Origin of the sequence: Gordonia alkaliphila, assembly GCF_039542465.1 — a bacterium.
Classification (GTDB): Bacteria; Actinomycetota; Actinomycetes; order Mycobacteriales; family Mycobacteriaceae; genus Gordonia; species Gordonia alkaliphila.
Genome location: NZ_BAABIE010000006.1, coordinates 1 through 56,343, shown reverse-complemented (window position 1 = coordinate 56,343; position 56,343 = coordinate 1). Strand labels below are relative to the sequence as shown.

59 protein-coding genes, 1 pseudogene and 1 riboswitch (1 of these 61 only partly in view) are annotated in these 56,343 nt (G+C 68.9%); of the genes and pseudogenes, 28 read left to right on the top strand and 32 right to left on the bottom strand.

Going from position 1 to position 56,343, the window contains the following annotated elements; genetic code table 11:
- Positions 1–405: the end of a phytoene/squalene synthase family protein gene (locus tag ABD989_RS08035; protein ID WP_345313091.1), read on the top strand. The gene continues 477 nt to the left of window position 1, outside the view; only the last 405 of its 882 coding nucleotides appear in the window; its start codon lies off the left edge, out of view; it ends in the stop codon at positions 403–405.
- Here the strand turns inward: ABD989_RS08035 and ABD989_RS08030 are convergent.
- Positions 402–770: an Rv2175c family DNA-binding protein gene (locus ABD989_RS08030; protein WP_345313090.1), complete on the bottom strand. Its 369-nt coding sequence runs from the start codon at positions 768–770 to the stop codon at positions 402–404. The genes ABD989_RS08035 and ABD989_RS08030 overlap by 4 nt on opposite strands.
- Positions 771–855: 85 nt before the next feature.
- Between ABD989_RS08030 and ABD989_RS08025 the strand changes: the two genes are divergently transcribed.
- The gene (locus ABD989_RS08025) at positions 856–2,130 is read left to right on the top strand and encodes a protein kinase domain-containing protein (protein WP_345313089.1); all 1,275 of its coding nucleotides are present in this window, start codon (positions 856–858) and stop codon (positions 2,128–2,130) included.
- An 18-nt stretch (positions 2,131–2,148) separates the two neighbouring features.
- Here ABD989_RS08025 and ABD989_RS08020 read toward each other — a convergent pair whose 3' ends face one another.
- Together ABD989_RS08020 and ABD989_RS08015 are read right to left on the bottom strand one after the other, a co-directional pair.
- The gene (locus ABD989_RS08020) at positions 2,149–3,543 is read right to left on the bottom strand and encodes a class II 3-deoxy-7-phosphoheptulonate synthase (protein ID WP_345313088.1); all 1,395 of its coding nucleotides are present in this window, start codon (positions 3,541–3,543) and stop codon (positions 2,149–2,151) included.
- A 61-nt stretch (positions 3,544–3,604) separates the two neighbouring features.
- Entirely contained in the window at positions 3,605–4,087 is a 483-nt protein-coding gene (locus ABD989_RS08015; protein ID WP_345313087.1) for a polyadenylate-specific 3'-exoribonuclease AS, read from the bottom strand.
- A gap of 80 nt (positions 4,088–4,167) precedes the next feature.
- Between ABD989_RS08015 and ABD989_RS08010 the strand changes: the two genes are divergently transcribed.
- On the top strand, positions 4,168–5,502 hold the full coding sequence (locus tag ABD989_RS08010; protein ID WP_345313086.1) for a glycosyltransferase 87 family protein: 1,335 nt from the start codon (positions 4,168–4,170) through the stop codon (positions 5,500–5,502).
- Between the two features lie 12 nt (positions 5,503–5,514).
- On the opposite strand, the gene ABD989_RS08005 is transcribed toward ABD989_RS08010, so the two are convergent.
- The 6 genes from ABD989_RS08005 to ABD989_RS07980 all read right to left on the bottom strand — a co-directional run bounded on the left by ABD989_RS08005 (position 5,515) and on the right by ABD989_RS07980 (position 9,870).
- Entirely contained in the window at positions 5,515–6,219 is a 705-nt protein-coding gene (locus ABD989_RS08005; RefSeq protein WP_345313085.1) for a lysophospholipid acyltransferase family protein, read from the bottom strand.
- 73 nt (positions 6,220–6,292) lie between these two features.
- The gene (locus tag ABD989_RS08000) at positions 6,293–7,297 is read right to left on the bottom strand and encodes an ROK family protein (RefSeq protein WP_345313084.1); all 1,005 of its coding nucleotides are present in this window, start codon (positions 7,295–7,297) and stop codon (positions 6,293–6,295) included.
- A 13-nt stretch (positions 7,298–7,310) separates the two neighbouring features.
- Positions 7,311–7,667, bottom strand: a complete 357-nt coding sequence (locus ABD989_RS07995; RefSeq protein ID WP_345313083.1) for a hypothetical protein — start codon at positions 7,665–7,667, stop codon at positions 7,311–7,313.
- A gap of 85 nt (positions 7,668–7,752) precedes the next feature.
- Positions 7,753–8,955, bottom strand: coding sequence for an ArsA family ATPase (locus ABD989_RS07990; protein ID WP_425556503.1), 1,203 nt, complete (start codon positions 8,953–8,955; stop codon positions 7,753–7,755).
- A 20-nt stretch (positions 8,956–8,975) separates the two neighbouring features.
- Positions 8,976–9,413, bottom strand: a complete 438-nt coding sequence (locus ABD989_RS07985) for an SRPBCC family protein (protein ID WP_345313081.1) — start codon at positions 9,411–9,413, stop codon at positions 8,976–8,978.
- Positions 9,406–9,870, bottom strand: coding sequence for a hypothetical protein (locus ABD989_RS07980; RefSeq protein ID WP_425556499.1), 465 nt, complete (start codon positions 9,868–9,870; stop codon positions 9,406–9,408). The genes ABD989_RS07985 and ABD989_RS07980 overlap by 8 nt, the downstream gene beginning before the upstream one ends.
- A gap of 115 nt (positions 9,871–9,985) precedes the next feature.
- On the opposite strand from ABD989_RS07980, the gene ABD989_RS07975 reads away from it, so the two are divergent.
- On the top strand, positions 9,986–11,794 hold the full coding sequence (locus tag ABD989_RS07975; RefSeq protein ID WP_345313079.1) for an AMP-dependent synthetase/ligase: 1,809 nt from the start codon (positions 9,986–9,988) through the stop codon (positions 11,792–11,794).
- Between the two features lie 102 nt (positions 11,795–11,896).
- Here the strand turns inward: ABD989_RS07975 and ABD989_RS07970 are convergent, their stop codons facing one another.
- The 5 genes from ABD989_RS07970 to ABD989_RS07950 form a co-directional block, all read right to left on the bottom strand.
- Positions 11,897–13,015 (bottom strand): glycosyltransferase family 4 protein, encoded by a 1,119-nt coding sequence (locus ABD989_RS07970; RefSeq protein ID WP_345313078.1) that lies wholly within the window; start codon positions 13,013–13,015, stop codon positions 11,897–11,899.
- A complete protein-coding gene (locus tag ABD989_RS07965; RefSeq protein WP_345313077.1) occupies positions 13,015–14,532 on the bottom strand; it encodes a hypothetical protein in 1,518 nt (505 codons plus the stop codon). Before ABD989_RS07965 ends, ABD989_RS07970 begins: the two co-directional genes overlap by 1 nt.
- A 1-nt stretch (position 14,533) precedes the next feature.
- Positions 14,534–15,523, bottom strand: a complete 990-nt coding sequence (locus tag ABD989_RS07960; protein ID WP_345313190.1) for a C40 family peptidase — start codon at positions 15,521–15,523, stop codon at positions 14,534–14,536.
- A 130-nt stretch (positions 15,524–15,653) separates the two neighbouring features.
- Entirely contained in the window at positions 15,654–16,232 is a 579-nt protein-coding gene (locus ABD989_RS07955; RefSeq protein WP_345313076.1) for a C40 family peptidase, read from the bottom strand.
- Between the two features lie 19 nt (positions 16,233–16,251).
- Positions 16,252–16,435: riboswitch (cyclic di-AMP (ydaO/yuaA leader) on the bottom strand.
- A gap of 111 nt (positions 16,436–16,546) precedes the next feature.
- Positions 16,547–16,810: a hypothetical protein gene (locus ABD989_RS07950; protein ID WP_345313075.1), complete on the bottom strand. Its 264-nt coding sequence runs from the start codon at positions 16,808–16,810 to the stop codon at positions 16,547–16,549.
- 177 nt (positions 16,811–16,987) lie between these two features.
- Between ABD989_RS07950 and ABD989_RS07945 the strand changes: the two genes are divergently transcribed.
- Together ABD989_RS07945 and ABD989_RS07940 are read left to right on the top strand one after the other, a co-directional pair.
- Positions 16,988–18,691 (top strand): DEDD exonuclease domain-containing protein, encoded by a 1,704-nt coding sequence (locus ABD989_RS07945; protein ID WP_345313074.1) that lies wholly within the window; start codon positions 16,988–16,990, stop codon positions 18,689–18,691.
- A complete protein-coding gene (locus ABD989_RS07940; RefSeq protein ID WP_345313073.1) occupies positions 18,603–18,881 on the top strand; it encodes an Lrp/AsnC family transcriptional regulator in 279 nt (92 codons plus the stop codon). The genes ABD989_RS07945 and ABD989_RS07940 overlap by 89 nt, the downstream gene beginning before the upstream one ends.
- Positions 18,882–18,909: 28 nt before the next feature.
- Here ABD989_RS07940 and trpD read toward each other — a convergent pair whose 3' ends face one another.
- On the bottom strand, positions 18,910–20,004 hold the full coding sequence (gene trpD / locus ABD989_RS07935) for an anthranilate phosphoribosyltransferase (RefSeq protein ID WP_345313072.1): 1,095 nt from the start codon (positions 20,002–20,004) through the stop codon (positions 18,910–18,912).
- Positions 20,001–20,426, bottom strand: a complete 426-nt coding sequence (locus ABD989_RS07930) for a hypothetical protein (protein ID WP_345313071.1) — start codon at positions 20,424–20,426, stop codon at positions 20,001–20,003. The genes trpD and ABD989_RS07930 overlap by 4 nt, the downstream gene beginning before the upstream one ends.
- Before the next feature lie 229 nt (positions 20,427–20,655).
- On the opposite strand from ABD989_RS07930, the gene ctaE reads away from it, so the two are divergent.
- The 6 genes from ctaE (at position 20,656) to ABD989_RS07900 (ending at position 26,425) form a co-directional block, all read left to right on the top strand.
- A complete protein-coding gene (gene ctaE / locus ABD989_RS07925; RefSeq protein WP_345313070.1) occupies positions 20,656–21,264 on the top strand; it encodes an aa3-type cytochrome oxidase subunit III in 609 nt (202 codons plus the stop codon).
- A gap of 48 nt (positions 21,265–21,312) precedes the next feature.
- Positions 21,313–22,251 carry a cytochrome bc1 complex diheme cytochrome c subunit gene (gene qcrC / locus ABD989_RS07920; protein WP_345313069.1) on the top strand — a complete coding sequence of 313 codons (939 nt, stop codon included), beginning with the start codon at positions 21,313–21,315 and terminating at the stop codon, positions 22,249–22,251.
- Positions 22,248–23,402 (top strand): cytochrome bc1 complex Rieske iron-sulfur subunit, encoded by a 1,155-nt coding sequence (qcrA, locus tag ABD989_RS07915; RefSeq protein WP_246996626.1) that lies wholly within the window; start codon positions 22,248–22,250, stop codon positions 23,400–23,402. Before qcrC ends, qcrA begins: the two co-directional genes overlap by 4 nt.
- Entirely contained in the window at positions 23,399–25,027 is a 1,629-nt protein-coding gene (gene qcrB / locus ABD989_RS07910; RefSeq protein ID WP_345313068.1) for a cytochrome bc1 complex cytochrome b subunit, read from the top strand. The genes qcrA and qcrB overlap by 4 nt, the downstream gene beginning before the upstream one ends.
- A gap of 117 nt (positions 25,028–25,144) precedes the next feature.
- On the top strand, positions 25,145–25,600 hold the full coding sequence (locus tag ABD989_RS07905) for a nuclear transport factor 2 family protein (RefSeq protein ID WP_246996630.1): 456 nt from the start codon (positions 25,145–25,147) through the stop codon (positions 25,598–25,600).
- A 198-nt stretch (positions 25,601–25,798) separates the two neighbouring features.
- Positions 25,799–26,425, top strand: a complete 627-nt coding sequence (locus tag ABD989_RS07900) for a hypothetical protein (protein ID WP_345313067.1) — start codon at positions 25,799–25,801, stop codon at positions 26,423–26,425.
- Positions 26,426–26,780: 355 nt separating this feature from the next.
- Here ABD989_RS07900 and ABD989_RS07895 read toward each other — a convergent pair whose 3' ends face one another.
- Both ABD989_RS07895 and ctaC read right to left on the bottom strand, forming a co-directional pair.
- Positions 26,781–27,197 carry a cytochrome c oxidase subunit 4 gene (locus tag ABD989_RS07895; RefSeq protein ID WP_345313066.1) on the bottom strand — a complete coding sequence of 139 codons (417 nt, stop codon included), beginning with the start codon at positions 27,195–27,197 and terminating at the stop codon, positions 26,781–26,783.
- Entirely contained in the window at positions 27,194–28,372 is a 1,179-nt protein-coding gene (ctaC, locus tag ABD989_RS07890; protein ID WP_345313065.1) for an aa3-type cytochrome oxidase subunit II, read from the bottom strand. Before ctaC ends, ABD989_RS07895 begins: the two co-directional genes overlap by 4 nt.
- A 265-nt stretch (positions 28,373–28,637) precedes the next feature.
- Here ctaC and asnB point away from each other — a divergent pair, with 265 nt between their 5' ends.
- Positions 28,638–30,563: an asparagine synthase (glutamine-hydrolyzing) gene (gene asnB, locus ABD989_RS07885; RefSeq protein ID WP_345313064.1), complete on the top strand. Its 1,926-nt coding sequence runs from the start codon at positions 28,638–28,640 to the stop codon at positions 30,561–30,563.
- Between the two features lie 52 nt (positions 30,564–30,615).
- Here the strand turns inward: asnB and ABD989_RS07880 are convergent, their stop codons facing one another.
- The 3 genes from ABD989_RS07880 to ABD989_RS07870 all read right to left on the bottom strand — a co-directional run bounded on the left by ABD989_RS07880 (position 30,616) and on the right by ABD989_RS07870 (position 33,238).
- Positions 30,616–31,587: a carbohydrate kinase family protein gene (locus ABD989_RS07880; protein ID WP_345313063.1), complete on the bottom strand. Its 972-nt coding sequence runs from the start codon at positions 31,585–31,587 to the stop codon at positions 30,616–30,618.
- Between the two features lie 78 nt (positions 31,588–31,665).
- Positions 31,666–32,016: a HesB/IscA family protein gene (locus ABD989_RS07875; RefSeq protein ID WP_246996642.1), complete on the bottom strand. Its 351-nt coding sequence runs from the start codon at positions 32,014–32,016 to the stop codon at positions 31,666–31,668.
- An 88-nt stretch (positions 32,017–32,104) separates the two neighbouring features.
- Complete coding sequence (locus ABD989_RS07870) at positions 32,105–33,238, bottom strand: glycerate kinase family protein (RefSeq protein WP_345313062.1); 1,134 nt, start codon at positions 33,236–33,238, stop codon at positions 32,105–32,107.
- 85 nt (positions 33,239–33,323) lie between these two features.
- Here ABD989_RS07870 and ABD989_RS07865 point away from each other — a divergent pair, with 85 nt between their 5' ends.
- Genes ABD989_RS07865 through ABD989_RS07855 form a run of 3 tightly spaced genes read left to right on the top strand, consistent with a single transcriptional unit; the run spans position 33,324 to position 36,324 of the window.
- Positions 33,324–33,998, top strand: a complete 675-nt coding sequence (locus tag ABD989_RS07865; RefSeq protein WP_345313061.1) for a DUF3043 domain-containing protein — start codon at positions 33,324–33,326, stop codon at positions 33,996–33,998.
- 6 nt (positions 33,999–34,004) lie between these two features.
- Complete coding sequence (gene cobT / locus ABD989_RS07860; RefSeq protein WP_345313060.1) at positions 34,005–35,570, top strand: nicotinate-nucleotide--dimethylbenzimidazole phosphoribosyltransferase; 1,566 nt, start codon at positions 34,005–34,007, stop codon at positions 35,568–35,570.
- A gap of 7 nt (positions 35,571–35,577) precedes the next feature.
- Positions 35,578–36,324, top strand: a complete 747-nt coding sequence (locus tag ABD989_RS07855) for an adenosylcobinamide-GDP ribazoletransferase (RefSeq protein WP_345313059.1) — start codon at positions 35,578–35,580, stop codon at positions 36,322–36,324.
- 46 nt (positions 36,325–36,370) lie between these two features.
- Here ABD989_RS07855 and ABD989_RS07850 read toward each other — a convergent pair whose 3' ends face one another.
- Both ABD989_RS07850 and gcvT read right to left on the bottom strand, forming a co-directional pair.
- A complete protein-coding gene (locus tag ABD989_RS07850) occupies positions 36,371–37,471 on the bottom strand; it encodes a branched-chain amino acid aminotransferase (RefSeq protein WP_345313058.1) in 1,101 nt (366 codons plus the stop codon).
- 58 nt (positions 37,472–37,529) lie between these two features.
- On the bottom strand, positions 37,530–38,639 hold the full coding sequence (gene gcvT / locus ABD989_RS07845) for a glycine cleavage system aminomethyltransferase GcvT (RefSeq protein WP_345313057.1): 1,110 nt from the start codon (positions 38,637–38,639) through the stop codon (positions 37,530–37,532).
- Between the two features lie 25 nt (positions 38,640–38,664).
- On the opposite strand from gcvT, the gene ABD989_RS07840 reads away from it, so the two are divergent.
- The 6 genes from ABD989_RS07840 to ABD989_RS07815 all read left to right on the top strand — a co-directional run bounded on the left by ABD989_RS07840 (position 38,665) and on the right by ABD989_RS07815 (position 45,350).
- Positions 38,665–40,194, top strand: a complete 1,530-nt coding sequence (locus ABD989_RS07840) for a leucyl aminopeptidase (RefSeq protein WP_345313056.1) — start codon at positions 38,665–38,667, stop codon at positions 40,192–40,194.
- Positions 40,195–40,312: 118 nt separating this feature from the next.
- Positions 40,313–42,022, top strand: coding sequence for a 2-oxoglutarate dehydrogenase, E2 component, dihydrolipoamide succinyltransferase (gene sucB / locus ABD989_RS07835; protein ID WP_345313055.1), 1,710 nt, complete (start codon positions 40,313–40,315; stop codon positions 42,020–42,022).
- Positions 42,023–42,904, top strand: a complete 882-nt coding sequence (locus tag ABD989_RS07830; RefSeq protein ID WP_345313054.1) for a TIGR01777 family oxidoreductase — start codon at positions 42,023–42,025, stop codon at positions 42,902–42,904.
- Positions 42,897–43,565 carry a lipoyl(octanoyl) transferase LipB gene (lipB, locus tag ABD989_RS07825; RefSeq protein ID WP_345313053.1) on the top strand — a complete coding sequence of 223 codons (669 nt, stop codon included), beginning with the start codon at positions 42,897–42,899 and terminating at the stop codon, positions 43,563–43,565. Before ABD989_RS07830 ends, lipB begins: the two co-directional genes overlap by 8 nt.
- A complete protein-coding gene (gene lipA, locus ABD989_RS07820; protein WP_345313052.1) occupies positions 43,562–44,581 on the top strand; it encodes a lipoyl synthase in 1,020 nt (339 codons plus the stop codon). The genes lipB and lipA overlap by 4 nt, the downstream gene beginning before the upstream one ends.
- A 10-nt stretch (positions 44,582–44,591) precedes the next feature.
- Positions 44,592–45,350 (top strand): DUF4191 domain-containing protein, encoded by a 759-nt coding sequence (locus ABD989_RS07815; RefSeq protein WP_345313051.1) that lies wholly within the window; start codon positions 44,592–44,594, stop codon positions 45,348–45,350.
- A 35-nt stretch (positions 45,351–45,385) separates the two neighbouring features.
- Here the strand turns inward: ABD989_RS07815 and ABD989_RS07810 are convergent, their stop codons facing one another.
- The 7 genes and pseudogenes from ABD989_RS07810 to ABD989_RS07780 all read right to left on the bottom strand — a co-directional run bounded on the left by ABD989_RS07810 (position 45,386) and on the right by ABD989_RS07780 (position 49,361).
- Positions 45,386–45,652: a DUF2277 domain-containing protein gene (locus ABD989_RS07810; protein ID WP_246997153.1), complete on the bottom strand. Its 267-nt coding sequence runs from the start codon at positions 45,650–45,652 to the stop codon at positions 45,386–45,388.
- Between the two features lie 75 nt (positions 45,653–45,727).
- Positions 45,728–46,913 (bottom strand): annotated as a pseudogene (locus ABD989_RS07805) (flavin-containing monooxygenase); the annotation flags it as partial.
- Positions 46,910–47,185 carry a hypothetical protein gene (locus tag ABD989_RS07800; protein ID WP_308221386.1) on the bottom strand — a complete coding sequence of 92 codons (276 nt, stop codon included), beginning with the start codon at positions 47,183–47,185 and terminating at the stop codon, positions 46,910–46,912. The pseudogene ABD989_RS07805 and the gene ABD989_RS07800, both read right to left, overlap by 4 nt.
- Before the next feature lie 40 nt (positions 47,186–47,225).
- Entirely contained in the window at positions 47,226–47,591 is a 366-nt protein-coding gene (locus tag ABD989_RS07795) for a hypothetical protein (protein ID WP_345313050.1), read from the bottom strand.
- Positions 47,592–47,662: 71 nt separating this feature from the next.
- Positions 47,663–47,869, bottom strand: a complete 207-nt coding sequence (locus tag ABD989_RS07790; RefSeq protein WP_308221388.1) for a patatin-like phospholipase family protein — start codon at positions 47,867–47,869, stop codon at positions 47,663–47,665.
- Positions 47,866–48,786, bottom strand: a complete 921-nt coding sequence (locus ABD989_RS07785; RefSeq protein WP_345313049.1) for an SDR family oxidoreductase — start codon at positions 48,784–48,786, stop codon at positions 47,866–47,868. The genes ABD989_RS07790 and ABD989_RS07785 overlap by 4 nt, the downstream gene beginning before the upstream one ends.
- A gap of 32 nt (positions 48,787–48,818) precedes the next feature.
- Entirely contained in the window at positions 48,819–49,361 is a 543-nt protein-coding gene (locus ABD989_RS07780) for an RDD family protein (protein ID WP_345313189.1), read from the bottom strand.
- A 230-nt stretch (positions 49,362–49,591) separates the two neighbouring features.
- Between ABD989_RS07780 and glnA the strand changes: the two genes are divergently transcribed.
- A complete protein-coding gene (gene glnA, locus ABD989_RS07775) occupies positions 49,592–51,025 on the top strand; it encodes a type I glutamate--ammonia ligase (RefSeq protein ID WP_345313048.1) in 1,434 nt (477 codons plus the stop codon).
- 31 nt (positions 51,026–51,056) lie between these two features.
- Here glnA and ABD989_RS07770 read toward each other — a convergent pair whose 3' ends face one another.
- Both ABD989_RS07770 and ABD989_RS07765 read right to left on the bottom strand, forming a co-directional pair.
- Entirely contained in the window at positions 51,057–52,199 is a 1,143-nt protein-coding gene (locus ABD989_RS07770) for a tyrosine-type recombinase/integrase (protein WP_345313047.1), read from the bottom strand.
- Positions 52,183–52,713: a helix-turn-helix transcriptional regulator gene (locus tag ABD989_RS07765; protein WP_345313046.1), complete on the bottom strand. Its 531-nt coding sequence runs from the start codon at positions 52,711–52,713 to the stop codon at positions 52,183–52,185. Before ABD989_RS07765 ends, ABD989_RS07770 begins: the two co-directional genes overlap by 17 nt.
- Positions 52,714–52,808: 95 nt before the next feature.
- Between ABD989_RS07765 and ABD989_RS07760 the strand changes: the two genes are divergently transcribed.
- From ABD989_RS07760 to ABD989_RS07740, 5 genes are all read left to right on the top strand, one after another.
- Positions 52,809–53,009 (top strand): helix-turn-helix transcriptional regulator, encoded by a 201-nt coding sequence (locus ABD989_RS07760; RefSeq protein ID WP_345313045.1) that lies wholly within the window; start codon positions 52,809–52,811, stop codon positions 53,007–53,009.
- A 95-nt stretch (positions 53,010–53,104) separates the two neighbouring features.
- Positions 53,105–53,326 carry a hypothetical protein gene (locus tag ABD989_RS07755; protein ID WP_345313044.1) on the top strand — a complete coding sequence of 74 codons (222 nt, stop codon included), beginning with the start codon at positions 53,105–53,107 and terminating at the stop codon, positions 53,324–53,326.
- Complete coding sequence (locus ABD989_RS07750; protein WP_345313043.1) at positions 53,323–53,640, top strand: hypothetical protein; 318 nt, start codon at positions 53,323–53,325, stop codon at positions 53,638–53,640. The genes ABD989_RS07755 and ABD989_RS07750 overlap by 4 nt, the downstream gene beginning before the upstream one ends.
- Positions 53,637–53,960 carry a DUF2742 domain-containing protein gene (locus tag ABD989_RS07745; protein ID WP_345313042.1) on the top strand — a complete coding sequence of 108 codons (324 nt, stop codon included), beginning with the start codon at positions 53,637–53,639 and terminating at the stop codon, positions 53,958–53,960. Before ABD989_RS07750 ends, ABD989_RS07745 begins: the two co-directional genes overlap by 4 nt.
- Complete coding sequence (locus ABD989_RS07740) at positions 53,957–55,453, top strand: hypothetical protein (RefSeq protein ID WP_345313041.1); 1,497 nt, start codon at positions 53,957–53,959, stop codon at positions 55,451–55,453. Before ABD989_RS07745 ends, ABD989_RS07740 begins: the two co-directional genes overlap by 4 nt.
- Positions 55,454–56,343: the final 890 nt, after the last annotated feature.

Here is a 56,343-nt window from a genome sequence, read left to right as displayed (position 1 = left end):
GGTGCCGCCCTGCTCGGCGAGGCGTTTCAGCTCACCAATTTCCTGCGCGACGTGGCCGAGGATCTCGACCGCGACCGGATCTATCTGCCCGCCGCCGAACTGGCCGCGTTCGGCGTCGACGAGGACTCCCTGCGCGCCGCGCGGCGCCGGGGCGTCCCCGACGGCCCGCTGTGCCGGGCGCTGGCACACTTGATCGCCATCAATCGCGATCAGTACCGGCGCACCGCCCCCGCGATCGCCGCATTGCCGCCGCGGACCCGCCCGGCCATCGCCGCCGCGGCCCGCTCGTACGGCGACATCCTCACCGAGATCGAATGCTCCGGGTACGACGTCCTGTCCCGGCGCGCCGTGGTGCCGACCGGTCGACGACTACGCCACGCCGGCCGCGCCCTCCTGGGGAGCTAGAAGGCCTGCGCCTGCGCGCGGCGGATCACTTCGCGCGCCGAATGCGTGTGCAGAGCCTGCGCGGGGTGCATGCCGAGGTCCTCGTACACGGTGAACATCCAGGCCATCGCCTCGTCGCGCGTGTAGCCGCCGTCGAGCAGCATCGTCACCAGGCCCTCGAAGTGCTTCGCCAGGCCGCCGTCGTCGCCGAAGAACAGCGCCGGAATCACCGGGACACCGTCGCGGGAGGCGGCCAGCAGGTTGTGGTCGCGGATCAGCGTCCGCACCCGGTTCGGCGAGATGCGCAGGCGGTCGGCCGCTTCGTCGAGGTCGAGCACCTCGACGTCGTCGGGAAGGATGCCGATGGACAGCGGAAGGGAACTCACGGAAGGTGACTTTACCTGCTCGCGACACCCGAGCGCGGCCTCGGCTCACCGATTCGGCACCGCGCGCACGGTAGATTCACCTTCCGTGAGCTCCCCGTCAGACCCGCTGCTGGGCCGCGTCCTGGAACGCCGGTACCGGATCGACGCCACCCTCGCGCGAGGCGGGATGTCCGCGGTCTACGTCGGCACCGATCTGCGGCTGGGACGACGCATCGCGATCAAGGTGATGGACGCCCGCTATGTGGGCGACCCGCAGTTCCTGCGCCGCTTCGAGTTCGAGGCGCGCGCCGTGGCCGGCCTGAGCCATCCGGGGCTGGTGGCCGTCTACGACCAGAGCATCGACGACGACGTCGCCTATCTCGTGATGGAACTGGTCCGCGGCGGCAGCCTGCGCGAACTGCTGCGCGAACGCGGGCCGATGCCGCCGCACGCGGTGGCGGCCATCGGGATCCCGACGCTCGGCGGGCTCGGCACCGCCCACCGCGCCGGACTGGTGCACCGCGACGTGAAGCCGGAGAACATCCTGATCTCCGACACCGGCGACGTGAAGGTCGCCGACTTCGGTCTGGTGCGCGCGGTGTCGGAGGCGGGCGTCACCTCGGCCAGCGTGATCCTCGGCACCGCCGCCTATCTGTCGCCGGAGCAGGTGAGCTCCACCGACATCGACGCCCGCAGCGACGTCTACTCGGCGGGCGTGCTGTTCTTCGAACTGCTCACCGGCCAGCAGCCGTTCCAGGGGGCGACGCCGCTGGCCCTCGCCTATCAGCGCCTGAGCTACGACGTGCCGGCCCCCGGCGACGTGGTCGGCGGCGTGCCACCGGAGATCGACGAGATCATCCTGCGCGCCACCGAGCGCGACCCGGCGCTGCGCTACCCCGACGGGTTCGCGATGCAGCACGCCCTGCTCGATGCCGTCGACGACCTCGGGCTGCCGCCGTTCACCGTGCCCGCGCCGTACCAGGCCTCCGCGCGCGTCACGTCGGCCATCGCCCGGCCGGTCGCACCGGCACGGCCGGCCCCGGCTCCCCCGCACCCGCCCCTCCCGCTCCCGCATCCGGGGACGCGGGTCGGGCCGCCCGACGCAGACGAGTACGACCCAGACGGATACGGCGCAGACGGATACGGCGCGAACGACCACGGTCCGGACGACGACGACCCGCGGGGCTACCACCCCGACGACTATGAGAACCAGCCGCACGCCGTCCATCCGGCGGACCGCAGGGCAGTCGACGTCGACCTCACCCGCGACCCGCAGACCGGAAGTGCGCTGGGTGCGCTGATCTGGCTGGCGCTGGTGTTGCTGGTCGGCGCCGGGCTGGCCCTGGCCGGATGGGCCGCCGGCCAGGCCCTGACGCCCTGACGCCGGATCGCTCCGGGATCAGCCGCGCAGCATCTCCGCGACGAGGAACGCCAGCTCCAGCGACTGCTGGGTGTTCAGACGCGGATCGCAGGCCGTCTCGTAGCGTCGGTCCAGATCCAGATCGGAGATGTCCTGCGCGCCGCCGAGGCACTCGGTGACGTCTTCGCCGGTCAGCTCGATGTGAATGCCGCCCGGGTGGGTGCCGAGCGCGCGGTGCACCTCGAAGAAGCCCTGGACCTCGTCGATCACGCGGTCGAAGTGGCGGGTCTTGAAACCGTTCGACGTGCTGTGCGTGTTGCCGTGCATCGGGTCGCACTGCCAGATCACCTTGTGTCCGGTGGCCTCGACGGCGGAGACGATGGCGGGCAGGACGTCGCGCACCTTGTCGTTGCCCATCCGCGAGACCAGGGTCAGGCGGCCGGGTCGCTTGTCCGGGTCGAGCAGCGTGACGTACTCGACGGCCTGCTCGGGCGTGGTGGTGGGGCCGATCTTCATGCCGATCGGGTTGGCGATCATCTTCGCGAGCGCCACGTGCGCGCCGTCGAGCTGCCGGGTGCGCTCACCGATCCACAGGAAGTGCGCCGACAGGTCGTACAGGACCGGGTCGTCGCCGCCGTTCGGGTCGTCGGCCAGGCGCAGCATGGCGCGCTCGTAATCCATCACGAGCGCTTCGTGCGAGGCGAAGATGGACGCCGATTCCAGGCTGGAATCGGTGACGCCGCAGGCATCCATGAAGCGCAGGCCGCGGTCGATCTCGGCGGCGAGGGCCTCGTAGCGGGCCCCGGCCGGGGAGGCGGCGACGAATTCGCGGTTCCAGTCGTGCACGCGGGCCAGTCGCGCCTCGGAGCCGGTGAGCGCGCGCACGAGGTTCATCGCGGCGGCGGCGTTGGCGTAGGCGCGGACCAGGCGCGACGGGTCGTGGACCCGGGACTCCGCGTGCGGGTCGAGCGCGTTCACCATGTCGCCGCGGTAGCTCAGCAGGCCCAGCGAGTCGGTGTCCGACGACCGGGGCTTGGCGTACTGCCCCGCGATGCGCGCCACCTTGACCACCGGCACGCTGGCACCGTAGGTGAGGACGACGGCCATCTGCAGCAGGGTGCGGATGTTGGCCTTGATGTGCGGCTCGGTGTTCGCGGCGAAGGTCTCCGCGCAGTCGCCGCCCTGCAGCAGGAAGGCGCGGCCGAGTGCGACCTCGGCGAGCTGGTCGTGCAGGCTCTCCACTTCCGACGGCATGCAGATCGGCGGCACGCTCTCGAGCACCGTGCGCATCTTGCGGGCCTCGTCGGCCGGCCAGCTCGGCTGCTGCAGCGCGGGGCGCGCGAGCATGTCTTCGAACTCGGCCTGCAGCTTCCCCGGCAACGGGGGCAGTTCGGGCAGTTCGTCGATGGGCACGTCTACGGTCCAGTTCACCACGTGTCCCAGGGTATCCGAGGATCGCGCCGCGCCGTCACCGGCTCCCCGCCCGGTGGACGCGCTACCCGGCGAGCGCCTCGATCGCCTGCCAGCGCTTCAGGTTGTGGCGCGCATCGGCCAGGGCGCTGTGCGCATCCTTGCCCGCGGCCGGCAGCGGCGGGCTGCCGACGGCCTCCCAGTGCTGCCGGAGTTCGCGGGTGAACCGCGGCAGTTCGCGGGGCAGGTCGGGCATCGCGCCCCACAGCTGGCACAGCACCACGTGGTCGTAGGCGCCGATCCAGGCCCACAGCTCCACGTCGCCGGGACCGGCGGTCACGAAGTCGAGGAAGTCCTCGCGGATGCGACGCTTGCTGCGCCAGGCCTTGTCGGCCGGCGACGGCAGCTTGTCGAGCACGTTGGCGCGCACCCACGGGCCCGCCTTGCCCGGATCGAATTCGGTGGAGACGGCGTAGAACTCGCGGCCGTCCTCGGCGACGACGCCGATCGACACCAACTCGATGGTGGTGCCGTCTTCGATGAATTCGCAGTCGTAGAAATAGCGCACGAGGATCGATTATCCCCCACCGGCCGCGCGGCCCCGTACGGTGCGTGGCTCACGGCGGTCCGCCGAGTAACTTAGACACCATGTCCCCGCAGACACGAACGACGGCGACCCGGTTGCGCCGTTGGCGTCCGGGGGCGCTGTCCTGGGCGCTGGCCGGACTGGTCTTCGTCGCGTCGTCGACGCTACAGATCGTGGGCGTGCCCGGCACCTCCAGTTTCGGCACCCGCACGCGCTTCGACCTGGACGTCTATCGTCTCGGCGGACAGCTGTGGCACCAGGGCATCAGCCTGTACGCGGACGGCTCCATGCCGTTCACCGCAGACGGCATCTGGCTCCCGTTCACCTATCCGCCGTTCGCCGCGCTGGTCTTCACCCCGGTGGGCGCACTCTCGCTCGAGGTGGGCAGCATCGCGATCTCGGTGATCAGCGTGCTCTGCCTGGTCTACGTGACGGTGATCTTCCTGCGCATGCTGCACGTGGGGTCGGCGACCAACCGACCGCTGCTGGCGCTGTGGATCAGCGCGATCGCGGTGTGGTGTAACCCGTTCGGTATGACCCTCGGCTACGGCCAGATCAACCTGATCCTGCTGGTGCTGATCGTGACCGATCTGTTCGTGCTCGGTCACCGGCCGCGGGTGCCGGGCCGGAAGTTCCGCGGAGCGCTCGTCGGCCTGGCGTCGGCGATCAAGCTGACCCCGCTGGTCTTTCTCGGCGTGTTCGCCGCGGCGGCCAAGTGGCGGGCCGTGTTCGTGGGCATCGCCACGTTCGTGGTGGCCGCGCTGATCGGTGCCGCGTGGCTGCCGTCGGACTCGTATACGTACTGGACGCACACGCTCTTCCACACCGGTCGCATCGGCGTTCCGGAGGGGCCGATCAACCAGAACCTGAACGGCGCCTGGCTGCGCCTGGTGGGTCCGGAGAATCCGGTGGCCCCGGCGCTCTGGGTGATCTCCGCGCTGGCGGTCACGGTTGTGGCCGGTTTCGCGCTGTACTGCACGCGCCCGGTGGCCGCGTTCGCGCGCGGCGCTGGCCATCGGGACGACGTGAACGCGCTCCTCGCCGCCTGCATCGTCGGCCTATGGGGCCTGCTGGTGGCGCCGACCACCTGGGCGCACCACTGGGCGTGGGCGCTGCCCGCGCTGCTGGCGTGCTTCGTGATCGCCTCGGTCCCCGGGTCGCTCTGGAGGGCTCGTCTCTACGGCGGCCTCGGCATCGTCGGCATCCCGATCTTCGCGATCGGCCCGTTCCAGCTGATGCCTGCCGACACCGCCGCCTGGAACTGGTGGCAGCACCTGGTCGGCAACTCCTACCTGCTCTGGACCCTCGGCTTCCTACTTCTGCTGTGGCTCAAGCCTTTTCGGAGGTACGACGAGGGAATCTCCCTCGCGGCGAACCTCGCGAACCACCGACGTTGAACCACTGGGGCCTCAGGCCGCGGCGCCGTCGACCTTCGGTGCGGCCGGCTGGTTCTTCAGGGTGGCCGCGTACACGTCGACGTACTGCTGGCCGCTCAGTCGCATGAGCGCGTACATGATCTCGTCGGTCACCGCGCGCTCGATGAAGCGGTTGCCGGCCATGCCCTCGTAGCGGGAGAAGTCCAGCGGGGTGCCGAACTTGATCGTGATGCGGGTCGGCCGCGGCAGGATGGTGCCGGGCGGGTTGATGCGGTCGGTGTTGATCATCGCGACCGGGACCACCGGGGTGCCGCTCTCCAGCGCCATCCGGGCCAGGCCGGTCTTGCCCTTGTACAGGCGACCGTCCGGCGAGCGGGTGCCCTCCGGGTACAGGCAGAGCACTCCGCCGTCGTCGAGGATGCGACGGCCCGCGGTCAGCGCGCCCGCCGCGGCACTCGCGCCGGAGCGGTCGATCGGGATCTGCCCGGAGGTGCTGAAGAACCACTTCTTGAAGCGGCCCTTGAGGCCCGGCTCGGTGAAGTACTCGCTCTTGGCGAGGAAGAATACGCGACGCGGCGACATCAGCGGGAGGTAGAAGCTGTCGACGACGGCGAGGTGATTGCTCGCCAGCAGGACCTTGCCCTCCGGCGGGAGATTCTCCAGACCTTCCACTTTGGGGCGGCCCATCAGCCAGAGCAAGGGCCCCATGAAAACGTACTTGAAGAGGTAGTACCACATGCTGCAGACCTGCTTCCCTCGCGCGGCGACCGCACGCATCGGCTCCGGCGTGTCGGCGTATCGGATGCCTACATTACTGCGCGTGCCCGCCGGGGTACGCGGTCGCCTCCGCGAGCGCGGCCAGCCCCAGTTCGGCCACCTTCGCCGCGCCGATCACCCCGGCGCTCTCCCCCAACTGGGTGGGGCGGATGCGCGCCAGTTGCCGGTGCCCGGCACCGGTGACCATCGTCGTGTAGTGCTCCCGCGCTTCGTCGAGGTAGAGACCCGAGGCCGCGCCCAGGCCGCCGGCGATGACGATGAGGTCCGGGTCGAAGACGTCGGCGATCATCGCCATGCCCTGCCCCAGCCAGCGCGCGAGACTCGCGAAGGCGGCCACCGCGATCGGGTCGCCCTCGGCTGCTGCGGCCGCCACCCGTCGACCGGTCAGCGACCCCGGATCGGCCTGCGACTCCGCGGCCAGCACCGAATGCCCGGGCTCGGACTGGGCCAGCAGTTCGACGACGGTGTCGACCAGACCCGTTCCACTGCAATACCTTTCGAGGCAGCCGTGCTTGCCGCAACCGCACGGGCGGCCGTCGGGCACCACCACGATGTGCCCGAACTCCGGGGCCACGCCGAAGCTGCCGCGATAGATCTCGCCGCCCATCAGCATGCCCGCGCCGATGCCCGTGCCCAAGGCCAATACCAACGTGTTGTGGCCGCGTGCGGCGGCGCCGAAGTGCAGTTCGGCCACGGCTGCGGAGTTCGCGTCGTGTTCGGCGAAGACCGGTAGTCCCCACCGCTGCGTCATCTCCGCGGGCACCGCGACCTCGCGCCAGGCCAGGTGCGGGGCGAAGCGCACCGTCTGGCGGTCCGGCGACAGGAACCCCGCGATGGCCAGCCCGACGGCGTGCACCGTCCACCGGTCGCGGAGTTCGGACACCAGTCGATCCAGGCAGTGCTCCAGGGCGGTCGCCGTCGGCGGTGTGGCGGCGCGCAGCGTATCGAGCATGGTGCCCTCGGCGTCGACCACGGCGGCCCGCACACTGGTGCCGCCGATGTCGATGCCGATGGTCAGTTCGTTGGCGAGTCGGCTCACCCGAGTCAGCCTGTCACGAATGGGACGTCGAGGTGCCGATGCGCACCGGAATCGACTGGAACGGCGTCGGGGGCGGTGCCGTCCCGGCGGCCGGGGACGACCGCAGCATCTCGGCGATCGCTTCCAGGATCGCGATGCAGGCGGTCAGCAGGCGCGCGAGGAGATCGCCGAGTTCGCCGACCAGCGTGCCGAGTTCGCCGACCAACTCGGTCAGCCGCGAACCGCCGTCGCCGTCGCCCGCGCCGACACCCGACGCGCTGCCGCCGCCGAGGAGCGCGGCCCACTGATCCAGTTGCGCTGCGAAGCCGAGCAGGAGCGCGTTGACCGGGTCCGTTGCCGCCTGCCCCGCACCGGGTGCATCGTCGGTCATCGGATACCGCTCTTTCTTCGCTGGCAGGGGTCGTTCGGGTCTCTCAGATTACACTTCCGGGCGCGCGGCGATTCGAGCGCGGGCCTCAGCGCTGCGGCCAGAGCGCCGGGTCCGGCTGGAAGTGCACCATCAGCTCGTCGCCGTCGAAGTCCGCACCGGTCACCTGGCAGCGCCGCAGCACCGACGGCAGCGGCACCGGCTGCCGGAACCCGGAGACGGTGACCAGCAGATCGTCGCCGGAACGACCGAGAACCAAGTCCTCCGGACGGGGCAGCGTCTGCCGCCACCGGAGTCGGTACCGGGCCTCCAGTCCGCCGCCGCCGACGTGCTCGACCACCGGGGCCGCTGCGCCGCGCGCATGCCCGTCCGGAGCCGACAGTCGTACGTCCAGTCGACGCAACTGCGGCAGTTTGCCGGGTTCCACGTCGTGGGCGGCGACGACGCCGACGCGGACCGCGCGGTCCGCGTCGCCGCCGAGCAGGGTCCGGGCCTGCGCCGCCACCGCGTCGGTGTCGAGCGCGCCGGGCCCGGCGTTGACCAGAATCGAGCGCAGCGGCAGGCCCATCACTTCGGCGAGCGCCAGGTGATCGGGCAACGTCGACTGTCCGCGCCCGCCCGCGGGCACCACCAGGTGCACGGCAGCACCGGTCGGATCGGCGAGCAGTTCGCGCAGATCCCGGCAGTCGCGGTCGATGCTCTCCACCGCGGCGGCGACCTGTGCCAGCGCCGGCTTCTCCGACGCCTGCGCCAGGCGCACGTTGCGCGGCCACAGTCGGTCGATCGCGGCGGCCAGCACGGTCGGCGACCGCAGCAGCGCATACGGGTCGCCGACTCCGGACAGGTCGACCACCACCGACTGCCAGCGACCGCTGGTCGCGGCGTCGCGGACGGCGCGCAGCAGCAGGAACTCCTGGGCCCCGGGCAGCCCGGTCAGCTCGCCCGCGTCGACGCCGGCAATGGTGCCCACCACCGGCAGCAGCTTGCGGCCGACCCCGGCGGCGTCGAGCGCCGCGGTGAAGTCGGTCCATGCCTGTTCCAGCACCTGCAGCGGATCCAGGTGCAGGAGATCGAGTTCCCCGGTCACCGCGACCGGCTCGCCGGCCACGCGGAACACGCCGAGGCGCTGCGGCAGGGTCGATCGAGGATCGACGGTGACCAGCAGGGTGCGCGCGGCGTCGACCGCAGCCAGGGGGCCGCCGCGCCGCTGCGGGCGGTGCGCGTCCGCGAGGCCCAGAGCGCCGCCGACCGCCACCGCCGAAATGCCCGAGCCACCGGGCCCGAGCACCAGATGGAGGGGAGCCAGATCGATCAGCCTTCGACCCTCTTCTTGAGATCGTGCAACGCCGCGTCGGTGATCGCCTTCTCCGCGCGTCGCTTGAGCTGACTGATCATCGGAATCAGCAGGTCGACGGTGAGGGTGTACGTCACCTTGGTCGAGCCCGGCACCTGCTGCTCCAGCGCATAGGACCCGCGCTGATCACGCTGGAGGTCACTGGACTCGAGCCGCCAGGACACCGATGTACCGTCCGGCGCCCAGTCGTAGGTGAGCACATAGGTGTCGGTGAGCACGCCGGCGTCGAGTTCGAAACGGACCCGGCGCGCGCGGCCGGCGGCGTCGTGCTCGAGGACCGCCACCTCGCGAGCGGCCGTGACCCACTCCGGGTAGGCGGCGAAATCGGCGATGACCGCCATGATGTCGGCGACGTCGGCGCTCACGACGATCGCCTGTTGCGTGTGGTCAGCCAAGGGTCGCCGCCTCTTCGTCGTCCGCGGCGGGGCCGCCGATCTCCCGGCTGCCCTCCAGGAGATCCTTCACCTGGAAGGACATCTCCTTGCCCGCGACCCGGTACTTCTTGTTGAGGTCGGCCACCGCGGACAGCGCGGCGGCGGGTTCGGTCGGCAGCGGCGCGGTCGGCTCGGCGTGCAGGTAGTAGTGCAGCACGAAGCCGTCGAGCACCTCTTCGCACCAGATCTCCATGGTGCCCTCGATCGGCCCGGCGACCTGCCAACGCACCCCGGCGTTCCCGCGGTCCTCGACCACGTCCAGGGCCAGTTCACCGAACCAGCGGCGCCAGCGCGCGCGGTCGTTGACCACCGCACCGGCCAGGGACGGCGCAGCCGCCACAAAGGTCTCGTCTGCCACCTGGATGGTCGTCACGCTTCTAGCATCACACACCCGGGCCGCGCGGCGAAAGCCGCCCATTGGTTCTCACCCGCCGAAGCGGCGATAGACTTACCAAAAGTGACCGTGATGTGAGAATAGTCCTGATGGCGTCGGTCGCAGGCCGTCAGAGCATGAACCGAAAGGTTGCCAGTCCATGGCCGAATTCAGCCTGCCCGCGCAGTTCGTCACCCCGCCGGAGCGCAATGCGACCGACATTCTCTTCGACATCGCCGCGGCGAGCCCTGCCAAGACCGTCTTCCTGGACCAGGTGAACGGCCAGTGGCGCCCCATCAGCGCCGGTGAAGCCACCGATCGGGTGCTCGCGCTCGCCAAGGGACTGATCGCCTCCGGCGTCAACTCCGGCGACCGTGTCGCCCTGCTGTCGTCGACCCGCCTGGAGTGGACGCTCCTGGACTTCGCGATCTGGACTGCAGGCGCCACCCCCGTGCCGATCTACGAATCGTCGTCGGCACCGCAGATCGACTGGATCCTGGAGGACTCCTCGGCGGTCGGCATCGTCGTCGAGAACGAGGCCAAGCGGCAGCTGCTGGCCGACGTCGCTCACGTCACGCCGGCGACGATGGTGTTCACCATCGATCCGGCCGAGGGCCCGAATCTGGTGGAGCAGCTGACGGCGGCGGGCGCCGAGGTGACCGACGCCGAGGTCGAGGCCCGACGTCGCTCGCTGCGCGCCGACTCGCCCGCGACCCTCATCTACACCTCCGGCACCACCGGCCGCCCCAAGGGCGTCATGCTGGCGCACGCCAACCTGCTCGGCGAGGTCGGCGGCGTCCTGGACAGCACGATGCGGGAGAAGCTCGGCGACGGCAAACGCCTGCTGATGTTCCTGCCGATGGCGCACGTCCTGGCCCGCGCGATCAACCTGGTCGCGATCGAAGCCGGCGTCGAGGTCGGCTACACCGCCGACATCAAGAACCTGCTGCCCACCTTCGAGACCTTCCGCCCGTCGCTGATCCTGTCGGTGCCGCGCGTCTTCGAGAAGGTCTACAACTCGGCTCGTCAGAAGGCCTTCGACGACAGCGTCATCAAGGGCGCCATCTTCGACCGGGCCGCGGCCACCGCCATCGCCCACTCCGAAGCCGTCGACAGCGGTTCGGTGGGCACCGTGCTGGAGCTGCGCCGCAAGCTGTACGACCGGCTGGTCTACGGCAAGCTGCGCGCCGCCCTCGGCGGCCAGTGCGAGATGGCGATCTCCGGCGGCGCCCCGCTCGGCGCGCGCCTGGGCCACTTCTTCCGCGGCGTCGGTATCCCGGTGTACGAGGGCTACGGCCTCACCGAGACCACCGCGGCCATCACCGTCAACACCCCCGGCCACGTCCGGATGGGCACCGTCGGCCGCCCCATCCCGGGCAATACCGTGCGTATCGCCGATGACGGCGAGGTGCTGCTGAGCGGCGCCGTGGTCTTCGCCGGGTACTGGCAGAACCCGGATGCCACCGCCGAGTCGCTCTCCGACGGCTGGTTCCACACCGGCGACCTGGGCACCCTTGACCAGGACGGCTACCTCAGGATCACCGGCCGCAAGAAGGAGATCATCGTCACCGCGGGCGGCAAGAACGTCTCCCCCGCGCCGATGGAGGACATCATGCGCGCCCACCCACTGATCTCGCAGGCCATGGTGGTCGGCGATCAGCAGCCGTTCATCGCGACGCTGATCACCCTCGACCCGGAGGCCGTCCCCGGCTGGCTCGAGCGCAACGGCAAGAACGCCGCCACCACCATGCGCGAGCTGGTCAAGGACCCCCAGCTGCACGCCGAGCTGCAGACCGCCGTCGACGAGGCGAACGCGACGGTCTCGCACGCCGAGGCGATCAAGAAGTTCCGCGTCCTACTCGAGGACTTCACCGAGGAGACCGGCGAACTGACCCCGACGCTCAAGGTGAAGCGCAAGGTGGTCGCCGAAAAGTTCAGCCGCCAGATCGAGAAGATCTACCACCAGTGAGCTGACCCTGCCCCGACACGAGAACGGGCCCCGACTTCGTTCGGGGCCCGTTCTCGTGTCGGTAGGTTTTCGTGTCTGCAGGTCTTCGCCGCCGGCCAGCGACTACAGGAGTTGCCGCAGGCGCGCGGCCTGCTGGCGCCACTGCCAGTTGTCGACGATCCACCGGCGACCGGCGGCACCCATGTCCGCGGCCCGCTCACGATCGAGCAGCAGACCACTGATCGCGTCGGCCACCTCGTCGACCCGTCGGCCGTCGACCACGATGCCGGTCTCCCCGTCGCGCACGGTTTCCGGCGCACCGCCGGAGTCGCCGGCCACCACCGGCACCCCGCTCGCCGAGGCCTCCAGGAACACGATGCCCAGACCCTCCACATCCAGACCACCGCCGCGCGTGCGGGTGGGCATGGCGAAGACATCGGCCATCGCGTGGTGCATCGGCAGTTCCTCGGCGGGGACGGTGCCGGTGAACGTGACCCGGTCGGCGACGCCGACCTTGTCCGCCAGTTCCTTCAGGTGGTCGCCGTAGGGGCCGCCGCCGACGATCATCAGGTGCACGTCCGGAACCGCCTCGAGAAGTCGCGGCATGGCCTTGATCAGGACGTCCTGTCCCTTGCGCGGGACCAGTCGCGACAGGCACAGCACCACCGGCGCCTCCCCCAGCCCGTAGCGATCCCGAAGCTCTTGGCGCGCAGCGGCATTCGGCGCGAACCGATCGACGTCGACGCCGCACGGCAGATACTCCAGTGCGCCACGCGGCCCGAAGGCCGAGGCGAACCGGCCCCGGGTGTACCGACTGACGAAGGTGATCACATCGGCGGTCTCGCCGATGATGCGCAGCACCTGCCGAGCCCCGGGGAGCATCGACCAGCCGACCTCGTGCCCGTGCGTGCTGGCCACGATGCGCTGGGCGCCGGCGTTACGCAGCACCGGTCCGAGCACCGCCAGCGGGGCGGCGGCGCCGAACCAGACCGTGTGAATGTCGTTCTCGCGCACCAGCTCTGCCGCGCGCCGGGCCACGCTCCGGTTCGGCAGCATGAGCGTCCCCGGGTGTCGGACGATGCGGTACGGGGCGGCGGCGTCGTAGGCCTCGCAGCCCTTCCACCGCGGGGCGTAGACGATCACGTCGTCGGCCGGCAGGTGCGCGATCAGATTCTCCAGATAGGACTGGATGCCGCCCGGGCGGGGCGGAAAGTCATTCGTCAGCAACAGCGTCCGCTGCATCAGCGCACCTCACTCCGCAGCCACGACTGCCACTCGTCGATCACCGATTCCTCGCTCGACCCTAACGACTTCTCCAGCGCCGCAGTAACTCTCCCCGTGTCGCCTTCCTGTGCCACCGCCGCGTACATCGTCCGGAGCCGGTCCTCACCGTATTCGTCGGCGACGAAGGCCGCGAACGACCATGCGGTCTGGTACGCGACCCGCGCCGCGGCGGTGTCGACCGCGAAGGCGGAGTCGGCGGGCAGCTCGTCGGGCAGTGTTCCGGCGGCGACCTGCACCGCCAGGTCCGGAGCCAGATCGGTGAGCGAGCCCGTGCTGCCGCGTCGGCCCACGTACTCGGCCACCCCCTCGGTGAGCCACATCGGCGCGTCGGCGACGGTGTCGATCCGGGTCGCGACGTGGAACAGCTCGTGCCGCAGGATCACCGCCACCCCGGATTCGGACAGCTGACCGGCGGCCGGCGAGAGCACCACGCGCTGACCGGTCACGGTGCGCGATCCGCGGTCGACGGCGTCGTAGACCGTGGCGGCGGCCGCCGCCGACGTCTGGCCCTGTTCGGTCCGCGTGAACCCGGCGAACTGCGCCCCGGTGCCGGTGGCCATCACCACGGCGCGCCGGGTCCATTCGCCGCCCCAGAAGTCGGTGACGCCGTCGATCGCCGGCGCGAGTTGCTTGCGCACCTTAGCCACCGTCGGTTCGGTCCCCGGATACGACAGCACCGCGGAGGTCCCGCCCGCACTCGTCACGTCCACCACTCGGAGACCGGGGAACGCCCACGGCGGGAGCTGCGGCGGACGGGTCGGCGCGTCCGGGTCGACGTCGGCAGCGGGGATCAGGGCGCCGTCGCCGAGGAGCTTCCAGTCCTCGCCGTACCGGGCGAACGCCAGGATCTGGTCGATCTCGATCACCGGCTCGTCCACGCCGGGCCGCGACGTGCCGCCGAGCGCATAGCTCAGCGTGACGGCCGAGACCCAGGAGTCGGTACTGCCGGCCTCGCTCAGCCCGATGCCGAGCGCACCCCCGATGAGGCGGTCGGCACCGGTGTTCGGGGCCAGTCGGTAGGTCAGCGTGCGCAGCACCAGCGGATCCCCGCGCGTCGGCGCCGGCGGCTTCGACGGGGCCGGGGCGCTGGACGGGGCCGACTCGTTGGACGAGCCGGCCCGGCTCGACGGGGCCGCTGCATCGGCCCGGGTTCGACTGCTCGTGGGGGTGGGCTTCGGACCGAGGTCGGCGGCCGCGGTCTCCATCGAGCGCCGGAACTCCGGGGTGGCCAGCGGGTCGATGAGCGCGTCGAGCTGTGCCCGATCACCGGAGGTCAGGGCTGCGCTCAGCGCGTCGAGCAGGCGTGTGACGCCGGCATCCCGCTGCTCCTCGTAGGCGTTCGGCGCGGTGGTGTACAGCGAGGTCGTCGACGACGGGCTCGGCGCCGGCTCCGCACTGCCGCACGCCGTGACGCCCCCGACGAGGGCGGCGAGAAGGACCGGGGCCGCCACGAGGCGGCGGCCGACACGCGTCAAGTCAGTACCGTCGTGCGCTGTTGTACGGACCGGCCTTGTCGATCGGCACCACGGCCACCGGGACGCCGAAGGTCGAGGCGTGAATCACGTATCCGTTGCCCACGTACAGACCCACGTGGTGGGCGTCGGGGTAATAGATGATCAGATCACCGGGCTTGATGTCCTTGCGGTCGACGGCCTTGCCGCCGGCCAACTGCGCTTCGCTGGTGCGCGGGATGGTCTTGCCCGCCTGCTTGTAGGCCCACAGCATGAGGCCGGAGCAGTCGAATTCGTCGGGGCCGGTGGCGCCCCAGACGTACGGATCACCGACGCGGCTCAGGGCGGCGTGTACCGCCACGGTCGCCGGCGAGGTGCCCTTGGGCACGGCCTTCGCGTCGAAGGAGTACTTGGGACCGCGCAGGGCGGCCAGTTCCTTACCGGTCATCGACTTGTAGACCGCGCGCACCGCCACGGCTTCCAACTGCAAGTCCGCCTGCTTGGCCTGCAGGTCGCCGCGCTTGCGTGCGGCGTCCTTCACCGCGGTCGACGCCGCAGCGGCAGCCTGATCAGCGGACTTCTTGGCGTTCGACGCGTCCTTCGCGATGCCCTTGATGGACTTCAGATCCGCCGCCGACTGCCGCGACAGGACCTCCAGATCGGACATGTTGTTCAGCAGATCCTGCGGCGAGTCGGAGACCAGCACCGCGTACAGCCGGTTGACGCGCGCTCCGCGATAGCTGGCGCGGGCCAAGGCATCGAGTTTGGTCTGCGCCGCGCTCATCTTGGCGTTCGCCGCGTCCAGGCGGCGCTGCGCGCTCACCGAGGCCTTGCGCTGGGTCACCACCACACCGCGCTGCTTATCGTACTCGACCTGCGCCTTGTTCATCGCTTCCGCGGACTTCTCCGCCTGAATCGACATCTGCTTGTACCGGGCGAGCACCGACTGCGGTCCGCCCGTCGGCTCGGCGAACACCGGGCCGGGCTGCGTCGTCGCCAAGGTCGCCGCGGCCATCAGGGCCGCGACGAACGGAAGGGTGCGTCGTGCAACAGTCACGAGAAAGTCTCCTCCAAACCACCAGAACGAGCCGTGTGCGCTCGGCACACGGCTCGTTCGGGGTGAAAGTGAAATCTTACGGCTCCGCTCAGTAGCGGCGGATGCCTGTCAGCGCCCAGGCCTTGACCTTGTCGCGCTTGACCGGCACACCGTAGGTCGACGAGTGCACGAACATGCCGTTGCCCGCGTAGATGCCGGCGTGGCCGCCGCCGTTGAAGATCAGGACGTCGCCGGGCTTGGCAGCCGCGAGCGAGGCCACCGGAGCGCCGCCGCCGAGCTGGCCGTAGCTGTCGCGGGGAATGGTCTTGCCTGCCTGCTTGTAGGACCAGTAGACCAGGCCCGAGCAGTCGAAGGCGTTCGGACCGGCGGCACCGTACGAGTAGGGCGAACCGATCTTCGACTCAGCGGCGCGCAGCGCCTTCTGGGCGCGGGCTGGCCGGCTGTTGAGCACGCCGCCCTGGGGAGCGCCCTGCTTGAACTGCTGAGGAATCTGGCTGTCGTCGACACCCGGAAGGTCGAAGTCGCCCACGCCCGGAATCGAGATCGGCGCTGCATCGGCAGGCCCGGCGGCAAGCGCGAGGGCGCCGACGGCGATCGATCCAGCGATCACGGCGGTCTTGGCGGTCTTCACGGCGCCACTGGGCTTTTCGATACGGTGTTTCGCCACGGAAACGGTTCTCCTTGGTTGATTCTCCCTTGACCGCCGACCGGGTTAGCTGTCGGATTCGGGCCGGAAGAGTTGGCCCTACGCGGTGTCACCCGCGATTCACCCCGGATCCGGCGCGCGTCCTTGCGGTCGCACCCCGGAAAAGAGTGGGTCCCCGGTTCGTCTTCCACGCATCCGGGAAGCCGATTAGGCGGTGTCCTTCCGATCGGCGTCCCCCTGGTTGGGGGCGACTTCTCGGTAGGTCTCAGAAAGATTACGAAACCGGTGGGCCCGATGTCCACCGATCCACCCGCTCGACGCGGCACCCCGGTTCCTCACACCGCACGAAGATAGCCTCGCCGTCCCTCCGGGAACCCGGTGTGAACTGCGGCGATGTCGGATTTCGCGCGACGACCAGCGGTTTCGGTGATCAGATCGGTGGCGACCAGCACATCCACCGCGTCGGCGATCTCGAAATCCGCCGTCCCCCACTCATCGTCGGGACCATAGTCCCTGGCCAGAGGCGCGAACAGCACCTGCATCAGACAGCCGTCGCAGGCCCGGTTCCGGGCCGGACAGGTCGCGCAGTCGATCCTCATTGTGATCTACCTCTCATTTCACCGTCAGGCCGCACAGATTGTCAGTTTCGCGGCCGAATCGGTCGTCGTGTCGCGCCGGAAGGCTCAACCTCGACTGCAGGGTATTGCGGACCCCCGACAATTCCGCCCGGCGAACCGCGCCCGCTTCTTGTCGGAGGATCGAACTAATGTGCGGTCATGGTTCAGTTGAGTTTCGCCGACCTTCCCGGGGACGAGGCGTTCGCCTCGGCCTCGCTCGCCGACCTCACCCTGGTCGTCGTCGACCTCGAGACCACCGGCGGCAGCCCGGACAACGACGCGATCACCGAGATCGGTGCGGTCAAGATCCGCGGCGGCGAGATCCTCGGCGAGTTCGGCACTCTCGTCGATCCGGGGCGGAGCATTCCGCCGCAGATCGTCACCCTCACCGGCATCACCTCCGCGATGGTGCACGATGCCCCGCGCATAGAGGAGGTGCTGCCCTCCTTCTTCGAGTTCGCCCGCGGCGCCGTCCTCGTCGCGCACAACGCACGATTCGACGTCGGCTTCCTGAAACGGGCCGCCGCCCGCCAGCATCTCCCCTGGTCGTTTCCGGCGGCGTTGTGCACGGTGGCGATGGCCCGCCGGATCCTCACCCGCCAGGAGGCTCCGACGGTCAAGCTCGGCGCCCTGGCCGACCTGTTCGACGTCACGGTGCGACCCACGCACCGGGCGCTCGACGACGCCCGCGCCACCGTCGAGGTCTTCCACCATCTCCTCGAGCGGGTCGGCAATCAGGATGTCCGCACCTATCGCGATCTCACGGCTTATCTGCCGCGGGGCACGCCCGCGCTACGCGCCAAACGGTCGCTGGCCGACGGACTCCCCGACCGCCCCGGCGTCTACCTGTTCCGCGGTCCGGGCGACGAGGTCCTCTATATAGGGACCGCGGTGAATCTGCGGCGCCGCGTGGGCAGCTACTTCACCGGTGCCGACACCCGGGCCCGGATGGCGCAGATGGTGGGCCTCGCCGAGCGGGTGGACCACATCGAGTGCGCCCACGCCCTGGAGGCCGGCGTGCGGGAGCTGACCTTGATCGCCGCGCACAAACCCACCTTCAATCGACGCTCGGCCAATCCGCACCGCGGCTGGTGGATCACTCTCACCGGCGACCAGGTTCCGCGCCTGAAGGTCAGCCGCACGCCGAGCGAGGTCTGCTTCGGGCCGGTCTCCGGCCGAACGATGGCCGCCGAGATCGCCGCGTCGGTCACCGAGGCCGCCGCGGACCCGGGCCAATTGCGCGAGTTGCTCGCGGGCCGCTCCGACGACGTCCTGGACACCTTGACGCAGCGCCTCGCCGAGCTGGCCGACGCACGACGCTTCGAGACCGCCGCGCGCGCTCGAGACGCCTTGGCGGCCACCATCGATGCGCTGGCCCGCTGTCAGCGCCTGTCGGCGATCGCCCGCCTCGACGAGCTCGTCCTCGCCCGACCCGCCGAGGGCGGCGGGTGGGAGTTCGCCGTCGTGCGACACGGTCGTCTCGCCGGAGCGGGGTGTGCGCCGCGCGACGTGCCGCCGATGCCGGTGGTGGCGACGCTGGTCGCCGGAGCCCAGCACATTCCAGCGCCGGAATCCTCGGCCGGCCCCCTCGCCGGCGCCCCGCCGGAGGAAGTGGCACTCATCGCGAAGTGGATCGGCGAACCCGGTACCCGCCTGGTGTCCGTGGACGGGGAGCTGAGCTCGCCGCTCGCGGCGGCCGAACGTCGTCGACAGTTCACCCGGGCCGCCCGCGAGGCCCGCACGCTGGCGCGAGACTCTCGTTTAGGCTCAGAGCATGATCACCGCCATCGTCCTCATCGGAGCCGACATTCATCAGATCCCGGAGACCGCGCAGGCCGTCGCCGATATCCCGGGCGTCACTGAGGTGTACTCGTGCGCCGGCGACGTCGACCTGATCGCCAAGGTCCGGGTGCGCGATCACGATCAGATCGCCGACGTGGTGACCGGCCGGATCAACCGGCTGCCGGGCGTCAAGCGCAGCGCGACGCACATCGCCTTCCGCAGCTATTCCAGCTCGGAGGTGGAAGGCGGCTTCTCCATCGGGGAGGAGTGACACACTCCTCCCCGGCGCACAGCCGCCGCTAATCCGCCAGGGACGAGCTCAGCGCAGCCCAGGCGTCCAGGCGCGCAGCCGCGTCACCCGAGTCCAGCACCTGACCCACCCGAACCGCCGCCGCACGCAGCGCCTCGGTGAACTCGGCCTGCGTGAAGAGACGATCCTGTTCGAAGGCCACCAGCGCGGCCGCCGCGTTCAGCGTCACCGAGTCGCGGACCGGCCCCACTGCTCCGCCGAACAGATCGCGAGCCACCTGCGCGTTCACTTGCGCGTCTCCGCCCTGCAGCGCAGCCAACTCCACCAGTTCGATACCCAGATCGGTCGGATCCACCGTCAGTTCGCGGACGTCGCCGTCGAACACCTGCCACACCGACGACGTCGTCGTGGTGGTCAGCTCGTCCAGACCGTCGTCGCCGCGCACCACCAGCACGCGATTGCCACGGCCGGCGAAGGTCTCCGCCAGCGTCGGCGCGAGGTCGGCGAACGCGCACCCGATCAGCCCGGCCGGCGGCGCCGCCGGATTGGTCAGCGGCCCCAGCACGTTGAAGACCGTCGGAATGCCGATCTGCTTGCGCGGCGGGCCGGTGAACCGGAACGCCGGGTGGAAGACCGGCGCGAAGCAGAATCCGATCCCGACCTCGCGCAGGCATTTCTCCACCGCCTCGGGACCGAGGTTGATCGCCACCCCGAGTGCCTCGAGCACGTCGGCGCCACCGCTCTTGGACGACGCGGCGCGGTTGCCGTGCTTGATCACCGGCACGCCCGCGGCCGCGACGACGATCGACGTCATCGTCGAGATGTTCACCGTATGCGAGCGGTCGCCGCCGGTGCCGACGATGTCCAGCGCGTCCTCCGAGGTCTGCACCCGATTGGCCATGGACAGCATGGTGTCGGCCAGGCCGCGCAGTTCGGCGGCCGCCGCGCCCTTCATCTTGACGCCGACACCGAAGGCCGCGATCTGCGCACCGGTCGCCGCGTCGGACATGATCTCGCGCATCGCCCATCCGGCTTCTGCTGCAGACAGATCGAATCCGTCGGTCACCTTGCCCAACACGGCGGGCCAGGTGAACGCGACCGGCGAGGACGGTGCGGACTGGGGAGCGGCATTCTCAGAACTCACTCCGTCACAGTAGCGACCGACCCCGGCGCCAGTACCGCCCAACCACCGAAGGCACCACCGGACCGCGCCGTCATCGAACTCAGCAACGCACGTTCGGCGGACACGCTGCGCGCGTCGATCTTCTGCAGCCGAGCCACTGCCACCGCCACTGCACCGTCCGGAGCGACCGGATCCGAAGGCAACGCGGGAGCACGCACGTAACCGTCGACGGCGCACCGACGGACGAACTCCTCCACCGCCTCACCGGGCACCACTGCCACATGCCGCAGCAACAGCTCGTCCGCACCTTCGATCGCAGCCTGCGCCAACACCGAGGACGCCGCGGCGGCTTCGTCCTCGCATCGCGCCAGGATCCGCGCACCCACCAGCTCCACTTCGACATCCCGCGGCACCCGCGACTTACGCCACCACTTACGCACCATCTGCCACTCCTTAAACACGGGGCGTTCCCCAGCGCACCTTCAGGCTCGTCTCAGCCGGACACGGCATCCTGAGCACGCCCGTATGAACAGCCGACGACCACTGGAAAATCCGCCGAGACACGCCGAGCAACCCACAACGTAACAGCCCTGACCTGCACCGACAGAACTACTTCGGACCAATTTGGGACCCGAGTGGTCATGGCTTACTACGAACCGTCATACTTCTCATGTGACTAGCGCCGTGGGTACCCCAGGAACCGCCATGACCTCGCGCGTGCATTCGCTGAACCGACCGAACATGGTCAGCGTCGGCACCATCGTGTGGTTGTCGAGCGAGTTGATGTTTTTTGCCGGCTTGTTCGCGATGTATTTCGTCGCGCGAGCCAACTCCGTCGAGTGGCCTCAACAGCCCGCTCATCTCAATCTTTGGCTTGCCATCCCAGTGACGTCAGTGCTGATTCTCAGCTCCGTCACCTGCCAGATGGGCGTCTTCGCCGCCGAGAAGGGCGACGTCTTCGGACTTCGCCGTTGGTACACCCTCACCTTGGTGATGGGCACCTTCTTCGTCGCCGGCCAGGCATACGAGTACTTCGCACTCGTCGACGGCGGCGTCACGCTGTCGTCGTCGTCGTACGGCTCGGTGTTCTACATGGCGACCGGCTTCCACGGATTGCACGTGATCGGCGGTCTGGTGGCATTCGTCGTCTTGCTCGTTCGAACTCGACTTTCCAAGTTCACTCCCGCGCAGGCCACCGCCGCGATCGTCGTGTCGTACTACTGGCACTTCGTCGACGTGGTCTGGATCGCCCTGTTCGTGGTCATTTACTTCGTGCAGTAGCCCTCGGCGGCCGCTGAAACAGTCCAATCGCTTAGTAGAGAGACACCGATGAGATCATCTCCACCGAGTTCGTCGCAGCCGCTCGACGGCGACGATGCCTCCAACGAGCGCGTCACGACCGCCGGCACCGCAACGAAGGACGCGCGCACCAGCCGCTCGCGTCGTAAGTTGCGTCGCCGTGCGAGCGCGACCGCCTTCCTGTTGTTCGGCCTCGTCGCTTCCGGCCTGCTCGCCGGACTGCTGACCCCCGAGCCACAGGTCGCCACGGCCGAGCCCACGTCCGCCGAACTGGTGGCCGCCGGCAAGCAGCTGTACGACAACTCCTGCGTCACCTGCCACGGCGTCAACCTCGAGGGCGTGCCGGATCGCGGTCCCACCCTCCTGGGTGTCGGCGACGCGTCGGTGTACTTCCAGGTCTCCACCGGCCGCATGCCCGCCGCCCGCGGCGAGGCACAGGTCAAGCGCAAGACCGTCAAGTTCACTCAGTCCCAGATCGACCAGCTCGGCGCCTACATTCAGGCGATGGGCGGCGGTCCCCGGACGATGTACGCGACCACCGAGAACGGTGACGTCAAGCGCGACGAGAACGGCATGCCGGTCTTGGCGATGGGCGAACTGCGCGGCAACGACCTCGGTCGCGGCTCCGAGCTGTTCCGCCTGAACTGCGCCTCCTGCCACAACTTCACCGGTCGTGGCGGCGCCCTCTCGAGCGGTAAGTTCGCTCCCTCTCTGTCGGGCGTCAACGAGCAGCAGCTCTACACGGCCATCCTCACCGGCCCGCAGAACATGCCCAAGTTCTCCAACCGTCAGCTGTCGGTCGAAGAGAAGAAGGACATCATCGGCTTCATCCGCTACGCAGACACCTCGAACCCGATCGGTGGCTTCGGCCTCGGCGGCTTCGGCCCCGCCTCGGAAGGCGTGGTCATGTGGGTCGTCGGTATCAGCGCGGTCGTCGCCGGTGCGATGTGGATTGGATCCCGAAATTGAGTACCTCTCCTAAAGACGTCCCCTCGGACGACCAGCTGAACGCGATGTCCCGCGACGAACTGGTGAAGCTCGGTAGCAATCTCGACGACGTCGAGATCATCTACCGCGAAGCGCGTAACCCGGTACCGGGAACCAAAGCCGAGAAGCGCTCCGAGCGCATCGTGGCGATCTGGTTCGTGTTGTCCGGTCTCCTCGCGCTCGCCGGCTTCGCGCTGTTCATCTGGAACCAGTGGGAATTCACCATGCCGGAGCAGGACGGGTACTGGGCGTACACGTTCTACACCCCCGCGCTCGGTGTCTCCTTCGGTCTGTCCATCCTGTTCTTCGGCTTCGGCGTGATCCAGCTGACCAAGCGCTTCATCCCCGCCGAGATCTCGGTACAGCAGCGCCACGACGGCCCCTCGGACCTCGTCGATCAGAAGACCTTCGCTGCGGGCATGTCCGACGCGCTGGAGACCTCGACCCTCCCCCGTCGCAAGATGATCCTGGGTTCGGCAGCATTCGGTCTCGGTTCGCTCGCCCTCGCCGGCGGCGTCGCGGCCATCGGCGGCTTCATCAAGAACCCGTGGGCCGATCCCAAGGACGACCTGTGGCAGACCGGATGGTCGCCGATCCACAACCCGGCGTCCGATCCCAACGAGACCGTCTTCCTGCGTCGTGACACGGGCAACCCGTACCAGGTGGCCCTGGTCCGTCCGGAGGATCTCGACGCGGGCGCCATGGAGACCGTGTTCCCGTGGCGCGTCTCGGACGGCTACGGCGACAGCGAAGAGTCCCGCCACAAGCTCCTCAAGGGTCTGCGTGCCGTGCGTAACCCGGTCATGCTGATCCGTCTGCGTCCCGCCGACTCCGCCAAGGTGATCAAGCGCCAGCGCCAGGAGAGCTTCAACTACGGCGACTACTACGCCTACACCAAGGTCTGCAGCCACCTCGGTTGCCCGACCTCCTTGTACGAGCAGCAGACCAACCGCATTCTCTGCCCGTGCCACCAGTCGCAGTTCGACGCGCTCGAGTTCGCCAAGCCCATCTTCGGACCGGCTGCCCGCGCTCTCGCACAGCTGCCGATCACGGTGAACAATCAGGGGTACATGGTCGCTGCCGGCGACTTCATCGAACCCGTCGGTCCGGCATTCTGGGAGCGTAAGTCATGACCACCGTGGGCGACCGCGTCGGCGCGCAAGCGCGTGAAGTAGATGTTCGATACCGCGCTGCGGCCGGTATCCGTCGGCAGGTGAACAAGGTCTTCCCGACCCACTGGTCGTTCCTGCTCGGCGAGTTGGCGCTGTACAGCTTCGTGATCCTGCTGATCTCGGGCGTGTACCTCACCATGTTCTTCGACCCGTCGATGGCCCACGTGACCTACGACGGCGCCTACCTGCCGCTCAACGGTGTCACCATGAGCCGCGCGTACGAGACCACCCTCGACCTCTCCTTCGAGGTCCGCGGCGGTCTATTCGTCCGACAGATCCACCACTGGGCAGCCCTGATGTTCGCGGCGTCGATCATCATCCACATGATGCGCATCTTCTTCACCGGTGCGTTCCGCAAGCCGCGTGAAGCCAACTGGGTGATCGGTTGCTTCCTGCTGCTGCTGGCGATGTTCGAAGGCTTCTTCGGCTACTCGCTCCCCGACGACCTGCTCTCGGGCACCGGCGTCCGCGCCGCCATGAGCGGTATCGTCCTGAGCCTCCCGCTGATCGGCACCTGGCTGCAGTTCGCCCTCTTCAACGGCGACTTCCCGGGCGACATCATCATCAGCCGCCTGTACGTGCTGCACGTGCTGATCTTCCCGGCCATCATCCTGGCCCTGATCGGCGCTCACCTGGCACTCGTCTGGTACCAGAAGCACACGCAGTTCCCCGGCCCCGGTCGAACCGAGAACAACGTCGTCGGCGTCCGAATCCTCCCGGTCTTCGCGGCCAAGGGCGGCGCCTTCTTCGCCATCACGTTCGGTTTCCTGGCGCTGATGTCCGGCGTCTTCCAGATCAACGCGGTCTGGAACATCGGCCCGTACAACCCGGCGCAGGTGTCGGCCGGCTCGCAGCCGGACATCTACATGATGTGGACGGACGGCTTCGCTCGACTCATGCCGGCGTGGGAGCTCTATCTGGGCAACTACACGATCCCCGCCGTCTTCTGGGTGGTCCTGGTGATCGGCGTGATCTTCGGTCTGCTGTTCGCTTACCCGTGGATCGAGTCGGCACTGACCAAGGACAAGGCGCCGCACAACCTGCTGCAGCGTCCGCGTGACGTCCCGGTCCGCACGGCGGTCGGCGCGATGGCTCTGACCTTCTACATCATCCTGACCGTGGCCTGCTTCAACGACATCATCGCCTTCAAGTTCGACATCTCGCTGAACGCCACCACCTGGATCGGTCGTATCGGTCTGATCCTGCTGCCGCCGCTGGTGTACTTCATCACCTACCGCTGGGCTCTGTCCCTGCAGCGCAGCGACCGCGAGGTGCTGGCACACGGTATCGAGACGGGCATCATCCGTCGCGAGGCCGTCGGCGAGTACATCGAGATCCACCAGCCGCTCGGCCCGGTGGACAGCCATGGTCATCCGATCCCCCTCCCCTACCAGGGAGCGGCTCTGCCGAAGCGGATGAACAAGCTGGGTTCGGCCGGCGCCCCGGGCACCGGTTCGCTGCTGGTGGCCGACCCCGCCGACGAGCAGGCGACCAATGTGGCCACCGAGCACGCCGGCCACGCCGCCGAGAAGAAGGCTCTGCAGGATCTGCAGGCCAAGGGTGGCAACCCGCTCGACAGCGAGTAGTTCGCACCGCACCACACGAAGGCCGTCTCGCCATTGGCGAGGCGGCCTTCGTCGTCGGGTCCCCTGGTTTCGGTGAGTGGACCACGTCCGGGCGGCCTACCGGTGAGAATGAAGTCCATGATCGACTCCTCCGATTCCACCGATCTGCCCGCCCGGACCGCCGACACCCTCGCACTACAGCAGCTGCTCGCGACCTACGCCCGGGCCGTCGACACACGGGACTGGGACCTGTACCGCACGGTCTTCACCCCGGACGCTCAGATCGACTACACCTCGGCGCCCTTCGGCATCGCCGGCCCTCGGGACGAGGTGGCCGCGTGGCTCGAGCAATCCCTGTCCGTGGTGCCGATGTCCATGCATTACGTCTCCAACATCGAGGTGGACCTCGACGGCGACACCGCGACCGTGCACGCCCAGTTCTACAACCCCATGCAGTTCCCCGGCTTCGCCGAGCTGAGTTTCTGCGGCGGCTACTACCACCATCAGATGGTCCGCACCCCGGACGGCTGGCGCAGCCGCGGTCTCCGCGAAGAGAACCTGTGGTTCGTCAACTCCCCTACCCCACCCGCCTAGGTCTGGTTCCGAGGTCCCGGATTCGTGCGGGCGACTTCCCCGGCTCCACTGTCTCGCCTTCCGATGTCCTGCCGTGTCGACGACGCGTGAATACTGACCCCTGGACGACGGGTGAATCTTGACCCCCTTCGACACTCTGGAGGGTGTGATTTCTGGGGACGATTGGGCCGAGATCCGTCGGCTGCACAGGCCGAGGGCTTGCCGATCAAGGCGATTGTCCGGCGGACCGGTGTCGCCACAAGCACGGGTGCGGGCGGCATCGCGGTCGCAGGAGCCACCGACGTACCGGCGGCCGTCGAGGGTTCGTCGGTCGGTGCGGTCGAACCGCAGATACGGCAGCAGTGGAAGCTCGATACGCGGATGCCGGCGACGGTGATCGCCGAGCGGATCGGGTGGACGAACTCGCTGACGATTCGGAAGAAACGGATCCGGCTGATCCGGCCGGAGTATGTCGGGATCGATGCGGCGGATCGGATCGTGCGGACGCCGGGTGAGTCGGCACGGCTGGACGTGTGGTTTCCGGCGACCCGGATCCCGACTGGTCACGGGCAGACGGCGATTCTTCCGGTGCTGGTGATAACGCTGACGTTCTCGAAGTTCCTAGCGGCGATGATGATCCCGTCACGGCAGGCCGGAGACATCCTCGCCGGCATGTGGGAACTGATCGCCGGAATCGGCACGGTCTCCAGCACCCTTGTGTGGGACCGGGAGTCACCGAGCGGTGGGCGACGCAGGCTCACTGATCCGCGGCGATCGCTCGCACTCTGGGTACGAGGACCGTGCTGGCGCCGCCGCGGGTGTTCCCCGCTTCGGGCGACGTCGTGAGGAGCTCCCGTCGGCAGCGTGTGCGGTAAGAATCGCCGCTGAGTGCGAGGACCTCGGAGTGGTGCACACAGGGGTCAATTTTCAGTCGTCGAAAAGGGGGCAGTTTTCACCCGCCGTTGACATGGGAAGGACGAGTTCGCCGTACCTTGCTCGAACGGCAGGTACCCGAGGCGGTAAAACAACGGCGTCCTGAGCCGCGCCGATGGATATACGCCATCGGTGCGCGCCAGGACGCCGTTGTTTTCCCGAACTCCTGTCAGCGTCTCCCTACAGACCGCAGCGGCGGCAGCGAAGACACCGGCCGCACCTGGGAATCCAGGTGCGGCCGGTGTCAGTCTTGCGAAGGCTCAGAGAGTCAGTGCTTCTCCGGGCCCACGTGGTACTCGAGGACCAGGCCCACGACCGTCGCGATGATCACCACGACAGAACCGATCGCGAAGTAGAAGTTCGAGGTCGCGAAGCCCAGCGCGAACAGTGCGGCACCCGCGGCGATCGCGATCGGCCAGAAGCTGTGCGGGCTGAAGAAGCCCAGCTCGCCTGCGCCGTCTTCGATCTCGGCATCGTCGTAGTCCTCCGGGCGGATCTCGACCCGTCGAGCCACGAACCGGAAGTACGTGCCGGCCAGGATCGACAGTGCGGCCGAGAAGAACAGGGACGAGGCGCCTGCCCACTCCACACCGGTGTAGTAGAAGTGTGTCGCCACCGTGTAGATGATGCCTACGACGATGAAGAAGACCGCAAGGGCTTCAAAAATCCGTGCTTCGATCTTCATGAAAGATTCACACCTTCCGCAGGCTTGCAGCCCTTGCCGATGGTCGACGTGTTGTTGGCGTCGCCCAGGTTGTCGGGCAGGTCAGTGGTCGACACGCGACGGCTGTTGAACGGTGCGGTGACCACGGACTGCGGTTCCTGGCACACGGCCGTCAGTGCTTCGGCGTTGCCGGCCGTCGGGTTGTCCTTGCGCCACTGGATGTAGGCGTCGAACACCGCGGGGCTGACGGCACGAACTTCGAAGTTCATCATCGAGTGGTAGGTACCGCACATCTCTGCGCAGCGACCCACGAAGGCGCCTTCGCGCTCGATCTCACTGATCTGGAACTTCGGGTTCTGGTGGTTCTGCTCCGGGAACGGGAACGTATCGCGCTTGAACAGGAACTCGGGAACCCAGAACGAGTGCACGACGTCGGCCGAGGCGAGGTTGAACTCGACGCGGGTGCCGGTCGGCAGCAGCAGGATCGGGATCTCGGACGAGGTGCCGAGCACCTCGATGTCGTTGAAGGTCAGGTAGTCGCGGATCTTCTGATCGCGACCGCCGGCCGGACCCGGAAGCTGCTTGCGCTCACCCTCGTGCTCGTAGTACTCGGGGATGTTCAGAGCGAACGGCTCACCCTTCTTGGCCTCCGAGGAGTCGACCAGCTGCTGGCCGTCCGCAGCGCGGACCGAGTTGTAGCCGAACTTCCAGTTCCACTGGAACGCGGTTACGTCGACAACGACGGCCGGGTTGTCTTCCATCTTCTCCACCTTCGTCTGCGTGACGACGGTGAAGTAGAAGAGCACGGCGATCAGGACGAACGGAACGGCGGTGTAGGCCAGTTCCAACGGCACGTTGTAGCCGGTCTGGCGAGGGAATTCCTCGTCGGCCGGACGCGGCGTCGTGTCGTTGTTGCCCTTACGACGATGGAAAGTAATGGTCCAGAAGATCAGGCCCCACACCAACACGCCCATGGCGAGAGCTGCGATCACAGCCCACTGCCAGAGCGTGAGCATGCTCTTGCTCTCCGTGGTGACACCAGCTGGCCAGCCGAAGCGGACAGCCTCCTCCGGGCTACACCCGGTAACGAACAGCGCAGTGAGTGCGAGCGCACCGAGCGCCGCAACTCGTTTCACCGTGCGCGACGCACTTGGGCTGCGCCGGGCCGACGAACGTCCACCGTGAGTCAATTTCACGCCTTCCTGCTGACAGGGAGCTATTTCGTACGTTGTTTCCGCAACGAGCAGCACTCGCTGAGGACATTCTCGCACCTAGTACTACGCAGCGTAGACCAACCCGGTGATTCCCTCGCGATTGGGTCTCCCGTCGTGTCGACCACACCGGACGCGCCCCGGAGAGTTGGCCCGGTCGGAGGTGTCTGCGGCATAGTGGTCGGGTGGTCGTCAGCGGTACCGATGGCCTCGACATTCACCCGTCTTTGATCGAAGGGACGCTCCTGCAGTGTGCGGTCTACTCGGAATGCTCACCGCTGACGGCTCCGCGTCGTCGCTCGTCGACCAGGTCGCCGGCGCCTCGCGCTGCATGCGGCACCGCGGTCCCGATGATGCGCTCACCTGGCACGACGACGACCTGGTGCTGGGCTTCAACCGGCTCTCCATCATCGACATCGAGCACTCCCCCCAGCCGCTGCTGTGGGGTCCGCCCGAGCAGCCGGAGCGGTATGCCCTGGCCTTCAACGGTGAGATCTACAACTACCTGGAGCTCCGCAAGGAGCTGCAGGAGGAGTTCGGCGCCGAGTTCGGCACCGAGGGCGACGGCGAGCCCATCGTCGTCGGCTTCCACCACTGGGGTCCGGAAGTGGTCCGCAAGCTGCGCGGCATGTTCGCCTTCGCGGTGTGGGACACCGTCACCGAGAAGCTGTTCCTCGCCCGCGACCCGTTCGGCATCAAGCCGCTGTACTGGGCCACCGGGCCCGGCGGCACCGCTTTCGGCAGCGAGAAGAAGAGCCTGCTGGAACTGCTCGACAACCTGGGCCTGTCCGACGCCCTCGACCCGCGAGCCATCGAGCACTACACCGCCCTGCAGTACGTGCCCGAACCCGAATCGCTGCACGCCGACATCCGCCGCCTCGAATCGGGTACCTACGCGACCCTGACGCCGGGCGCCAAACCGGCGGTCACCCGCTACTTCACGCCGAAGTTCACCATCCGTCCCTTCGCGCACGACGCCGAGCAGGCCCGCTACGACGAGATCGCCGACGTGCTGCGCGACTCGGTGGCCAAGCACATGCGCGCCGACGTGACGGTCGGCTCCTTCCTGTCCGGCGGCATCGACTCCACCGCCATCGCGGCGCTGGCCATCACCCACAATCCGGACCTGATCACCTTCACCACCGGCTTCGAGCGCACCGGCTACTCGGAGATCGACGTCGCCGCCGAATCCGCGGAGGCGATCGGCGCGCGCCACGTGATCAAGGTGGTCAGCCCCGAGGAGTACATCGCGGCGATCCCCAAGATCATCTGGTACCTCGACGATCCGGTGGCCGACCCGGCCCTGGTGCCGCTGTACTTCGTGGCCGCCGAGGCGCGCAAGCACGTGAAGGTGGTGCTGTCCGGTGAGGGCGCCGACGAACTGTTCGGCGGCTACACCATCTACAAGGAGCCGCTGTCGCTGAAGGCCTTCGACCGGATGGGCCCGCGCCTGCGTCGCGCCGCCGGACGGCTCTCCGAGCGCATCCCGGAGGGCACCCGCGGCAAGAGCCTGCTGCACCGTGGATCACTGACCCTGGAGGAGCGCTACTACGGCAACGCCCGCAGCTTCGACGACGAGCGCCTGCGCCGCGTCCTGCGCAACTACCGCCCGGAGTGGACCCACACCGACGTGACCGCGCCGATCTACGCCGAAAGCGTCGGCATGGATCCGGTCGCTCGCATGCAGCACCTGGACCTGTTCACGTGGCTGCGCGGCGACATCCTGGTCAAGGCCGACAAGATCACCATGGCCAATTCGCTCGAACTCCGCGTCCCGTTCCTGGACAAGGAGGTGTTCGACGTCGCCCAGGGCCTGCCGTTCGACCAGAAGATCGCCAACGGCACCACCAAGTACGCGCTGCGCAAGGCGCTGGAGCAGATCGTGCCCCCGCACGTGCTGCATCGCCGCAAGCTGGGCTTCCCGGTGCCGCTGCGCCACTGGCTGGCCGGCCCGGAGATGTTCGACTGGGCTCGACAGGTGATCGTCGACTCGGACACCGATCACCTCTTCGACAAGCAGTTCGTGCTGCAGATGCTCGACGAGCATCGCGCCGGCACCGTCGACAACAGCCGTCGGATCTGGACGGTGCTGTGCTTCATGATCTGGTACGGGATCTTCGTCGACGGCTCCGTCGACCCGCAGATCGACGAGCCGGACTACCCGGTACTCCTCTGACCGTCGGTCGACCCGGTGCTCCCCTCCCCCGGAGAGGAGCACCGGCACCGAGTTACAGCACCGCGCGGATGTCCGCCGCGGCGGCCTCACCGTAGGCGGCGCCGATGCGCTCCAGCGCGGACTCACGGTTCCACAGCCAGCCCTGCGTGGACTCGCATTCAAGGACCAGGGTGGCCACCATCGCGCCCAGCTGCGCGGCGCGCTCGTGCCGCAGCCCGCGGGACAGTCCGGTCAGGAAGCCGGCGCGGAAACCGTCGCCCACACCCGTCGGGTCGCTCTGGTCGTTCACCGGAACCACCGGCACCTGCAGGGTCGGCTGACCCGTCGCCGCGATCTCGATGCCGGCGCCGCCCTTGGTGGTGACGCGGACCTCGACCAGCTCGGCCACTTCCGCCTCGGTGAGGCCGGTCTTCTGCAGCAGCAGGCCCCACTCGTATTCGTTGGTGAACAGGAACTCGGCGCCCTGGATGAGGCCGCGAATGGTGTCGCCGTCGAGGCGGGCCAGCTGCTGGGAGGGGTCGGCGGCGAACGGGATGCGGTGATCGCGGCACAGTTCGGTGTGGCGGACCATCGCTTCGGGGTCGTCGGGTGCGATCAGGACCAGGTCGGGTCGACCGGTCTCGTCGAATACCTCGGTGACGTCGATGTGCCGGGACTCGGACATGGCGCCCGGGTAGAAGAAGGCCAGCTGCGCCATGGTCTCGTCGGTGGTGCAGGTGAACCGGGCGGTGTGCTGGGTGCGCGAGATCCGCACACCGCGGCAGTCGACGCCGTGGTCGGTGAGCCATTCGCGGTAGTCGCCGAAGTCTTCGCCGGCCGCTCCGATGAGCAGCGGCGTGCCGCCGAGCGCGCCGATGGCGAAGGCGATGTTGCCGCCGACGCCGCCGCGCCGGACCAGCAGGTCCTCGGTGAGGAAGCTCAGCGAGATGTGCTCCAACTGGTCGCTCAGCAACTGTTCGGAGAACTTTCCGGGGAACTTCATCAGATGGTCGGTCGCCAGCGACCCGCAGACAGCAATGAACATTCGTCCACGATAATCGGCGCGCAGACGCCACCGGCCACCTCCCCCTGGTTGGGGGAGGCGGCCGGTGTGCGGATCAGATCAGTTGAACGAGTCGCCGCAGGCGCAGCTGCCGGTCGCGTTCGGATTGTCGATGGTGAAGCCCTGCTTCTCGATCGAGTCGACGAAGTCGATGGTGGCGCCCTGCATGTAGGGCACGCTCATGCGGTCCACGGCCAGCTTCACGCCGCCGAAGTCGGTCACCACGTCGCCGTCGAGGGTGCGGTCGTCGAAGAACAGCTGGTAACGCAGGCCCGCGCAACCACCCGGCTGCACCTCGATGCGCAGAGCCATGTCGTTGCGGCCCTCCTGGTCGAGAAGCGCCTTGGCCTTGGCTGCGGCGGAATCGGTCAGAACCACGCCCGTCTGGGCGGTCTCATTCTGGACGGTCATGGGTGCTCCCTTTGTCACGGCGCGAAGTGATGGCGCGAACGACGATACTTTTGACGAACCTTCCGCTACAACGGTACTCCGTACTCGTCTATTCCCCCACCGTGGAGGATTCCGCGGCGTTCTCCTCGACCGGATCGGCGGCGAGTTCGACGGTCGCCGCCGCCGCCGGATCCCACCGCGCCGCCACCTCGGCCGCGAGGTCGGTCAGTCGCGGTCCGGCGTTCGCTATCGCCTCCTCGATCGACCCCGTGTGGTGCGTCAGCGAATGCACCTCGCCCAGGTTCGGCACCACCCGGACCGGCAGGGTGGACTGCCCGGCCAGCACGATCACCGGCACCCCGGCGCGATGGGCTTCGGCGGCGACGACGGCGACCGCCTTGCCGCGCAGGGTCTGTGAATCCAGTCGGCCCTCGCCGGTGATGACCACGTCGGCGGCGGCGATCTTGGCACGACGGCCGGTCTGTTCGGCGACGAACTCGGAGCCGGAGACCCGACGGCCGCCCCACGCGAGCAGCACCGCGCCCAGTCCACCCGCCGCACCGGCACCGGGGGTGTCGGCCACCGCCACCCCGCAGTCGGCTTCGATGTGCGCCGCCCACAGGATCATCCGCTTCTCCAGGAGCGCGACGGTCGACTCGTCGGCACCCTTCTGCGGGCCGAAGACGTGCACCGCACCTGTCGGACCGAGCAGCGGGTTGTCCACGTCGGTCGCCACGATCAGATCGACGTCGCCGAGCAGGCGCCGCGCGGCCGCACATCCGCCGAGACGGTCGGACGCACCGCGTCCGCCGTCGGACACGGCCGAGCCGCCGAGCCCGACGACGATGGTGCGACAGCCGACCAGCAGGGCCGCGGAAAGGAGGTCGCCCACACCGGCGCTGGTGGCGGCGACCGCCGCAGACGGGTTCGGCGGCTGCTCCAGCAGGTGCAGTCCGCAGGCCTGCGCCGCCTCGAGGTAGGCCACCCCGTCGTGCAGCAGCCACGAGGCACGTACCGGTTCGCCGAGCGGGCCGGTGACCGTCTGGGTGCGCACCTCGCCGCCGAAGGCGGTGGCCAGCACGTCGATGAAGCCCGGACCGCCGTCGGACTGCGGGGCCAGGACCACCACGTCGTCCGGTCGGCCGGCATGCCACCCCGCCCCGATCGCCGCGGCCGCCTGGACCGCGTCGAGGGTCCCCCCGAACGAATCCGGCATCACCGCTACCCGCACCCCGCCAGTCATGACTCAAGACCCTAGTGTCCATGAAGGGCACAGGTGGCGTGATCGCGGTCGTGGCCGGGTTTGCGCATGGCCTAAACTCGTGGGCGTGAAGTTGCCCTGGAAATCCGGCGCCGATGTCGCCGACGAAGCCCCCGCGCAGAGCGTTTCCGACGCCGCGACCGCCGCGCCGGAGACCCCGGCCCGTTCCGGAGCGACGACCCCGGGCAAGGGTCGGCCCACTCCGAAGCGCCGCGATGCGCAGGGCCGCCGGTCCGGTCCGGTGGCACCGCCGCCGACCAACCGCGCCGAGGCGCGCGCCCGTCGCAAGGCGGAGAAGTCCACGCTCAGCAAGGAAGAGCGCAAGGAGCTGCGCGCCGAGCGGAACAAGGCGCGTTCCGAGCAGCGCGAGAAGATGATGTCGGGCGACGAGAAGTACATGATCGCCCGCGACCGCGGTCCCGTGCGCGCCTACACCCGCGACCTGGTCGACTCGCGTCGCAACTTCGCCGGACTGTTCATGCCGTTCGCGATCGTGCTGATCGTCGCGATGATGCTTCCGGACTTCGCCTTCTACATCAACTTCCTGATGCTGGCCTTCGTCGTCTTCATGCTCATCGACTCGGTGATCCTGGGCCGCATGGTGAACAAGCGGGTGCGCGAGCGCTACCCGGAGACCACCGACGGCGGCCTGCGCCTGGGCTTCTACGCGTTCACGCGCGCCATGCAGTTGCGGATGATGCGGGCGCCGCGCCCGCGCGTCTCCGTCGGCGACGAGGTCTAGCGCCGCATGCGCACGCTGGTCCTGGGCGGGGCCCGGGCGGGCAAGTCCGCGCGCGCCGAACAGCTCCTCGCCGGACGTCCGACGGTGCGTCGGCTGTCCCTGGAGTCCACGCCGAACCTGGTCACGGCGCTGCGCGAGGATCCCGACACCGCGACCCTCGTCGACCATCTCGGCCACTGGTCCGCGGACGCCGCCGACCTGCCGGACGCGGTGGCGCAGTTCCGCGGCGACCTGGTGATCGTGAGCACCGACACCGAGTCGCTGGCGGCCGCCAATCTCGCGGTCGGCTCCGTCTGCGACGACGTCGAGCTGATCGTCGCCGGCCGCGTCTTCGTCCCGACCGAATCGGTCGTCGCACCGGCCGCTCCCGCAGAGACCCCGACCTCGGCGAACGTCGCGCCGACCACGCCGGTTCCGGCACCGGTCCCCTCCCCGGCCGAGCAACCCTCCCCGTCCGAGCAGCCCGCGCCGACGGAGGCGTCTGCTTCCCCGGTGCCCGCGTCGTCGGCAGCCCTGGATCCGACCGATGCCGAGCTGTTCGACGTCATCGATCTGCCCGACGACGACGTCGCCGACGCGGCCCGCGCCCGTCTGCTGACCCTGACCAAACCGCCGAACGCTCTGGGGCGACTGGAAGACCTCGGGGTCTGGATCTCGTCCTGCCAGGGGGTGTGCCCGCCGCGTCGGATCACCGCTCCGGCGGTGGTGGTGTTCGCCGGCGATCACGGCGTCGCCCGCGAGGGCGTCTCCGCCTTCCCCGCCGAAGTGACCAGCCAGATGGTCGCCAACATCGCCGCCGGCGGTGCCGCGATCAACGTGCTCGCCCGCCGGGCCGGCGCCTCGGTGCAGGTCCTCGACATGTCGGTCGACACCGACGACCCCGATCCGCACGTGGCGCGCTACAAGGTGCGGCGCAGCACCGGCGACCTGCGCCGCGGCGAGGCCATGACGCTCGCCGAGGCACGCCGGGCCGTGGCCGCCGGGCGCGCGGTGGCCGACCAGTTGGTCGACGCCGGTGCCGACCTGCTGATCGCCGGCGACATGGGCATCGGCAACACCACCCCGGCCGCCGTCCTCACCGGCACCGTCACCGGCAAGGAACCGGTCGTGGTGGTCGGGCGCGGCACCGGGATCGACGATGCGGGCTGGATCCGCAAGACGGCGGCGATCCGCGACGGCCTCCGCCACGGGCGCCGCCATCGGCACGACCCGCTGTCGTTGCTCGCGGCGGTGGCCGGCCCGGATCTGGCCGCGATGGCCGGTTTCCTGGCGCAGAGCGCGCTCCGCAAGACCCCGGTGATCCTCGACGGGATGGTGGTGACGTCGGCGGCGCTGATCGCGAACGCCCTGGCCCCCGGCGCGGTGGCCTGGTGGTGCGCCGGCCATCGGTCCACCGAGCCGGCCCACGGCTTCGCCTTGGCCGAACTGGGCCTGGAACCGATCCTGGAGCTGTCGATGCGCCTCGGCGAGGGCTCCGGTGCGGTCACCGCGCTCCCGGTGGTCGCCGACGCCGTCGACATCATGATCGACATGGCCACCTTCGGCGAAGCCGGTGTCGCCGACCAGGCCTGAGTCGCCCGTGCGCACACTGCACGTGGCGCTCAGTTGGATGACGGTGCTGCCGGTGCCGCAGCCGCGCTCGGCCCCCGACGCCCGCGTGGGCGCCGCGGTGATCGCCGCCCTCCCGGTGATCGGCCTGCTGCTCGGCGCGGCCACCGCCGGTATCGCCCTCGGTCTCGACGCCACCGCGCTGCCGAGTCCGCTGATCGGCGCGTTGTGCGTGGCCTTCGGTGCGCTCGCCACCCGCGGCATGCACCTGGACGGTCTGGCCGACACCGTCGACGGCCTGGGCTGCTACGGCGACGCCGACCGGGTGCGCGCCGTGATGCGCAGCGGCGACGTCGGCCCGTTCGGCGCGGCCGCGCTGGTCCTCGTGCTGCTCATCCAGGCCTTGGCGTTCGGTGCCCTCACCGACGAGGGGCGGTGGTGGACCATCGCCTTCGTGATCTTCGTCGGCCGCGTCACCGTGCCGATCGCGTGCCGCCGCGCGCTGCCCGCCGCGAACGCGGACGGTTTCGGTGCGCTGGTGGCCGGCAGCCAGCGCCTGTCGATTCCGCTGTGGCTGGCCGTCGCCGCGGCCGCCGCCGTGGGAATCGGCTGGCCCGACCGATGGCTGCTGCCGGTGATCGCGCTGGTCGTCGCGGCGGTGTTCGCCGCGGTCTTCACCCGGCACTGCGCCCGTCGCATGGGCGGCGTGTCCGGCGACGTCCTCGGCGCGACCCTCGAGCTGTCGACGACGCTCGCGCTGATCGTGGTCCTCTTCTGACGCCCCCGCCCCGGGTTGGTCCCGGAGCGGGGGCCGCGGCGAAGAACTATCCGTGCAGGGTGGTCATCCAGCCGTGGGTGTCGGCGAAGGTCCCGCGCTGCAGCCCGGTCAGGGTGTCCCGCAACGCCTGCGTCACCTCGCCGGTGGTGCCGTCGCCGATCTGGTAGTCGTCGGCGACGCCCTTGACGCGCCCGACCGGAGTGATGACGGCGGCGGTGCCGCACGCGAAGACCTCGCTGATGCTGCCGTCGGCCGCGCCCGCGCGCAGTTCGTCAGTGGTGATCTTGCGCTCGCTCACGCGGTAGCCGGCGTCGGAGGCCAGGGTCAGCAGTGAGGCGCGGGTGATGCCGGGCAACAGCGAACCGGACAGCTCCGGCGTGACGATCTCGGCGTCGGAGCCGCTGCCGAAGACGAAGAACAGGTTCATGCCGCCCATCTCCTCGATGTAGCGGCGCTCCACGGCGTCGAGCCAGACCACCTGGTCGCAGCCCTGCTCGGCGGCCTGCGCCTGCGCCAGCAGCGACGCGGCGTAGTTGCCGCCGAACTTGGCGGCGCCGGTGCCGCCCGGCGAGGCGCGCACGTACTCGGTGCTGAGGTACACGCTGACCGGCTTCACGCCGCCGGAGAAGTAGGCGCCGGCCGGCGAGGCGATGAGGACGAAGCGGTACTCGTCGGCCGGACGCACCCCGAGGCTGGCCTCGGTCGCGAACATGTACGGACGCAGGTAGAGCGCTTCCTCACCACCGGCGGCGGGCACCCAGGAGTGATCCACCGCGAGGAGTTCGCGCAGCGCGCCGACGAAGTCGTCGACCGGCAGCGGCGGCATCGCCAGTCGCTGCGCGGAGGCGATGAACCGCTCGGCGTTGGCTTCCGGCCGGAACGCGGCGATGGTGCCGTCCGGCTGCCGGTACGCCTTGAGCCCCTCGAAGATCTCCTGGCCGTAGTGCAGCACCATGGCCGCCGGATCCAGCGCGATCGGTCCGTACGGAGTGACCTGCGCCCGATGCCAACCACGCGCGCGGTCGAAGTCGATCGACACCATGTGATCGGTGAAATGCCGACCGAAGCCCGGCGACTGCAGGATCTCGGCACGACGGCCGTCCGAGACGGGATGGGGGTGATCGATGCGGACGAACTCCAGGGTCATGCGGTCAACAATACCGGTGGCCCCCAAGCGGTTTTCGTCCCGCCGACTCAGCGGTGACTCAGACGTGGCTCTCCACGAACGGCGGGTTCACGACGGTGGCGGCGACGCCGCGGCCGCGCACGTCCACCGTCACCTCGTCGCCCACCGACAGCCCGGCCAGCGTGTCCACCAGCGCCAGCCCGATACCGGCCTTGAGCGTCGGCGAGAAGGTGCCCGAGGTGCACTCCCCGATCTGCGGGCCGCCCGGCGCCAGGTGCACCGTGCAGCCGGCGCGGAGCACGCCGCGCCCGTTGGCCTGCAACGCCATCAGGCGGCGGGCGGGACCGGCTTCGCGCTCGGCGAGCAGGGCATCACGCCCGAAGAACTCGGGCTTGTTCCAGCCGACCGCCCACGCACTGCGCGCCTGGATCGGCGTGATGTCCTCGCTCAGCTCGTGCCCGTGCAGCGCGTACCCCATCTCGGTGCGCAGCGTGTCGCGGGCGCCGAGACCGGCGGGCAGACCGTCCCGCGCGGTCACCTCGGCCAGCAGCGCATCCCAGACCGGTCCGGCGTCGTCCCAGCGGGGCAGCACCTCGTAGCCGCGTTCACCGGTGTAGCCGCTGCGGCAGATGCGCACCGGGTACCGCTGGTCGCCGAGCACCAGGTCGCTGTCGGCGAAGGCCATGTACTCCATGTCGGACGGCAGGCCGAGCGCGTCGAGCACGGCCGGTGCCTGCGGACCCTGCACGGCGAAGACCGCGTAGTCGCGATGCTGATCGGTCACCGTCACCTCGGTCGGTGCGGCCGCCGAGAGCGCGGCCACCACCGCGGGCGTGTTGGCCGCGTTGGGCACCAGGAACACCTCGTCGTCGCCGACCAGGTAGGCGATCAGGTCGTCGATCACGCCGCCGGCCGCGTTGCAGCAGAGCGTGTACTGCGCCTTGCCGGGGGTGATCTTGGTGAGGTCGTTGGTGAGGGTCCGGTTGATCAGTGCGGCGGCGCCCGGTCCGGCGACCAGTGCCTTGCCGAGGTGACTGACGTCGAACAGCCCCACCGCCGTGCGGACTGCGGCGTGCTCGGCCCCGGTTCCGGAGTAGGAGACGGGCATGTCCCAGCCGCCGAACTCGGCGAAGGTGGCGCCGAGAGCGGCGTGGCGGTCGGCAATCGGGCCGGCGAGCAGTGCAGTCATGCGGACCACCGTAGAGTGGATTGGCGTGAGCAGCAACGACATCTGTGACCGTGACCGTGGCCCGCGCATCGAGCTCGGGACAGCCCTGACCAAGAACGACGACGTCCTGGTGATCGGCCTGATCGCCGCCGATACCGACGCCGACGAGACCGAGCCCACACTGCTCGTCACCGACGACCTGTTCGACGACGAGACCGCCGACGCACTGACCGCCGCGCTGCGCGCCGTCGGCGCCACCGGCAAGGCCGGTCAGGTGGTCTCCGTGCCCGCCCCCGCCGGCCTGCCCGTACGACTGGTGACGGCCGTGGGCCTGGGCAGCGCCGCCGACGCCGAGGACGCCGAGAACCTCCGACAGGCCGCAGGCAACGCCGTCCGCACCCTGGACGGCGCGGGGCCGGTGACCTCCACGCTGGGCGCCGCCGATCTGAGCGCCGCCGCCGAAGGCTTCTACCTCGGCGCCTACCTCTTCGACGACTTCCGGTCCGGCAAGTCACGCTCGGATCGTCGTCCGCCGAGCGAGGTGACCCTGCTGGTGCCGCAGAAGACCAAGCAGGCCAAGAGCGAGCTGGAACACGCCCTCGTGGTGGCCGACGCCGTCGCGCTCGCCCGCGACTTCGTGAACACCCCGCCGAGCCATCTCTACCCCGGCGAGTTCGCGGACCGCGCCAAGCGGGTCGGCAGCGCGGCCGGACTGGACGTCCAGATCCTCGACGAGCAGGCGCTCGCCGACGGCGGCTACGGCGGTATCCTCGGCGTCGGCCAGGGCAGCTCGCGGCCGCCGCGTCTGGTCCGCCTCACCTACGCCCCGTCCGGCGCCGCCAAGAAGGTCGCGCTGGTCGGCAAGGGCGTCACCTTCGACACCGGCGGCATCTCGATCAAGCCGGCCGCCGGCATGGAGCAGATGACCTCGGACATGGGCGGCGCGGCCGCGGTGATCGCCACCGTCGTCGCCGCCGCGAAGCTCGGCCTGAACGTCGCGGTCACCGCGACCGTGCCGATGGCCGAGAACATGCCGTCAGGCACCGCGCAGCGCCCCGGCGACGTCCTCACCCAGTACGGCGGCACCACGGTGGAGGTCCTCAACACCGACGCCGAGGGCCGCCTGATCCTGGCCGACGCGATCGTGCGCGCCTGCGAGGACGAGCCGGACTACCTGATCGACACCGCCACCCTGACCGGTGCGCAGATGGTGGCGCTGGGCACCCGCACCCCGGGCGTCCTGGGCACCGACGAGTTCCGCGACCGCGTGGCCCGCCTGTCCCAGGAGGTCGGCGAGCACGGCTGGCCGATGCCGATGCCCGCCGAGCTGCGCGCCGACCTGAACTCGCGGGTCGCCGACCTGGCGAACGTGACCAACCATCGCTGGGGCGGAATGCTCTCGGCCGCCATGTTCTTGAAGGAGTTCGTGGCCGACGACATCGATTGGGCGCACGTCGACGTGGCGGGCCCCGCGTTCAACGCCGGCGGCGCGTACGGGTACACCGGAAAGGGCGGCACCGGCGTCCCGGTCCGGACTCTCGTCGCCGTCCTGGAAGACATCGCTAGCGCCGGTTGAAGCGTACCCGCAGGTAACTCGCCAGGGCCCCCAAGCCGGTGGGGCGATGAGGGTAGGGTTTATTCGGCAGGACCGTCGACCGGCACACGTACAAATTTGAGCTAGGGAGCAACACGCAATGGCCTTCTCCGTCGAGATGCCCGAACTGGGTGAAAGCGTCACCGAAGGGACCGTCACCCAATGGCTGAAGAGCGAGGGTGACACCGTCGAGGTGGATGAACCGTTGCTGGAGATCTCCACGGACAAGGTCGACACCGAGATCCCGTCGCCCTTCGCCGGCGTCCTGATCAAAATCGTGGCGCACGAGGACGACGTCGTGGAGGTGGGCGGCCAGCTCGCTCTGATCGGCGAGGCCGGCGAAGCCACCGGCGAGGCGGCCCCCGCGCCCGCCGCCGCACCGGAGCCCGAGCCTGCTGCCGCCCCCGCTCCCGCCGCTGCACCGGAGCCCGCCGCGGCCCCCGCGGCGCCGGCCGCCCCCGCGGCCCCGGCGTCCGGTAACGACGTGACCATGCCGGAGCTCGGCGAGTCGGTCACCGAGGGCACCGTGACCCAGTGGCTCAAGCAGGTCGGCGACGAGGTGGCCCTCGACGAGCCGCTGCTGGAGATCTCCACCGACAAGGTCGACACCGAGATCCCGTCGCCCTTCGCCGGCGTGCTGCTGAAGATCGTCGCGAACGAGGACGACGTCGTCGAGGTCGGCGGACGGCTCGGCGTGATCGGTGCGGCCGGTGCCGCCCCGGCCGCCCCCGCCCCGGCGGCGCCCGCACCGACCCCGGCGTCCGCACCGACCCCCACACCGGCTCCGGCTCCCACGCCTGCTCCCACCCCGGCCCCCACCCCTGCTGCGGCCGCTCCGGCACCGGCCGCGAGCGCGCCCAAGGACCTGGAGTCCACCCCGTACGTCACCCCGCTGGTGCGCAAGCTCGCCGCGGAGCACAACGTCGACCTGAACGCCCTGACCGGCACCGGTGTCGGCGGCCGCATCCGCAAGCAGGACGTGCTCGCCGCCGCCGAGGCCGCCAAGGCCCCGGCCGCTGCTCCGACCGCACCGGCGCCCGCCGCCGCGGCTCCCGCGCCCGCCGCGGCCAGCTCGGCCCTGGCGGCACTGATCGGCACCACCCAGCCGATCAACCGGATCCGCCAGATCACCGCCGCGAAGACCCGCGAGTCGCTCGCCTCCAGCGCCCAGCTCACGCAGGTCCACGAAGCCGACATGACCCGGATCGCGGCGCTGCGCGCACAGGCCAAGGCCTCCTTCAGCGCCGCCGAGGGGGTCAACCTGACCTTCCTGCCGTTCTTCGCGAAGGCGGTGGTCGAGGCCCTCAAGGTGCATCCGAACATCAACGCCTCCATCGACGAGGCCAAGAAGGAGATCACCTACCACGGTCAGGTGAACCTGGGTATCGCCGTGGACACCCCGCAGGGTCTGCTGTCGCCGGTGATCCACAACGCCGACGATCTGTCGCTGGCCGGCCTGGCCCGCGCGATCGCCGACATCGCCGCGCGTGCCCGCTCGGGCGACCTGAAGCCCGACGAGCTGTCCGGCGGCACCTTCACCATCACCAACATCGGCAGCCAGGGCGCCCTGTTCGACACCCCGATCCTGGTGCCGCCGCAGGCCGCCATGCTGGGCACCGGCGCCATCGTGAAGCGCCCGGTGGTGCTCACCGCCGAGGACGGCACCGAGTCGATCGCGGCCCGGTCGATGGCGTACCTGCCGCTGACCTACGATCACCGCCTGATCGACGGTGCCGACGCCGGTCGCTTCCTCACCACGGTGCGTCAGCGCCTGGAGGCCGGCGAATTCGCCGCTGATCTGGGCCTGTAGTTGCGTATCGCCGTCGCCGGCAGTCACGGACTGATCGGCTCGACACTCGTCGAGTCGCTGACGGGCTCCGGTCACGAGGTACTGCGCCTGGTGCGCGGGCCGGTGACCGGAGACCGCCAGATCCGGTGGGACCCGGAGACATTCGGGGTTCCGCCGGGCGCGCTCGACGGAGTCGACGCGGTGGTCGGCCTCGGCGGCGTGGGCCTGGGCTCGCGACGCTGGAGCGGCTGGTTCAAACAGCAGCTCCGGGACTCGCGCGTCACCCCCACCGGGGTGCTCGCCGAAGCCGTACAGCAGGCCGGGGTGCCCGTCTTCCTCAGCGCCAGCGCCACCGATTTCTACGGTGACACCGGCGAGGAGGCGGCCACCGAGGCGACGCCGGTGGGCGTCGGCTTCCTGGCGGCACTCACCGCCGATTGGGAGGCGGCCACCGCACCCGCGGTCGGTGCGCGCGTGGTCCATCTGCGGACCGCGCCGGTGCTCTCCCGGTCCGGCGGCCTGCTCGGTCGTCTGCGGCCGCTCTACCGGCTCGGTCTCGGCGGTCGCATCGGCGACGGCAACCAGTACTTCTCGTGGATCTCGCTGTCCGACGAGGTCCGCGCCATCACCTATCTGCTCGACGCCGCCGAGATCGCCGGACCGGTGAATCTGGCGGCGCCGCACGCGGTGCGGTACGGCGACTTCAGCGAGAAGCTCGCCCGCCTCGTCCGTCGGCGGGCCATGCTTCCGGTGCCCGCCCGCCTGGCGCAGGCCGTCGGCGGCGAGTTGGTCGACGACCTGATCCTCACCTCGTCCCGAGTGGAACCGGCAGTGCTGACCGAGCACGGTTTCGGCTTCGCCCACCCCACCCTGTCGGCAGCCCTGGAGTACACCCGTGCCTGATCGTCCGCTGCGCGCCAGCAGCGCGCCTCTCGAAGTCCGCAAGCTCGGCACCGTCGACTACGAGGCCGCCTACGCGATGCAACACGAGCTGGCCGAGCAGCGGGCATCCGGCGAACTGGACCACGACCTGCTGCTGCTCCTCGAGCATCCCTCGATCTACACCGCGGGCCGGCGCACCGAGGACAGCGACCGTCCGGTGAACGGCGCCCGCGTGATCGACGTCGACCGCGGCGGCCGCATCACCTGGCACGGACCCGGCCAGCTGGTCGGCTACCCGATCGTGAAACTCGCCGAACCCCTCGACGTGGTCGACTACGTCCGCCGCGTCGAGGAGGCCCTGATCGGCTTCTGCGCCGACCGCGGGCTGACCACCGGCCGGGTCGAGGGCCGATCCGGTGTCTGGGTGATCGACGACGCCGGCGAACGCAAACTCGGGCAGATCGGCATCCGGGTGGCCCGCGGCGTCACCCTGCACGGCTTCGCGCTCAACGTGGACCCGGACCTGTCGGTGTTCTCGGCGATCGTCCCGTGCGGCATCCCGGACGCGGGGGTCACGTCGTTGGCCGCCGAGACCGGAACGGCGCTTACCGTCGCCGAGACGCTCGACGCCGTCGCCGCCCACGTGCAGGAGTGCCTGGACCGCGTAGGATCGGTGCAGTGACCGCCCAGCCAACCTCGCCCGCCGACCGCAAGCTCCTCCGGTTGGAGGTGCGCAACTCGCAGACCCCCATCGAGCGCAAGCCGAAGTGGATCAAGACTCGCGCGACGATGGGTCCGGAGTACTCCGAGCTCAAGAACCTGGTGCGCAGCGAAGGCTTGAACACCGTCTGCGAGGAAGCCGGCTGCCCGAACATCTACGAGTGCTGGGAAGACCGCGAGGCCACCTTCCTGATCGGCGGCGAGCAGTGCACCCGGCGCTGCGACTTCTGCCAGATCGACACCGGCAAGCCGAGCGCGCTCGACCGCGACGAGCCGCGCCGCGTCGCCGAATCGGTGCGGGCCATGGGTCTGCGCTACTCGACGATCACCGGTGTCGCCCGCGACGACCTGCCCGACGAGGGCGCCTGGCTGTACGCCGAGACGGTCCGCAAGATCCACGAGTACAACCCGGGCACCGGCGTCGAGAATCTGATCCCCGACTTCCACGCCAAGCCCGACCTGCTCGCCGAGGTCTTCGAGTCCCGTCCGGAGGTGCTGGCGCACAACCTGGAGACGGTGCCGCGCATCTTCAAGCGGATCCGCCCGGCGTTCCGCTACGAGCGCTCGCTCGACGTGCTGACTCAGGCCCGCGACTTCGGGCTGGTCACCAAGTCGAACCTGATCCTGGGCCTGGGCGAGACGCCCGAGGAGGTGCGCGACGCGCTGCGCGACCTGCATGAGGCCGGCTGCGACATCGTCACCATCACCCAGTACCTGCGGCCCACGCCCCGCCACCATCCGGTGGAGCGCTGGGTGAAGCCGGAGGAGTTCGCCGAGCACTCCGACTTCGCCACCGAACTCGGCTTCGCCGGCGTGCTGGCCGGGCCGTTGGTGCGTTCCTCGTACCGGGCCGGACGACTCTACGCACAGGCCATGGCCCGCCACGGCCGCGCACTGGCCCCGGCCATGGCGCACCTGGCCGACGAGGGCACCACCGCGCAAGAGGCCTCGTCGGTCCTGGCGCGCATGGCACCGTAGACTGGGCAGCATGGCAAAGGCGAAAGACACCGCGAGCAAAGAGGCCAAGAAGGCCGCGAAGACCGCCCGCAAGGCGGCTTCGAAGGAGCAGCGCCAGCAGATCTGGCAGGCCTTCAACATGCAGCGCAAGGAAGACAAGGCGCTCATCCCGCTCATGCTCGGCGTGGTGGCCGTGTCGACCACCGTCTTCGCCCTGATCGGCGAGTACGCCTTCGGCGGCCTCTGGCTGATGCTGCCGCTCGGCATCGCCGTCGGTGTGCTCCTGGCGTTCATTCTGTTCGGTCGTCGCGTGTCGGCGACCGTCTTCAAGAAGGCCGAAGGCCAGCCGGGCGCGGCAGGCTGGGCGTTGAGCAACATGCGCGGCCAGTGGCGCGTGCAGCAGGCCGTCGCCGGCACCAGCCAGCTCGATGCCGTGCACCGCGTGATCGGCAAGCCGGGCATCATCCTGGTGGCCGAGGGCTCCGCCTCGCGCGTGCGCCCGCTGATGTCGCAAGAGAAGAAGAAGGCCGCCCGCGTGGTGGGCAACACCCCGATCTACGAGATCGTGGTCGGCAACGGCGAGGGTGAGATCAAGCTCGCCAAGCTCGAGAAGCACATCAAGAAGCTGCCCGGCAACATCGACCGCAAGCGCATGGAGTCGCTCGACGGCCGCCTGGCCGCCCTCAAGAGCAAGGGCGCGTCCGGTCCCGCCATGCCCAAGGGTCCGATGCCGCAGGGCGCCAAGATGCGCAACGTCGCCCGCACCGCCCGTCGCCGCGGCGGCGCCTGAGCGACTGACCCCGGCCGGGACCCGCTGACGACGCGTTACGCGTAGCGGGCGGCCGAGCGGGCCTTGGCCTTGGCGGCCTCCACCTCGCGGTCCTTGGGCGCGGCGCTGGTCACCAGATGATCCAGCAGGTGCTGGGTCGCCGCGGCCACCGCTTCCACCGCCTCGTCGAAGGCGGCGACGTTGGCCTGCGACGGTTTGGTGGTGCCCGCCACCTTGCGCACGTATTGCAGCGCCGCCGCGTGCACCTCGTCGGTGGTCGCCGGGGGCTCGAAGTTATGCAGGGTTCGAATGTTTCGGCACATGCCGTTGATTTTACGGCCGATCCGGCGACGACGGTCGCGGCTGCGCTCCGCGGAAGTGCGCCGGTTCCGGTCCGGGATGGAACCGGTCGGCGAGTTGGGACCCAGCACGGTGAACAGATTCGGGAAACCGGGGATCGCCGTCATCCGGTAGGCGCGGGGGCCGTCGACTCATTCCTGATCGAGGGTGCGGCCGTCGCGGCCGGTGATCGCCATGGGCCGCATGTAGTCGTGCGTGCGGAAGCCGGTCGCCAGCACGATCACGTCGAGGCGGTGCAGCCGGCCGTCGACGGTGACGATCCCGTCGGGCACCACCTTCTCGATGGCCGCGGTCTCCAGCCGGGTGTTCGACGACTGCACGGCGCAGTAGCTGCCCGACACCACCTGCCGCTTGCACAGCGGCTCGTCGTCCGGTGTCAGTCGCGCACGCAGCGCCGCGTCGCGCACCCCGAGTTGCAGCGACAGGCGCGCGTAGGCCTGCACCGCGCGGCGACGCCAGGACGGCGTGGTCACCACGTCGGCCAGAATCTGACTCCCCCACTGCAGCGTCTGGAACACGCGGTCGTGCAGGCCCGGCACGCTGCGCCGCGCGGTGGCGACGCCGGATGGCTGCGGCAGCCACATCGGCGCCCACAGCACCCACTGCGGCGACCGCACGAAGTGCGTGAGGCTCGCGGCCCCGCCGTGCAGCGCCGACACCACCTGCACGCCGGGTGGATCCGGTACCGATCACCGCGACCGCCTTGCCGTCGGTCACCAGGTCGTCGTCCCAGCGGGCGGTGTGCACCACGGGACCGGCGAAATCGCCCAGGCCGTCGATCGACGGGATCGACGGATTGTGCAGCACGCCGGTGGCGCACAGCACGAAGTCGGCGGCCAGTTCCTCCCCGCCCCGGGTGCGCAGTCGCCACCTTGCGGTGTCGTCGTCGAACTCCGCGGCCACCACCTCGGTGTCCAATCGGATCCGGGAGGCGAGGCCGAGTTGCTCGACGACGTCGCGGTGGTACCGCTGGATCTGCGGCCCGGTGGCCCACACCCGCGGCCAGTCGGGCTTGGGCGCGAACCCGAACTGGTAGATCTGCGACGGCACATCGCAGGTCAGCCCCGGGTAGCGGTTCCAGTACCAGACGCCGCCCACGTCCGAGCCCTTCTCCAGCACGGTCACGTCGTCGAAACCGGCGTCGGTGAGCACGTGCGCCGCCGTGATGCCCGCGACCCCGGCGCCGATGATCACGATGCGCGGTGACCGCGGGGCCGCACTCACGCGGACGCGTCCTGCGCGAGAGCGGCGGCGACGGTGGCCACCGTGCTGTGCCGGGCCGCGGCGAAGGCCTTCCCGCGACGACCCCGGCGCATGAAGTTCGCGCCGAGCTGCACCATCTCCGGAGCGGTCGGCGAGACCACCACCACGCGGGTACCGCGGGCCCGGACCCGGGCCACTTCTTGAGTGAGGACTGCCGACATCGGTCGCCGCAGCAGGGTCGCTTCGAGCCGCCCGCCCACACCGGGCCCGTGGACGTCGTCGAGCCCGGCCATCGACGTGACACGTAGATCACGTCGGCTTCGTCCGCGGCGATCAGATCCACCGAGGCGGTGGAGGCGGCGCCGCCGTCCACGTAGTCCGCCCGTCGATCTCCACCGGCGGCATCCACGCGGGAATCGCCCAGGAGGCGCGCAGGGCTTCGCTGAAGGTCGCGCCACCCGACAGGTTCGGATTCGTCGGGCCCGGCGAGCCGGTGAACGCGACGCGCCGATCCTCGTCGGGCCGATAGCTCACCAACCGCACCCCGGTGCGCGGCAGCCAGCGCTGCCCGGGTTCGGTCACCGCGTCGGCCAGTCGGCCCAGCCAGTCGGGATTGGCGCGCCCGCGCGGCGCCAGTCCGGTCAGCGCCGGTGACCGGACTGGCGGCCCAGCGTGCCCGGCCGCGGCAACTGCGGCCACGGCAGCGGCGGCAGCGACGACGGCGTGTCGGCCAGGTGCCGGGCCAGGCGCGCGTCGACCGGCTGCTCGAGCTACATGGCGACCAGGTCGTCGGTAGAGAACCCGGCACCGAGCATGGTGACGATCTCCGCGCCCGCCGAAGTGCCCTGCAGGATGGCGGCATCCCGCGGATCCCAGCCCGTCTGCTCGGCGAGCGCGGCCAACGCGGCGATCGACCATGCGCCGCCGATCGTGCCGCCGCAGCCGATCACGACCGCCGTCGACGATCCGGGGCTCACTCCGCGATCCCCGATGCCGAGATATCCGATTCCGCGATCCCCGATTCCCTGATCCCCGGCTCGGCGTGCGCGCGTGTCTGGTCCGCGATTCGATCGAGGTATCCCCGACGGCCGGCGTTCGCGTTGATCCGAAGGGCCTGGTCGTCGTCGGCCACGCCGCGCGCCAGCCGCATCAGCGGCTCCGGGGTCAGCAGGTCGGCCACCCGCCAGGCCGGCGACACCCACTGCGGCACCGACGTCTGCGCCGCGCGCGAGCGCAGCGTGTGCAAGATCGCGTCCGCCACCTGTTCGGGGTCGACGGTGGGCAGCGTGCCGCCCAGATCGGCGCCGGAGGACAGTTCCGTGCGCACCGCGGCCGGCAGGATGGCGCAGACCGCGATCCCGGCCGCCTCGTACTCGCGGCGCGCCGCCAGCGAGGCGCCCAGCGCCGCGTACTTGCTGGCGTTGTAGGTCACCATGCCCGGCAGCGGCAGTTCCCCGGCCATCGAGGCGACGTTGACGATGTGTCCGCGGCGTGCGGCGATCATCGTCGGCAGCACGGCGCGCATCCCGAGCAGCACACCGCGCACGTTCACATCGAGGGTCAGGTCGATCTCGGCCAGCGGCTGTGCGATGAGCGAACCCGTGGGCATCACCCCGGCGTTGTTCACCAGGACGTCGATCCGGCCGTGCACCCGCACGATCTCGTCGACCAGCGACTGCCAGGACGCCGGGTCGGTCACGTCGAGTCGGCGACACTGCGCACCGGTCGCCGCGCGTTCGGCCAGGTCGGGATCGAGGTCGCCGATCCAGACGTGGGCGCCGCGGTCGCCTGCCGCGCAGGCGGTGCGCGCACCGATGCCGCGGGCGCCACCGGTGACGAGCACCACCGCGCCGTCGAGTCGAATCCGTGCCGGCCCTCGCTGGAACAGTCCCATGAGGACCATTCTTTACTGCGTAGTAAGTTGTGTCAGCGGGTTCGGACGATTGCGGTGCCGGTGGCGCGGTCGTGCATGGCGCGGCCGTTGTAGTCGTTGATCAGCGCCGGGACCACGAACGGGACCAAGAACTGCCGGAAGAAGGCGCGGACCAGGCCCACCGCGGCGCGCGGCTCGGTACCCGCGGCTTCGGCGGCACCGCGCTCGGGACCGAAGTCCACGCGCGCCACCCGAACGCCGGCCAGATACTGCCCCGGTGTGAAACCGAAGAAGAGCACCGTGGCGATGCTCAGGATGAACCAGACGAGGAACTGCGGCCAGGCCATTTCGCGGGCAGTCATCTCGAACGCGGTGTACACCTGGCCGTTCGCCTCGTATGCGGGCTGGGCACCCACGATCAGGAACGCGACGCCCGCCGCGATGAACCAGTCGAGAAGCAGCGCCAGCACGCGGCGCCAGCCGCCGGCGATCGATCCGGGCCCGGTCTCGGGCAGCCCGAGGTCCTGGCCGCGATAGTCGACGTCTTCCTTGGCCTGATACGGCCCGGTCAGCCAGGAACCGGCCGCATCACGCATCGACGGTCCCTGCGAGCTGTTCTTCGAAGCCATGCCTTCATTCTAGGTCGTGACCTGGACCACCCGGGCCGGGCCGTCGTGTAACACGGGGGAAACATTGGCTTGACCAACGGGCAATCTCGCCTCCATAGCGTCTAATCCAACGATCCAGCCTTGCCGCGAGAGACAATGGCAGGGTGGATTGCGGTCCAGAGAGGTTCTGGACCACCCCAGTAAGGAGTACGGCGACCGTGTACAACACGAACGAAGAACTACTCGAGGGCATCAAGGCCGAGGGCGTCGAATACGTCGACATTCGGTTCTGCGACCTCCCCGGGACCATGCAGCACTTCTCGATCCCCGCCTCGGCGTTCGATGAGTCCGTCTTCGAAGAAGGCCTCGCCTTCGACGGCTCGTCGGTGCGCGGCTTCCAGTCGATCGACGAGTCCGACATGATGCTGCTGCCCGACCCGGCCACCGCGCGGATCGATCCGTTCCGCAAGGCCAAGACGATGAACGTCAGCTTCTTCGTGCACGACCCGTTCACCCGCGAGGCCTACAGCCGCGACCCCCGCAACGTCGCCCGCAAGGCCCAGGACTACCTGACCTCCACCGGCATCGCCGACACCTGCTTCTTCGGTGCCGAAGCCGAGTTCTACATCTTCGACGGCGTCTCCTACGGCTCGGAGATGAACGAGACCTTCTACAAGGTCGAGTCCGAGTCCGGCTGGTGGAACGCCCGCAAGGAGACCAACCCGGACGGCACCCCGAACCTCGGTTACAAGGTGCGCCCCAAGGGCGGCTACTTCCCGGTGGCCCCGTACGACCACTACGTCGACTTGCGCGACGAGATGTCGACCACGCTGCAGAACTCCGGCTTCACTCTGGAACGCGGCCACCACGAGGTGGGCACCGGCGGCCAGGCGGAGATCAACTACAAGTTCAACACTCTGCTGCACGCGGCCGACGACGTTCAGCTGTTCAAGTACATCATCAAGAACACCGCTTGGCAGCACGGCAAGTCGGTCACCTTCATGCCCAAGCCGCTCTTCGGCGACAACGGTTCGGGCATGCACGCCCACCAGTCGCTGTGGCTCGACGGCAAGCCGCTGTTCTACGACGAGTCCGGCTACGGCGGCCTCTCGGACATGGCGCGCTACTACATCGGCGGCATTCTGCACCACGCCCCGAGCCTGCTGGCCTTCACCAACCCGACGATCAACTCGTACAAGCGACTGGTCCCCGGCTACGAGGCCCCGATCAATCTGGTCTACAGCCAGCGCAACCGCAGCGCCTGCGTGCGTATCCCGATCACCGGCAACAACCCGAAGGCCAAGCGCATCGAGTTCCGTTGCCCGGACAGCTCCGGCAACCCGTACCTGGCGTTCGCCGCGATGTTGATGGCCGGCCTGGACGGCATCAAGAACAAGATCGAGCCGCACGAGCCCGTCGACAAGGACCTCTACGAGCTGCCGCCCGAGGAGGCCAAGGGCATCCCGCAGGCCCCGACCTCGCTGTCCGCGGTGATCGACCGCCTCGAGGAGGATCACGACTACCTGACCGCCGGCGGCGTCTTCACCGAAGACCTCATCGACACCTGGGTGGCGTACAAGCGGGAGAACGAGATCCTGCCGGTGCAGGTTCGCCCGCACCCCTACGAATTCCAGATGTACTACGACTGCTGACCCTTAAACGGCCCTGACCTGCACAGATAGGTCAGACCGTCCGCAGTCCGTCCGCAGCAGAATCGGCCCGCTCCGCGATCACCTTCCCGATCGCCGAGCGGGTCGACTCGTCCGCGTCCGGCCACAGGTGCGCGTACGTGTCCAACGTCGTCCGAGCCGACGAATGCCGCAGACGCGCCTGCACCGTCTTCACGTCCGAGCCCGACGCGATCAACAGCGACGCCAGATAGTGCCGCAGATCGTGGAAGCTGAACTCCTCCGGCAGACCCTTCACCTTCGGCTTGGCCGCACGGACGGCACGCTCGATCGACCATGGCGCCGCATGATCGGTTCCCAAGCCTTGCGTCAGGACCATTCCCGTCGCCGACGGATAGTTCCGCACCGACTCCGACAGCAGGACCACCAGCTCCTGAGGAATCGGGATCGGCTGACTACTCCCCTCCGTCTTCAGTGGGACGTCCGGCCACTGCTGGACCGGCAACACGATGCCGCGCATGAAGTCGACGTCCTGGACGCGCAACGCCGCGGCCTCCGACACGCGCAAGCCGACGAACGCGCCGAGGAGCACCGCGGCCTTCAACGGTTCCTCCATCACGTCGTACAACGCCCAGACCTGTTCGGTCGTCGCCACGTACGGCTTCTGCGTGCCTGCCGGCGGCGACGTCCTCCGAGAACAAGGGTTTCGGACGAGGAGCTGGTCATGCACGGCGTCGCCGAGGATCTGTGACAGACGCGAATGGAGCGCGTGAACGTAGCTGGGCGCCATCCCCTGCTGCTGCAGCTTCGCCACCCACGCCTTCACCATCGTCGGCCTGATCGACGCCATCTTCTGATCCCCGAACTCGGCGGTGATGTGCGTGATGTGCGTGCGCGCCTGCCTGACGGTGGACGCCCGATTCACTTGGTAGGCCTCGATCCACATGCCGCACCACTGGGCCACTGTGAGCTGATCCCGCGGCGCTACGTGTGTTCCGGTGACGACCGCTGACGTTCGCTCGTCCAGCCAATCCTGAGCATCCACTTTCCGAGTGAAGCCTTTGGTGTGTTCCTGGCCTTCAGCGTCGACATACCTTGCGCGCCAACGCATTCCCTTGCCGTCGTTGGCTGAGGGTGTCTTGTCGCGCTTGCGCCACCGGTCCTCGACGCCGGCACGACGATTACGGCGCTGAGTCATGCTCGGCTTCTGTCTCGTCGTCGTCGAAGTACAACACTTGGTCTTCAATGAACGCCCTGCCAGTCGTCTCATTCTTCGCTCGGAGTATCAGGTTGAGCAGGCCTGTTTGGATGTCGACCGGAAGATCCTTCAGTCGGAAGTCAAGCTCCTGCTGATCGAACTTCCTGATCAGATACTGGGCCGATGTGCGATGCCCTTGCGCCCTGCCGGCGGCTGCGCGGATCGCCTGCCGCTCAACCCAAAGATCATCTAGATCTCGGCTCAGTCGGTCGTGGTAGGCGCCAGATGCCTCATCGAGCATCATTTCTCCAACCGTTCGATCGAAGGCCTTGGCGAAGCCCCTGGCTTCGGCGAGTCGTACGGCTCGGTCACCCTTCTCTACTCGACTAACGGTAGTTGGGTGAAACTGGGAAAACCCCTGCTCACGCAGCTTTTCTGCTAGTTGCGCCTGACTCCATCCAAGCTGCTCACGTAAGCGCTTGACGGTGAGGCGGAACCGCTCGTCTTCATCCATGCCAACCACCGTCCCACAAAACAGATTCTCCCACCAACACAAACCGTGTGCTAGCCTCCGTGTGTCAGCCCAACAACACAAATTGAGGAGAGCAGATGAGCAACGAATTTCTGACCACCAAGCAGGTTTCGGAGACGTACCCGTTCCTTCCCGCCGCCACCCTCCGCTACTGGCGACACGCCAACCAGGGCCCAGCCAGCTTCATGCTCGGCAAGAAGGTTCTGTACCGCCGCAGCGAAATCGAACGCTGGATCGCGGAGCAGGAAGCCGCCACCACCCGAGGCGGCGTCGCTTGACCCGCCAACACCCGCAGATGCGAAAGACCCCGGTGCATCCCGCCAAGAACGCCACCGAGGTCCGTAGCCACAACCCATACGAAAGGAATGAAGCTGTGACCGAGCCTATCACCGTCATCACCGCGCACTACCCGTCCCCGAGCCACATCAGCTCCGAGGAGTTCACGTACCAGCTCGACCCCGCCGACGCGATCGACACCCTCATCCAAGCCCGCTTCCCCGGCGGCTTCTACGAGCAGGGAGGCGCCACCTGGGGATGGATCACCCTCGACAGCCGCAACGTCGCCGACATCGAGATCCAGCAGGTGACCCGATGAGCACACAACCCGAACCGATCATCGTGCCCGACCTCCTCGAAGAAGCCGATCGTCACACCGACCTTCTCGGTGCCGTCAACGAAATGTTCTCCAGCCGCAGCGACGACGCCGAGGACTGGATCCACTGGGTCAACGTGAAGCTCGGCTGGTCGCTCTGTGGACTGAACGACTGCGAGCGTGCGGTCGCTACAGGCAGTGGTGGAACAGGACGGTCCGACGCCATCTGTCCCGTCTGCGACCAGTTGCGCAAGATGCGCGACGACCTCGCTTGGACGACCCACACCACCGACGCCTTCATCGAAGGACGTCTGTGACCGACCCGATCTCCTGGGAGCCGGTGCGCGCCTTCGTGCGCCACCGGCTCGCCGGCATCGGACCAGTCCCCGACGCCGGCAGCACCGCCTGGACCGACCTCGACGACGACGACCCCCAGAAGATCGCCTCCGTCATCCGAGCAGGCGAACGATGGGCACTCGAAGAAGAACTCCGCCAGCTCGACGACGCCAAGTTCTTCGCCAAGCAAGCCGCCATCGACATCTCGCAAGCACTCCCTTGGGCGCAGGTCGCCAAGCAGATCGCCGCCCGCAACGCCTTCTACCGCGCACACCCAGACCTACGGAGGAAAGCATCGTGAACGACGACGAGTTCTTCAACGCCACCGACGAGCTGAAGACCATCCACCAATGGGCACGCGCCCGATACGCGGCGCCCTGGGCAGTCTTCGGCGCAACCCTCCTCCGCGTCGCCGCCACCACCGAACCGACCGTCCAACTCCCCGGCATCATCGGTGGCCGCGCATCGCTGAACCTCCTCGTCGCGTTCGCAGCACCATCTGGAGGAGGCAAAGGAATCTCCGACAAGGTGGCCCGCCTCGTCTGGCCCGCCGAGATCGAAGAACGACCCCTCGGGTCCGGTGAAGGTCTCAGTGCGATCTTCGCCAGGCCCAAGCCCAAGAAGGACTCCGACGACGAGGACGGAGACGACCGCACCACCCGCGCCATCATCAACGTCCCCGAGATCGACACGTTGGCCGGCCTCGCCTCCCGACAAGGGTCCATCCTCCTCGCACAACTGAAGTCACTGGCAATGGGCGAAACCATCGGCCAATCCAACGCTTCAGCTGCCACCACCCGAATCGTGCAAGCACACTCCTACCGCGCCTGCATGTCCGTCGGCGCCCAGCCCGGACATACCGGAGTGATCTTCGACGACGCCACCGGAGGCACCCCGCAACGGTTCCTGTGGTTCCTCACGATCGACCCGCACATGCCCGCCGACCTGATCCCCGACCCGGCAGCACTCGACACCCAGCTACCCGCCTGGAAGGCAGACGAGCACGGCATCGTGGAGATCCAATACGGTCCCGACGAGATCCGCGAAACCATCGTCGCCGCCCACCTCGCACGCCAACGAGGCGAAGCTGACGCACTCGACGGCCACGCCATGCTGACGCGCTGCAAAGTCGCCGCGGTCCTGGCGATCATGCACAAGCGGTCCGTCGTCTCCGAACTCGACTGGGAACTGTCCGCAGTCATCATGGACCGCTCCCACGCTGTCCGAGACTGGCTCGTCTCCGAGTCGAAGAAGGCCGCGCGCAGGAAGGTGCAAGACCGCGCAATCGCCCGCGCCACCGGAGACGAGATCATCTCCGACCGCCGCCTTGAACGAGCAAAGAAGACCATCCTCCGCCGCCTCGAAGCGAAGGAAGAACTGGCCCGCAATGAACTGCGCTCGGCGATGAAGGCGGATCTCCGGGACCACTTCGGCGCCGCAATTGCCGAACTCGCCGAGGCCAACCTGATCGTCGAAATCCCCGTTGACCGAGGGTGCCGGTACCGACTTACGGAAAGTACAGGGTGTACCGAGGTACAGGGTCCATCTCCGCAGGTCAGGGAGGGTGTACCACTGGTACAGGGTGTACCAATCCCGACCATCGGACTGTGCCCGAAGTGCTTCATCGAGCAACCCCTCGAAGCCAATGGTCAGTGCGAGGAATGCAACGACCCCGGCAACACCACCGTCAAGAAGGCCGAACCCAAGGCCCGAGCCGTCGTCGTCCACAGCGCCTCAATCGAGCGAGACGAACGCTTCGGCAACCGACCCATCATCCGACAGGAGATCGCCTGATGGCACGCAAGCGCAAGACCCGCCACTGCACCAGCTGCAATCGTCCCACCAAGTCTGTTACGCGATATTGCCACGACTGCAGACCAGCGAACGCTGTTCCCCGCATCCATCGAGTCGGAGGAGGAATCAGCTTCGCCGGATGGACCTTCAGCCACGACCAAGCCGTCCACCTCGCCAACGCGATCATCGACACCCTGGAGGAACCCGCCCCATGACCGCCCGCCCCTGCCACCGGTGCGGCCAACCCATCCCCGCCGGCACCTACTGCCCAGCCTGCACCCCCGGCGACACCAAACCCACCGCCCACCAACGCGGCTACGACAGCACCTGGACCCGCCTATCCCGACGAGCCCGACGCCTCCAACCCTTCTGCACAGACTGCAGCGCCACCACCGACCTCCAAGCCGACCATTCCCCCGAAGCATGGGAGAGAAAAGCCCAAGGACTCACCATCCGCCTCGCGGACATCGACGTCGTATGCGGCCCATGCAACCGAGCACGCGGCCAAGCCAAACAGGGGGGATACCGCAAAAGCCCAGGTCAGAGACCCGAAGGCAAGGCACGGAGCGCGTTACACTTTGGACTGAGTACAGAAAAGGATGGAGGTGGGACCGATTAAAGCTGGACCGAAGGCCGCGGTCTCTGATTCTCCGCTGCCGTTTAAGCCCAGGTCGGACGTCGAATCTGAGCGTTGTCTCGCGTTCGTCGACAAGTTCTTACGGGTGCCGAAGGGCACGAACAGCCGTGGGAAGCTTCATCTTCGGATAGTGCCCCTTGGGGTGGTGGACTTCGGATCGGGCGTAGAGTCACGCGTTCTGATCAACGAGTCGTTGTGAACGCTATGCGATTTGGGCTTGCGCGTCCAGGAGTGCGGCGGCCTTGTCCTTCTC

Bases quoted from the DNA above. Each gene is read 5' to 3' on its own strand.
- ABD989_RS07895 (WP_345313066.1), bottom strand. From the start codon at position 27,197: ATGAAGATCGAAGCACGGATTTTTGAAGCCCTTGCGGTCTTCTTCATC.
- ABD989_RS07905 (WP_246996630.1), top strand. From the start codon at position 25,145: ATGATCGACTCCTCCGATTCCACCGATCTGCCCGCCCGGACCGCCGAC.
- ABD989_RS07960 (WP_345313190.1), bottom strand. From the start codon at position 15,523: ATGGCCGCGGCGACCTTGGCGACGACGCAGCCCGGCCCGGTGTTCGCC.
- qcrC (WP_345313069.1), top strand. From the start codon at position 21,313: ATGAGATCATCTCCACCGAGTTCGTCGCAGCCGCTCGACGGCGACGAT.
- ABD989_RS08005 (WP_345313085.1), bottom strand. From the start codon at position 6,219: ATGTGGTACTACCTCTTCAAGTACGTTTTCATGGGGCCCTTGCTCTGG.
- ABD989_RS08010 (WP_345313086.1), top strand. From the start codon at position 4,168: ATGTCCCCGCAGACACGAACGACGGCGACCCGGTTGCGCCGTTGGCGT.
- cobT (WP_345313060.1), top strand. From the start codon at position 34,005: ATGCGCACGCTGGTCCTGGGCGGGGCCCGGGCGGGCAAGTCCGCGCGC.
- ABD989_RS07780 (WP_345313189.1), bottom strand. From the start codon at position 49,361: ATGCGTGATGCGGCCGGTTCCTGGCTGACCGGGCCGTATCAGGCCAAG.
- ABD989_RS07870 (WP_345313062.1), bottom strand. From the start codon at position 33,238: ATGACTGGCGGGGTGCGGGTAGCGGTGATGCCGGATTCGTTCGGGGGG.
- ABD989_RS07995 (WP_345313083.1), bottom strand. From the start codon at position 7,667: ATGACCGACGATGCACCCGGTGCGGGGCAGGCGGCAACGGACCCGGTC.
- ABD989_RS07980 (WP_425556499.1), bottom strand. From the start codon at position 9,870: ATGGGCGGCTTTCGCCGCGCGGCCCGGGTGTGTGATGCTAGAAGCGTG.
- ABD989_RS07975 (WP_345313079.1), top strand. From the start codon at position 9,986: ATGGCCGAATTCAGCCTGCCCGCGCAGTTCGTCACCCCGCCGGAGCGC.
- ABD989_RS07940 (WP_345313073.1), top strand. From the start codon at position 18,603: ATGATCACCGCCATCGTCCTCATCGGAGCCGACATTCATCAGATCCCG.
- ABD989_RS07950 (WP_345313075.1), bottom strand. From the start codon at position 16,810: ATGAGGATCGACTGCGCGACCTGTCCGGCCCGGAACCGGGCCTGCGAC.
- ABD989_RS07875 (WP_246996642.1), bottom strand. From the start codon at position 32,016: ATGACCGTCCAGAATGAGACCGCCCAGACGGGCGTGGTTCTGACCGAT.
- ABD989_RS07810 (WP_246997153.1), bottom strand. From the start codon at position 45,652: ATGTGCCGAAACATTCGAACCCTGCATAACTTCGAGCCCCCGGCGACC.
- ABD989_RS07750 (WP_345313043.1), top strand. From the start codon at position 53,323: ATGAGCACACAACCCGAACCGATCATCGTGCCCGACCTCCTCGAAGAA.
- ABD989_RS07970 (WP_345313078.1), bottom strand. From the start codon at position 13,015: ATGCAGCGGACGCTGTTGCTGACGAATGACTTTCCGCCCCGCCCGGGC.
- ABD989_RS07815 (WP_345313051.1), top strand. From the start codon at position 44,592: ATGGCAAAGGCGAAAGACACCGCGAGCAAAGAGGCCAAGAAGGCCGCG.
- ABD989_RS07800 (WP_308221386.1), bottom strand. From the start codon at position 47,185: ATGGCCGGGCTCGACGACGTCCACGGGCCCGGTGTGGGCGGGCGGCTC.
- sucB (WP_345313055.1), top strand. From the start codon at position 40,313: ATGGCCTTCTCCGTCGAGATGCCCGAACTGGGTGAAAGCGTCACCGAA.
- ABD989_RS07850 (WP_345313058.1), bottom strand. From the start codon at position 37,471: ATGACCCTGGAGTTCGTCCGCATCGATCACCCCCATCCCGTCTCGGAC.
- ABD989_RS07785 (WP_345313049.1), bottom strand. From the start codon at position 48,786: ATGGGACTGTTCCAGCGAGGGCCGGCACGGATTCGACTCGACGGCGCG.
- ABD989_RS07930 (WP_345313071.1), bottom strand. From the start codon at position 20,426: ATGGTGCGTAAGTGGTGGCGTAAGTCGCGGGTGCCGCGGGATGTCGAA.
- gcvT (WP_345313057.1), bottom strand. From the start codon at position 38,639: ATGACTGCACTGCTCGCCGGCCCGATTGCCGACCGCCACGCCGCTCTC.
- qcrB (WP_345313068.1), top strand. From the start codon at position 23,399: ATGACCACCGTGGGCGACCGCGTCGGCGCGCAAGCGCGTGAAGTAGAT.
- ABD989_RS07770 (WP_345313047.1), bottom strand. From the start codon at position 52,199: ATGACTCAGCGCCGTAATCGTCGTGCCGGCGTCGAGGACCGGTGGCGC.
- ABD989_RS07945 (WP_345313074.1), top strand. From the start codon at position 16,988: ATGGTTCAGTTGAGTTTCGCCGACCTTCCCGGGGACGAGGCGTTCGCC.
- ABD989_RS07760 (WP_345313045.1), top strand. From the start codon at position 52,809: ATGAGCAACGAATTTCTGACCACCAAGCAGGTTTCGGAGACGTACCCG.
- ABD989_RS07880 (WP_345313063.1), bottom strand. From the start codon at position 31,587: ATGTTCATTGCTGTCTGCGGGTCGCTGGCGACCGACCATCTGATGAAG.
- ABD989_RS07765 (WP_345313046.1), bottom strand. From the start codon at position 52,713: ATGGATGAAGACGAGCGGTTCCGCCTCACCGTCAAGCGCTTACGTGAG.